Origin of the sequence: Coprococcus sp. AF51-11b1 (assembly GCF_027682785.1) — a bacterium.
Taxonomy (GTDB): Bacteria; Bacillota; Clostridia; order Lachnospirales; family Lachnospiraceae; genus Allocoprococcus; species Allocoprococcus comes.
Genome location: NZ_JAQCZB010000006.1, coordinates 57,672 through 115,342 on the forward strand (window position 1 = coordinate 57,672; position 57,671 = coordinate 115,342).

Sequence of the window (57,671 nt, forward strand, 5' to 3'; positions counted from 1 at the left end):
TTATCTTCATGGCTCTAAACAGCTGCGAGCCGTCTTCCTTCTGATCGATATCCGTCATGATCCATCTGCGAATGATAAGATGATGTATGACTGGATCGTGGATCAGGGATTCAATCCGATCATTATCGCGACAAAGCTTGATAAGCTGAAGAGAAGTCAGGTACAGAAGCAGGTAAAGGCAATTAAGACCGGACTGAAGCTGCTTCCGGGAACTGTTGTGATTCCTTTCTCAGCAGAGACAAAGCAGGGACGGGATGAGATCTGGAATCTTGTAGACACAGAATTCCTGGGAAAAGGAACGGAGGAATAACCTTGAAAAATCCACTGCATTATCAGTTTTCGGATTATGATTGTGGACCGACGTTCATGCAGAATGCGAGCAGCTTTCTCAATGCATCCAAACAAGATGTATGTCGATTCGGGCGCTGATACCTCAAGTGGGTTGCATCAACTAAGATACGGGGAGAAAAGTTCACCCCCGCAAATTCCGCTTTGGGCGGGATTTGTGGGGGTCGCTTTTTCTAGTTGGTTGGCAAGAAAAGCAAGTGGGATACCAATTTTTAGAATGTGGATATCATTTTAGATTTCTTGCCAGATTATATAAATTTTTGATTACATCAGTTTTCTAAACAGATCTTTCAGATCTTCTACGGATGCGTCTTTTGGATTTCCAGGTGCGCAGGCATCGGCGTGGGCAGATTCTGCGAGGAACTGGAGATCTTCTTCTTTGAGGGCTTCGAGTTTGGATGGGATTCCTACGTCTTCAGAGAGTTTGCGGACTGCATCTACAGCTGCTTTTCTGTATTCTTCCTGAGACATATTATCTACGCCTTCAACTCCCATTGCGCGGGCGATTTCACGGTATTTTTCTCCGGTGCAGTCTGCGTTGTATTCCATTACGATCGGAAGCATCATTGCACATGCAACACCGTGTGGTGTGTCATAGACTGCTCCAAGGGTATGAGCCATTGAGTGAGCGATTCCAAGACCTACGTTTGAGAAGCCCATTCCGGCGATGTACTGTCCAAGAGCCATTCCTTCTCTTCCTTCTTTGGTGTTTTCAACAGCACCGCGGAGAGATTTGGAGATAATCTCGATTGCTTTTAAGTGGAACATATCTGTCATTTCCCATGCGGCTTTTGTGGTGTAGCCTTCGATCGCATGAGTTAATGCATCCATACCGGTTGAAGCGGTCAGTCCTTTTGGCATAGAGGACATCATTTCCGGGTCTACAACAGCGATGATCGGCATATCATGTGGGTCTACACAGACGAATTTACGTTTCTTTTCTACATCTGTTACTACATAGTTGATCGTAACTTCTGCAGCAGTACCGGCTGTTGTCGGAACGGCAATGATCGGAACGCAAGGTTTCTTTGTCGGAGCTACGCCTTCCAGGCTTCTTACATCTTCAAATTCCGGGTTTGCGATGATGATACCGATTGCTTTGGAAGTATCCATAGAAGATCCGCCGCCGATTGCGATGATGTAATCAGCACCTGAATTTTTGAAAGCCTGTACACCGTGCTGTACGTTCTCGATAGTCGGGTTTGCTTTGATATCAGAGTAGATTTCGTAAGCAAGTCCTTCTTTGTCTAAGATATCTGTTACTTTGGAAGTAACATTGAATTTGATCAGATCCGGGTCAGAACATACAAGAGCTTTTTTGAAACCGTGAGCTTTTGCTTCTGTTGCAATCTCTGCGATTGCACCTGCTCCGTGATAAGATGTCTGATTTAACATAATTCTGTTTGCCATGATACATATCTCCTTTTCGTTTATGGTAAAACCACTTGTTTCTGATACTATTTTAACAATAAGAAGGCGGTAAAAAAAGTTACAGAATATGAAAAGTGTAACATTTATACAAAAGCTTAAGACAAAATATGCAAATTAGTGAAGAGTTGCACAAGTTTTTCCGGCATGCCAAGTACCAGTTGTTTTGCAAGCTGCGCAGGCGGAAATTTCATTCCGCCAAGCAGCCATTTGACAGTCATGTAAATCGAGCCACGGCAGTACATCTCTAAAAGAAATGAAGTTTCTGCATCCGGGCGTCTTCCGGTTTTCTGGAAAATAAGGTTTGAATAGAATTCCAGAATCAGTTCAAAATCATGTTCTTTTAAAGAGTTCTGATCGTCAGAGCGGAATGCTGCAGCGAAAAACAGGTGCTCTTCCTTTAAATATTCAAATTTTTTGACCAGTCCGTCATAAACAGTGGTACCTTCTCCCATATGTTCAAATGATTTTAGAAGAAGTTTGTCAAAATACCAGTTGATCAGATCGTATTTATCAAGAAAATTGCGGTAAAAGGTCTGGCGTGTGACGCCGCAGACTTCCACAATCTGGCGGATGGTGATATCATCGACAGAAGTGGTCTTCATGCAGGTTTTCATTGCTTCGGCGAGCCGGTATTTGGTAGATTCGGATTTGGCCATGTTCAATTCTCCTTAATCGTAAGCATGTTTTTTTCTATATAAATAGTACGGTATGATCAAAGCTGTGGTAGTGATCCAGGAAATCGGATAACTAAGCATTACACAGGTTGTGGTATGGTGTGCCGGTAAGACAAACATAATCCACGGAATACGGATCAGACATACGCCGCCAAGTGTGATCAGTGTCGGCAGCAGGACATCGCCGGTTCCGCGAAGTGCACCGGAGAGAACTTCAATAAATACATAAATAGTGTAGCACGGTGCCATAAAACGCAGCATATCAATACCGATATTGATTACATTTTGATCTGTCGTAAAAATTGAGAACAGTGGGCGGCAGAAGATGGCTAAAAACAGTACGATCCCTCCGCACACAGCCACTGCCATGGCAAGGCAGATACGTACACTTTTGAAAATACGTTCTTTTTTACCTGCTCCATAATTTTGTCCGGCAAAGGTTGTGATCGCAATTCCGAATGCTCCGTTGACTGTCCAGAAAAGCGCATCCAGTTTACCAAAAGAAGCCCATGCAGCGGCAGTATCGGTTCCGAAACCATTGATCGCTGCCTGAATAATGATATTGGTAATACTGTACATAAATGCCTGCAGTGCACTTGGAATACCGATGCGGAATTCCAGACGCAGCTTCAAAAGGTCTATGTGCAGTTTGCTCAGATAAAGCTTGCAGTCATCATATTTTTTCATCAGTGCATTGGTAACAAGGATTGCACTTACTGCCTGTGAAATAATGGTCGCGATAGCGGCTCCGACAATTCCCATATCAAATACGATTACCAGTACCAGATCGAGGATGATGTTTAGAAAACAACAGACGATCAGGTAATATAGTGGTCTGCGGGAATCACCGATGGAGCGCATGATGGCTGAGCCTATATTAAAGATCAAGGTACCGAAAATACCTAAAAAGTAAATCCGCAGATAAAGAATAGAATCGGCAAGTGTATCTGCAGGTGTATCGATGAGCTTCAAAAAAAATGGTGTTAAGGCCCATCCGAGTATTGTAAATACAATACTGAGAATAGCGGAAAAAGCATAGGCGGTATGCAGACTCTTTTGCAGATTCCGCTCATCCTTTGCACCATAAAACTGGGAAACAATTACAGATGCACCGCTTGCAAGTCCCGTAAAACATCCGATGATCAGATTGGAAAGAACGGCAGAAGATCCCCCGACTGCGGCAAGTGCGCCCTTTCCGACAAAACGACCGACGATGACAGCATCTACGGTGTTATAAAGCTGTTGAAACAAAGTTCCAACTACAATAGGAAAGAAAAAAATCAATAATTGCTTCCAGATAACTCCTTCGGTAATCTGATTGGTTTTTGTACTTTCGTTTGACATGTTAATAACCTCCAATGAAAAAACTAAAAAAACATACCTAAACGAAGTATAACATGAAGTCGGAAGAAAAGATATCAGATGAAGAGAAGTTTCATAGAAATAAAACCAACTTTGACTAACACCGTATGAAATGGTACAATTGAAACACTACGAGAAAAAAGGAGTACAAAGAAATTATGGAAAAAACAGTTGAAGCAGTAATCTGCGGACATGAAATTACATCAGCAGAGGTAGATGCATTTATCGCAAGCCTTCCGAGAGAACAGCAGGTATACGCATCCCATCCGGATTTCCGCAAACAGTGTGTCGATCAGCTGATCGCAGTTTATGCACTTGCAAAATATGGTGAAGAAGAAAAGTTAGACGAGACAGAAAAGTTTAAAGCAATTCTGGAAAATGCAAGAAAAGATATCCTTGCACAAATGGCGATCGGCAAGATTTTTGAGAAAATCACAATTTCAGATGAAGAGATCAGAGAATATTTTGAAGCAAACAAAGCAAGATTTGCAAAAGGAGCATCTGTTCATGCAAAACATATTCTGGTTGATTCCGAAGAAAAATGTAACGAACTTCTTGAATCCATCGTAAGTGGAGGAAAAGCATTTGAGGATGTTGCAAAAGAATCTTCTACCTGCCCGTCAGGAGCAAACGGTGGAGACCTTGGCGAATTTGGAAAAGGACAGATGGTCAAAGAATTCGAGGATGCCGCATTTGCAGCAGAGATCGGACACGTGGTTGGACCGGTCAAGACACAGTTCGGATACCATCTGATCAAAGTGGAAGATAAGAAAGAAGCCGAAGATGCGAAGCTTGATGATGTAAAAGAGCAGATTAAGAGTGAGATCATGCAGAAAAAGCAGCAGGAGGCTTATACCGCGAAGGTGGAAGAACTGAAGAAGAAATATATGGCATAGTATTTGCCAGGATTTCATTCGATTGATAAAAAACAGCAGGACAGATTAATTTTTATCGGATCTGCACTCATTGCGCAGGTAGTCCTTCTATCTGGAATCACTTGTGCTGCCAACTCTCATTTATGAAATATTTGTGAAAACTCCCCCGCAGATTTGACGAAACACGAAAAAAGTTGTAGTATATATGACGGAATTGTTACAGAAGTGTTAAGAAACGGAGGTACGGATGCAGATTCGCAGTGCAGCAAAATGGATCGCAGCGGCAGCAGGGATACTGGTTGGCGCCGTTATCGTAGGATTTACATTAAAAGATACTACATATATAGAAGCAAAATTAGAACAGATCAAAGGAGCAAGACAGTCTGTTACAGCAGTGGAGAAAACGACAGCAAAGACGCAGAAGATAAAAAATGCGGAAATAGTGAAAGAGACACCCCTTCCGGAGAGTAGCAGTATTTCTGATTTTGCATTTACAGGACAGATGCCGGAGCTTCCTACCGGATGTGAGATCACATCTCTTACAATGGCTTTGAATTATTATGGATATTCTGCAGATAAGATGGCAATGGCACTCGAATATTTACCGACAGTTGGATGGACCAACACTTATTACGGAGACAATGAAACTTTATATGGAAATGATATTTACAATTATTTTATAGGAAATCCACAGTCAGAGACGGATGGATTAAGCTGCGGAGCGGGAGCAATCGTGACGGCAGCAGATGGCTATCTTGCAGATAATGGAAATGCAATGAAAGCAGAGGACGAGACAGGATCAGAGCCGGAACAGCTGTATCGTTTTGTAAGTGAAGGAACCCCCGTGGTTGTATGGGGAACAATTGGTATGGAAGAACGTCAGATAATGGAAAGCTGGAATACGGAAGATGGAAGAGAAGCCAGCTGGGCGATGAACGATCATTGTGTTGTACTGATCGGATACAGTGCAGACAGTGTGACTGTTGCAGACCCGATCGAAGGGATTGTGAGCTATGACAGAGCACAGTTTGAATCGGCTTTTCGTTCCAGAGGTAATCAGTGTGTGATTTTGAAGAATGTACAATAGAGAAGTGGGAGGTACTTTGCAGATAAAAACAGTCTGTGAAGTATCTCTTCTTTATATATGTGATGAGTTGAGTGCAGAGTTTCGTCTGCTTAAGGAAAGAAGATCAGGATTGTAAAAATATTTGAGAAGAAGTTTGCCAAAGGATTGACAATTATTTGTTTTTTTGGTATCTTTAGACTATGGTACAAACGTTAGTCTAAAAAAGCGAAATGACAAGAAGGAGAGCTACCATGAATTTAGTAACGAATATTCAGAAGTATTCGATCCATGACGGAGATGGAATCCGTACTACTGTATTTTTTAAAGGATGTCCATTAAAGTGCGAGTGGTGTCACAACCCTGAGACACAGCGTTTTGAGAGAGAACTTCAGTGTGATAAAGAAAAGTGCGTCGGATGTGGAACCTGTGCGAAGGTCTGTCCGAACGATGCCATCACTATGGTAGATGGAAAGCCGGAGCTTGACAAAGAGAAATGTCAGCTTTGCGGAAAATGTGATAATTTCTGTCCGCAAGGCATTCGGGAGATCGTAGGGCAGGAGTATCCGGTAAAGGAACTGGTAAAAGAATTGATGAAAGACCGGATGTTTTATGAACAGTCCGGCGGTGGAGTCACACTTTCCGGCGGGGAAGTGATGGCGATGTCAACGGATTATATTTTACAGATCGCGAAAGCACTTAAAAAAGAAGAAATTTCGCTTATCATTGACACCTGCGGATATGTTTCGTATGATAAATTTGAAGCAATTTTACCGTATGTAGATACGTTTTTATATGACGTCAAAGTGATGGATCCGGAATTACATAAAAAGTATATCGGAGTTGACAATAAGCTGATTCTGGATAACCTGGTGAAGCTTTCGGATGCAGGGGCAAGGATTTACGTCCGAATCCCGACAATCAAAGAAGTGAACGGCAATGTGCAGAACATGGAAGATACCATTCATTTTCTGAAGAAACACGGCATTCATCCGGCACAGGTCAATCTGCTGCCTTACCATAACACAGGAAGCAGTAAATATCCGAAGCTGGGTATGGAATACAAGGGAACTGATTTACATGCACCGGAAAAAGAAGAGATGGAAAGTTTTGTAAAGCTTTTTCAGGATGCAGGGTATACCAACACAAAAATAGGAGGATAAAAAAATGGCAAGAGGCATGAATGAAAGAATTCAGAAGCTGAGAGAACTGAGTGTTACAACACCGGTTCACATTGATCTCGAAAGAGCAAGAATCGAGACAGATTTTTACAGAAAAAATGATGGAAAATATTCGATTCCGGTTATGAGAGCCATGGTATTAAAAGAATATTTTTCAAAGAAGACACTTTATCTGGGAGACGGTGAGCTGATCGTTGGTGAAAAAGGAAAAGATCCACAGGCGTCTCCTACATTCCCGGAACTTTGCTGCCACAGCAAAGAAGATATGGTAGTTATGAGTGAACGTGATCTCGTATCTTTCCATACAACAGAAGAAGATCGTGAGATCCAGGAGAAGGAAATCATTCCTTACTGGTCAGGACGAAGCATGAGAGAGAAGATCCTTGCAGCTATGACTCCGGAATGGAATGACTGCTATTCAGCAGGTATGTTCACAGAGTTCATGGAACAGAGAGGACCTGGACATACATGTGGTGGTGAACAGAACTTTAAAGTTGGATATCTGGAATACAAAGAAAAGATCAAAAAGACTATGGATGCGCTGGATTTCATGAATGATCCGGAAGCTACCGATAAAATGGAAGAACTCAAAGCGATGGATATTGCATGTGATGCAGTAATCATCCTTGGTGAGAGATATCACAAACTGGCTCTTGAAATGGCAGAAAAAGAAGCAGATTCTACTCGTAAGAAAGAATTAGAGCAGATCGCAGCCAACCTGGAAGTTGTACCGGCTCACAAACCGCAGACCTTCTGGCAGGCAATCCAGTTATACTGGTTTACACATCTTGCGGTTACAACAGAACTGAATCCATGGGATGCATTCAGTCCGGGACGTCTGGATCAGCATCTGATTTCTTATTATGAAGCAGATACAGAAGCAGGAATCCTTGATGACGAGAAAGCAAAAGAACTGCTTGAATGCTTATGGATCAAATTCTACAACCAGCCGGCACCGGTTAAGGTTGGTATTACCTTAAAAGAAAGTGCTACTTATGTAGACTTTGCAAATATCAATACAGGTGGAGTTACACCGGATGGTAAAGACGGTGTAAACGCAGTCAGCTATCTGATCCTTGACTGTATGGATGAGATGAAGCTTGTACAGCCGAACTCTAATGTAACCATCAGCAAGAAAACACCGGCACGTTTCCTTAAGAGAGCATGCGAGATCTCAAGAAAAGGATGGGGACAGCCAGCATTTTATAATACAGAAGCCCAGATCATGGAACTTGTCAATGCAGGTAAATCTCTGGAAGATGCCCGTCGTGGTGGATCTTCAGGTTGTGTAGAGACAGGAGCATGGGGAAGTGAAGCATATATCCTGACCGGTTATATGAATATTCCGAAGATTTTCCAGCTGACTCTTTACAACGGTTATGATGCAATGTCAGGCAAACAGCTCGGACTGAAGCTTGGTTATGCAAAAGACTTTAAGACATTTGATGAACTGTGGGATGCATTCAAGAAACAGATGAAGCATTTCATCGATATCAAGATTCGTGGAAACAACGTAATCGAGAGATTATATGCAGAAAATATGCCGGCACCGTGTCTTTCCGTTGTAACAAACGACTGCATCAGTAATGCAAAAGACTACAATGCAGGTGGAGCAAGATACAACACCAACTACATTCAGGGTGTTGGTATCGGAACTGTTACAGACTGTATCTCAGCTGTTAAATACAATGTATTTGACAAGAAGAACTTCACAATGGAAGAACTGATCGAAGCAATGGATCATAACTTTGAAGGATACGATGCAATCTACCGTATGGTTCATGACAAGACACCAAAATATGGTAACGATGATGACTACGCAGATGATCTGATGCAGGATGTATTCTATCTGTATCATGACCTGATCACAGGACGTCCGACTATGAGAGGCGGAAAATACGGAGTCGATATGCTTCCTACAACCTGCCATGTTTACTTTGGAGATGTGATCGGAGCAACAGCTAACGGACGTAAAGCACACATCCCGGTTTCAGAAGGTATTTCACCGGAGAAATCCGCAGATGTGAACGGACCGACAGCAGTTATCAAATCCTGCGCTAAGATGGATCATCTTGCTACAGCAGGAACACTTCTGAATCAGAAGTTCACACCGGACGTTGTAGCAGGAGAGAAAGGTCTTGACAATATGGCAAGTCTGATCCGCAGCTACTTTGCAATGGATGGACATCATGTACAGTTCAACGTTATCGACAGAAAGACTCTGCAGGAAGCACAGAAGCATCCGGAAGATTACAGAGATCTGATCGTACGTGTTGCAGGATACAGTGATTTCTTCCGTAACTTAAGCAAACCGCTTCAGGATGAGATCATCAACCGTACAGAGCAGTCATTCGAATAGAAAATAACCAGAGAAATTGAAAAAGGTTAAATAAAGGAAGAGGCAGGAGCACCGCAATGCAGAGAGTAATCTGTGTGCGGTGCTTCTGTTATTTTTTGAACCGGGAAGAAAAATTTTGGTAAGAATATCGTGGATTCTGAGAGCTATTTGGTGTACTATCAAGATAGAAAAGAGAGTGGGAGCAGAATGAAAATTACAGTAGAAAGGAGTAATAGATATGCAGATCAAGCAGGAGCGATTAAAGGAAAGGATAGAGCGGATCAATGAGATGAGCCGGGATGAGACAGGCGGTTATACACGTCTGGCGTTCGGCGAAAAAGAGACGAAAGCGCGGATGATGGCAAAAGAGATGATGCTGGAAGCAGGACTGGAGGTAGAAATCGATGCAGCTGGAAATCTTATGGGACGCCTGTATCCGGATAACTGGAATGAAAAGGAGCTGCATGGTGTGATCGCAACAGGTTCCCATATCGATACGGTACGAAATGGAGGAAAATTTGACGGATTACTCGGAAGTATAGCAGGGATTGAAGTGGCACAGTGCCTGAAAGAAAATCATGTAAAATTAAAAAGCCCGTTTGAAGTAATTCTTTTTACAGATGAAGAAGGTGCCAGATTTAATGCAGGTATGGTCGGAAGTAAGGTAATTGCCGGTCTTGGAATGGAACGACCGCTTAGTGAATATACAGACAATGAGGGCATCAGTGAAGAGGCGGCAATGCAAAAGTGCGGATATCATCCGGAAAAACTGGAAGAGGCAGCGCACGCAGATAAATATGAAAAATTTGTTGAACTTCATATTGAACAGGGAATTGTGCTGGAACAGGAAAGCAGGCAGATAGGGATTGTAACCGGGATCAAAGGTCCATACTGGATTGAAGGAAGCTTTGAGGGGGAAGCAAATCATGCAGGCGGCACACCGATGAATATGCGGAAAGATGCAATGACGGCTGCTGCAAATTATATTGCAGAAGTAGAAAAAATAGCATCCCGTCTGGGAGATATGTTTGTGGCAACAGTAGGAACACTCAAAGTACATCCGGGTGGAATCAATACGATTCCGGGAAGAGTAGACTATACGATCGACATCAGAGATACAGATATGGAGCGCAGGGCACAGGGAATCCGGGAAATAAAAGAAGCGGCAGTGAAAATTTCGGACAGATTTCATGTAGAGAGTACCCAGAAGTGTCTGAAAGATGCAAAGGCAGAGATGATGAATGAAGCAATCGTAGACACAATCGAAGATGTGTGCAAAAAGCGGGGATATACATATATGCGTATGCCAAGTGGCCCGTTTCATGATACCTTATCGATGGCACATATCTGCGATGTGGGAATGATTTTCGTGCCAAGTATCGGAGGTGTAAGTCATTCACCATATGAAGATACGGCATGGGAAGACATATTTGCAGGAGCGCAGGTGCTGGCAGATACTATGGAAAATCTTGTTGGTTAAGCTATCTGATCAGAGAAGCGAATCCGGAGGATAAAAGAAGCCAGCTCCTTTATGCAACAAAACGCTTAATGACGATGGAATCGGCATAGACTTAGGAATCAAAGATTTGGCTGCCTGCTCTGATGCTGTTAAGTATAAGAACATCAATAAGAGTCAGAAAGTAAAATCCAAGTACGAAGGGGAGAAGGACACATTGTCGTATGCAGAGTCAGGTGGTGGACAAGGCAGCAAAGGTGCACGGAACAACCAGGGTGGTCAGAAGAAAAAGAAGATAACAGAAAGAAAAATTTCCCGCATAGACGAAAGTTTATGCGGGGAATTTTATTGTAAAATGAAAAACAAAAATGAAAAACATTTTCAAATTCCATTGACATACAAAAATAATGTGATAAAATGAAAACGATTTCCAAATTGAAGGGAGGAGGTCAGTATGGCAAAAGCACCATATAAGACAAAACAAATGACCGAAATACTTACCTTCCTGAAATCGGTACAGGGAAGACATGTTACTGTGAATGAAATCTGCGATTTTTTCAGGGAAAAAGGGATTTCCGTCGGAACCACGACCATTTACCGTCATCTGGAGAAGATGGTGAAAGAAGGTCTGGCCGCGAAGTATGTAGTAGACGGTTCGAGCAGTGCCTGTTTTGAATATATCGGAGATCATGGGGAAGAACATGAAAACTGCTATCATTGTAAATGTGAGAAATGTGGAAAGCTGATCCATTTACAGTGCAATGAGGTAGAAAGCTTAAAACAGCATATGCAGCAGCATCATGATTTTCAGATGGATCCGCATCGTACCGTGTTTTACGGAATCTGCGGTGAATGCAGCAAGAAAGAATAAATAAAATTTATTAACAGATGAAATCTGGGAAAGGAGAAGGAGATGGATACAGGAAAGAAAAAAAGTATGGCAGCGGTTATATGTATTTTTCTTATATTTGTAACCCTTGCTTCTCTTTTTTATGTTGCTCGAGAGGAAGATCATAACTGTACGGGAAAGGACTGCCCGATCTGTGCCTGTGTTCATCAGGCAAAGCAGGTCCTTCGGAATCTGGGAACAACACCTGCAGTAGGATTTTTTGTCAGCCCGGTGATCTTTATCGCAGAAACTGTTATTTTGCCGGGGTTCTGGATCATTTTGTCGATTTCGTTAGTTCATCAAAAGGTAAGATTAAATGATTGAATAAAACTTTTTATAAAACAGAAATGGTATGAAAAGTCATACCTTTCCTTTGGTGTACCATTTTTTAATAAGTGTAGATAATGGAGGTTTTATTCATGAAAAAGTATATAGCAATTCTACTGGTCGCTGCGATGGCGACTCTGGGCATTTCTGCCTGCCAGAAGGAAAATTCCAATAAAGAAACAAAAGTTCAGAAAGATTCTGATATTAAAGTTGTGACAACCATTTTCCCGGAATATGACTGGGTACGTCAGATTGCGGGAGAAGAAGCGGATCAGATGGATATCACCATGCTTCTTGACAATGGTGTGGATCTGCACAGTTATCAGCCGACTGCAGAGGACATCATGAAAGTATCGGATTGTGATCTGTTCGTATATGTCGGCGGCGAATCGGATGCATGGGTAGATGATGCGTTAAAACAGGCGAAGAATAAAGATATGCAGGTGGTCAATCTGCTCGATGTACTTGGAAACAGTGCGAAAGAGGAAGAAGTGATCGAAGGAATGGAGCCTGAAGAAGAGGAAGAAGGCGGAGAGGAAGAAGAACCGGAATATGATGAGCATGTATGGCTGTCTGTAAAAAATGCAGAAGTGCTGAGTAAGGCAATTGCAGACGCGCTGGAAAAAGCAGACCCGGATCATAAGGATATTTATCAGGAGAATGCATCTGCATACAGTGAAAAGCTGAAAGACCTGGATGCTAAGTACCAGGAAGTTGTTGATGGCGCGTCACAGAAAACACTGCTGTTTGGCGATCGTTTTCCATTCCGTTATCTGGTAGATGATTATGGATTAAGCTATTATGCTGCATTTGTCGGATGCTCGGCAGAAAGTGAAGCAAGCTTTGATACAATTTCATTCCTGGCGAATAAAGTAAATGAGTTGGGACTAAAGGATATCATGGCGATTGAAAATTCCAATCAGAAAATTGCAAAGACAATCATTGAGAACACCAAAGAGAAAAATCAGAAGATCCTGACACTGGATTCTATGCAGTCTACAACATTGGATGATGTGAAGAATGGCACAACCTACCTGTCAGTGATGGAAAAGAATCTTGAAGTATTAAAAGAAGCTTTGCAGTAGGAGGGAATATGGCACAAATTATATGTCGGGATCTGGCAATCGGATATGAAGGAAAAACAGTCGTGCAGAATATAAACCTTTCGGTAAAGAAAGGGGACTATCTGTGTGTGATCGGGGAAAATGGGGCTGGGAAATCTACTTTTATGAAGACTTTACTGGGACTTTTATCACCGGTGAGCGGGAAAATAGAATTCCATGATGGACTGAAGAAGAATGAAATCGGATATTTGCCACAGCAGACAGAGGTGCAAAAAGATTTTCCGGCATCCGTGAGAGAAATTGTTCTCTCCGGATGTCAGAATCACCTTGGCTTCTGGCCATTTTACCGTACAAAAGAAAAAAAATACGCAGAAGATATGATGAAAAAACTGCAGATCACTCATCTGTCAAAACGTTGCTACAGAGAATTGTCCGGAGGGCAGCAGCAGAGAGTTCTGCTTGCAAGAGCACTTTGTGCGACTAGGAAAATCCTGCTTCTGGATGAACCGGTTTCCGGGCTGGATCCACAAATGACAGAAGAAATGTATCGGTTAATTGAGAAAATCAACCGGGAAGATAAGATAACGGTCATTATGATCTCGCATGATATCCGTGGGACCATGGAATATGCAAGTCATATCCTGCAGATTGGTCAGGAAGTTATTTTCGAATCGAAAGAAAATTATCTGCGGGCGCATACAAAGAGAAGAACTCTGGAAAATACAGGAGGGGAAAAATGATAGAAAAATTGATATTTTATATGGGATATCCTTTTGTGCGGTATGCACTGATCGTTGGCGTACTGATTGCACTTTGTTCCTCCTTACTTGGAGTGACACTGGTATTGAAAAGATTTTCGTTTATCGGAGACGGCTTATCCCATGTTGCATTTGGAGCGATGGCGGTGGCATCGGTTTTAAATATTACAAACAATATGCTGTTCATCCTTCCGGTAACGGTCGTATGTGCGATTTTATTATTACGGACAGGACAAAATACAAAAATAAAAGGAGATGCGGCGATTGCAATGATCTCAGTTGGAGCACTTGCAATCGGTTATCTGCTTATGAATGTATTTGCGACAGGTCCTAATCTTTCGGGAGATGTATGTACTACATTATTTGGATCTACTTCTATTTTGACATTGAAGATTGAACAGGTGTGGCTGTGTGTGGTATTGTCGGTTGTGGTTGTTGTGTTATTTATCGTATTTTATCATAAAATTTTCTGCGTGACCTTTGATGAAACGTTCGCAAAGGCAACAGGCATCCGGGCAGACCGTTATAATTTGCTGATCGCCGTGATCACAGCGCTGATCATCGTACTTGCAATGAACCTGGTAGGCTCGTTACTGATCTCGGCACTGGTCATCTTTCCGGCACTATCCGCGATGCGTATCTTTAAAACATTTTTCAGTGTAACGGTATGTTCGGTTGTATTATCTGTGTGCTGTGCGATCAGTGGGATGCTTTTGTCAATCCTGGCAGGAACACCGGTTGGTTCAACGATCGTGTCAGCCGATATTGTGGCCTTTTTGATCTGCTGCATGATCGAAAAAATCGCGGGAGGGAAATAAAGTGAAAAAATTACAGAAATGGCTGATATTGTTTGTGGGAATTCTTTTGATAACCGGATGCAGAGATAATGCAAGCAGCAACAAGAAAGTGAATAACGGGAAATCTGTTAATGATGTATTAGAGAAACAGACAAAAGCGGAAGAACAGAAGGAACAGACAGAGGAAAAGGACAAGAAAAAAGAAAGTGCAGACACTTCAGAAAATATGGGGACAGAAGATGTAGATTATGATCTTACAGAAATGAACAGTGATATGGTCTACGCGACAGTTTACCAGATGATGGTGGAACCGGAGCAGTATGAAGGAAAAACAATCCGGATCGACGGGATTTATTATATAAGTAAGGATGAAGCGACAGGGAATACCTATCATTTTTGCGTGATCAAAGATGCGCTGGCGTGCTGCGCGCAGGGACTGGAATTTGTCCGGAAAAATGAGGAAGAATTGTCGGATGAAGATTATCCGGAACAGGAAACAGAAATTATCGTTCAGGGAACGTTCGAGACATATAAAGAATCAAATGATGAGACTTTGTATTGCAGGATCACAGATGCGGATATGCAGATAAAAAAATAAGAAGAGAAAAGATGGATCATGAAGGAATACGGGAAAAAGATTAGCAGATATTTGATGAAAAACAAAAAAGGAAGATTTTATTGTGTGGCAGGTGTGTTGTATCTGCTGGTAATTTTGTTTGTCATGAATGATGCCTGGCTGTATCAGACACCGATCGTGAAAGTGACAAAAGTGGTGACAATTGTAGAAGGGAAAAGCAAAAGTACACGTGGAACAGAAGAAACGAAATATAAGCAGAGTCTTTATGGCAAAATCATAAACGGAGAAGACAAAGGAAAAGAAGTCCGGATTGCCAATGAATACACAACAACAGAAATGGCTGACCAAAAATACCATAAAGGTGACCGGGTGTTTTATAAGGGATCATCGATCATTGGAGTAAAGCGGGATACGATGCTGGTTGTTATGCTTGGCTTCCTTGCACTTCTGCTCCTTGGGATTGCCGGACGGCAGGGCGGTTTGACGATCATAACAGCAATGATGAATATCCTGATTTTTGTGATCGGTTTTTGGACGGCGGATGACACATCGGAAATTCTGAGTGTATGTAGCAGACTGATCCTTTTTTTTGCAGTGGTAACGCTTGTTGGATTAAATGGAATCCACAGGAAAACTTTTGCCGCACTATTGACAACACTATGTGTCCTGCTTATGATCATGGGGATATTTGATCTTGTTATGCAGCATATGGAAGAACTGGATTATTCGACGATGGAATATCTGGGCAGTATTGATAATCCGGATGAAATTTTCCATGCAGAAATCCTGTTGTCAGGACTCGGTGCCATCATGGATGTGGCGGTTGCCATATCGGTGGCTTTAAGCGAGATTGTTGAGCAGAAACCGGAAGTAAAATTTGTGGAACTTTTCCGTTCGGGCAGAGAGATCGGATATGACATTATGGGAACAATGATCAATGTGCTGTTGTTTGTGTTTGGCTGCGGTCTGATCCCTACATGTTTGATCCGGATGAACAATGAGGTGCGTTTTGTTACCATTGTAAAATTGCATATTCCATGTGAATTATGCCGTTTCTTTGTAGAAAGTATCGGAATTGTACTGGCGATCCCAGTGTCTATTTTCATAACAGCAGTTATGATGAAACTATCTGTGAAAAAGAGGGAAAAAAGATGTTGATCATATTGGGACTGATTCTAATGATAGTAATAGTGCTTGTTGGAGGGGACAGAGGCGCCATGTCTCTGATCGCTCTGGCGGGAAATATTTTGTGCCTGAGTCTTGCAATCTGGCTTTATGCCGTCGGAGCACCCGTGTTTCTGGTTACTGCCGGTGCAGGAATTTTAATTTCCTGTATCACTTTGTTTTATCAAAATGGGACGAATATTAAAACCTGGAGTGCATTTCTTGCGGTTGCAATTACAATGTGTGTGTTATTTGCATTTATTTATCTGGTCGTATGGAAAAGTGGGGCGGGAGGCTTGAATGAGATCCAGGCAGCCGGAGAGGATGTTTTCTATTATAATATGAACCTGGATATCAGTATGCCCAAGGTTGCAACAGCCGTAATTGTACTCAGCACGTTAGGAGCTGTGATCGATATGGCACTGACAGTAACAACTTCCGTATATGAGGTGAAATGTCATAAGCCGGATATCAAAATGAACAAACTGGTTCAAAGTGGAATGAAGATTGGAAAAGATGTGATCGGAACAACGGTTAATACGTTATTGTTTGCATATCTGGGAGAATCGCTGTTGTTATTCGCGTATTTGAGAATGCAGAATTACTCCATTGAGCTGTTGCTCAACTCCAAAATTCTTTTTCAGAACTGTATTTCCATGATTTTTGGAGCAATTTCCTGCACAATGATAATGCCGGTTTCAGCGGTTTTGATCGCAAAAAACTGTGAGCTTTTTGATTGGATGGAAAATAGTAAATAGCAGGTTGACAGCAGGGAAATATCTGTGATAAACTTGTTTAGAATTAAACTGTTTACGAATGAACAATTTATTCGTGAACAGTTTTCTTTTTTTGAAGAAGCAAAAAGTGGAAGGAGGAAAGTCATTTGTGTGAAGGATGTGAAGAACGAATCCACGTAGGACATCAGGTGCACCGGATAGACCGTTCGATTTCAAAACTGTTGGAAATGCGTGTAAAAGAAGAAGGACTGGATGAGATTGCCCTGATGCATGGCTGGATCTTACGTTATCTATATGAACATCAGGATAAGGAAATTTATCAGAAAGATATAGAAAAGTATTTTGGTATCTGCCGTTCAGCGGTAACAAATATTATCCAGACTCTGGAGAAAAAAGGGTACATCTGCCGTGCATCGGTTGCAAATGATGCGCGTCTGAAAAAAGTAATGCTGACAGAAAAAGGACGGGAAAACCATGAAAAACTGGGAGAAATTTTTCAGAAAATGGATGCGCAGTTGGAAGAAGGCATTACAGAAGAAGAATTACATGCATTTATGCATGTGATCGATAAAGTTTATTACAATATGGAAAAAATGAAAGGAGAGAATTCATGATTCGGACTTTATTAAAAGAAGTAAAAGAATATAAAGCGGCATCGATCGCAACACCGTTTTTTATGATTCTGGAAGTATTGTTTGAGACATTGATTCCATTTCTGATGGCATCTATTATCGATAAGGGTGTCAATACCGGAGATATTCACCATATTTACAAAGTTGGTGGAATTATGATCGTGGCTGCATTTTGTGGCCTGCTTGCCGGAATGGCAGGAGGACGATACGGAGCAAAGGCTTCGACCGGGTTCGCGAAGAATTTGAGAAATAAGATGTTCGATCAGATCCAGACCTATTCGTTTGCAAATATTGATCATTTCAGTACAGCAGGTCTGGTTACACGTCTGACAACAGATGTGACCAATGTGCAGAATGCGTACCAGATGATGCTGCGTATGATGATGAGAGCACCGGCAAGTATGATCTGTGCAATGGTGATGGCATTTATGATCAATGCCAGACTGGCAAGTATTTACCTTGTGGCAGTTGTGATCCTGGGAGTGATCCTCTTCTTTATCATTCGTCATGCAACGGCTTATTTCCAGCAGGCATTTCCAAAATATGATGCTTTAAATGCATCCGTTCAGGAAAATGTATCTGCGATCCGTGTAGTAAAAGCATATGTAAGAGAAGAACAGGAAACAAGTAAATTTCAGTATGCAAGTAAGAATATTTACGATATTTTTGTAAGAGCAGAGAAAAATGTTATATGGAACTCACCGATCATGATGTTCACTGTTTATACCTGCATCATCCTGATCAGCTGGTTTGGTGCAAAGATGATCGTAGTGAAATCGTTGACAACAGGAGAGTTGATGAGTCTTCTTGCATACTGTATGAACATTCTGATGAGTCTGATGATGCTGTCTATGGTATTTGTCATGATTTCCATGAGTATGGCAAGTATGCGGCGTATAGCAGAAGTACTGGATGAAACCAGCGATATCCATAATCCGGAACATCCGCTTTATGAAGTGGCAGATGGAAGTATTTCATTTAAGAATGTAGATTTTGCTTACAAAAAAGACAGTGCAGAGAAAGTCCTGAAGAATATCAATCTGGACATCCATTCCGGTGAGACGATTGGCATCATTGGAGGAACCGGAAGTGCGAAGACGAGTCTGGTGAATCTGATCAGTCGTCTGTATGACGTGACAGGCGGAGAAATCCTGGTTGGCGGAAAGAATGTCAAGGATTATGATCTGGAAGTACTGAGAAACCAGGTATCTGTTGTATTGCAGAAAAATGTACTGTTTACCGGAAGTATTCTGGATAACCTGCGCTGGGGAAACAAAGAGGCGACCGACGAAGAATGTATGGAAGCATGTCGGCTTGCATGTGCAGATGAATTCATTGAGCGTTTCCCGGATAAATATAATACCCACATTGAGCAGGGAGGAAACAACGTATCCGGTGGTCAGAAGCAGAGACTGTGTATTGCAAGAGCACTGCTTAAGAAACCGAAGATCCTGATCCTGGATGACAGTACCAGTGCGGTAGATACTGCTACAGATGCGAAGATCCGCCGTGCATTCCGTGAAGAAATCCCGGATACAACAAAGCTGATCATTGCACAGCGTGTATCCAGTGTGCAGGATGCAGACCGTATCATCGTTATGGATGAAGGGCAGGTTCATGGATTTGGTACACACGAAGAATTGCTGAAGACCGATGAAATTTACCGCGAAGTATACGAATCGCAGACTCAGGGCGGAGGAGATTTTGATGAAAACGGAGGTGAAGCATAATGCCAAGACCGATGGGAAGACCACAGAATAAAGTGAAATATCCGGGGAAACTTTTGATGCGTCTGATAAACTACATTTTCCGTGATTATAAAGTTCATTGTATTGCAGTATTTATCCTTATATTTGTAGGAGTTATCGCAAATGTGCAGGGAACGATGTTTACAAGAGATCTGATCGACAAATATATTACACCGTTCCTGCTGTCTGACGGTACACCGAACTTTTCACCGCTTGCACATGCAATTGAAAGGGTTGCGGTATTTTACGGAATCGGAATCGTTGCGACTTACGCATATAACCGTATCATGATCAATGTGACACAGGGAATGATGATGAATATGCGTAATGAGCTGTTTGAACATATGGAAAAGCTGCCGATCAAATATTTTGATACCCATGCACATGGTGATATCATGTCAATTTACACGAACGATATCGATACCCTGCGGCAGATGGTCAGCCAGAGTATTCCGCAGATCATCAACAGCGGATTTACGATCATCAGTGTATTTGTCAGTATGTTGATCTTAAATATTCCACTTACGGTTGTGACGATGATCATGGTTGCAATTATGATATTTGGTACCAAGAAAGCCGCCGGACAGAGCGGGAAATATTTCCTGGAACAGCAAAAAAATCTTGGAAAAGTCAATGGTTATATTGAAGAAATGATGAATGGACAGAAGGTTGTCAAGGTATTCTGCCATGAGGAAGAAAGTAAGGCAGAATTTAAAGAGCTGAATGAGGCACTTTTTGTAAGCGCAGACCGTGCGAATACCTATGCAAACTACCTCGGACCTTTGAATGCGCAGATCGGAAATATCAGTTATGTAGTCTGTGCGATTGTCGGAGGTGCCCTTGCGCTGAATGGTGTGGGAGGATTTACACTGGGTGCACTGGCAAGCTTTCTGACATTCAATAAAAGCTTTAGTATGCCGATCAACCAGGTCAGCCAGCAGATGAATGCTATTGTAATGGCACTTGCAGGAGCAGAGCGTATCTTTACCCTTCTGGATGAGAAAGTGGAAGTAGATGACGGGTATGTGACTCTGGTCAATGTGAAAAAAGAAAATGGAAAACTTATAGAATGTAAGGAACATACCCGATGCTGGGCATGGAAGCATACACATCAGGCAGATGGTTCGGTAGATTATATTGAGCTTAAGGGAAATGTAGTATTTGATGGTGTGGATTTCGGGTACAATAATGATAAGATCGTGCTTCATGATGTGAAATTGTATGCAGAGCCAGGACAGAAAATTGCCTTTGTAGGTTCGACAGGAGCAGGAAAAACAACCATTACAAATCTGATTAACCGGTTTTATGATATTCAGGATGGAAAAATCCGCTACGATGGAATTAATATAAACAAGATTCGGAAAGCGGATCTGCGACGTTCCCTTGGAATTGTACTGCAGGATACACATCTGTTCACAGGAACGGTAAAAGACAATATCCGTTTTGGAAAACTGGATGCAACAGATGAAGAAATCTTTGCAGCAGCAGAATTGGCAAATGCAGATGGATTTATCCGCAGACTTCCGGAAGGATATGATACGGTTATCACCGGGGATGGGGCAAACTTAAGCCAGGGACAGAGACAGCTTCTTGCAATTGCCAGAGCAGCAGTTGCAGATCCGCCGGTACTGATCCTGGATGAGGCTACAAGTTCTATTGATACGCGTACTGAACGTATTATTCAGGAAAGCATGGACAGACTGATGCATGGACGTACTACGTTTGTAATCGCACACCGTCTGTCTACGGTTCGGAATTCCGACTGTATCATGGTCCTGGAACAGGGACGCATTATCGAAAGAGGTACCCATGACCAACTGATTTCAGAAAAGGGAAAATATTATCAGTTGTACACCGGGAATGCAATTGCTGAATAAGATTCAAAAGACAGGATGTTACTGTCCACAGTACCTGTGACCAGCAACGCATCTCGCCATTTTAAATCGCCTTTGGCGATGGGCGAGATGCCATTCAAGATAAAACGTGCATCCTCCGTGCCAATCAGCGTAGTGATTGACACGGGAGTGAACAGTAACAACAGGATTCAATAAAATTTACATAAATTAAAAAATACTATCAATTTTTTTGTGCATACGCTATACTTGTATATATAGCACTGCAAGTCCTTCCGAGCAGAGAAGTAAAATAGCAGTTCTATAAAAATGTCATGATAGGGTAGGTTTGGGAATGAAAAAACAAATCAATTGCAAAGAAGTTGTATGGGAACTATTTACACTTACCGCTGCAGTGGCAATTATCGCTGCAGCGGTTTATTTCTTTCTGGTGCCGAGCCATGCATCGGTCAGCAGTATTTCCGGTCTTGGAATTATTCTTACGAATTTTATACCTTTACCGCTTTCAGTGATCACGATGGTCCTGAATGTTGTTCTTTTGATCATCGGATTCATAACATGTGGACGGGAATTTGGTACGAAAACCGTGTATACCAGTATCTTACTGCCGGTATTTATCGGTATTTTTGAACGGATTTTCCCGAATATCGGTTCCCTGACAAAAACCCAGGAACTGGATGTCCTCTGTTATGTTCTGGTAGTCAGTGTAGGACTCAGTATTCTCTTTAATATGAATGCTTCTTCCGGCGGACTTGATATTGTGGCTAAGATCATGAATAAATATCTGCACATCGAATTGGGGAAAGCCATGTCTTTAGCCGGTATGTGTGTGGCGCTTTCGGCAGCACTTGTATATGATAAGAAGACGGTGGTTTTAAGCGTTCTTGGTACTTATTTTAATGGGATGGTGGTAGACCATTTTATTTTTGGGCAGAATCTGAAACGAAGAGTATGTATTATTACAAAGTATGAAGAAGAACTTCGGAATTTTATTCTGCATGAGCTTCATAGTGGAGCGACCATTTATGATGCCATCGGAGCGTACAATTTAGATAAAAGACACGAGATCATTACGATCGTAGATAAAAATGAGTATCAGAAACTCATGAATTACATCAATAATCTTGATCCGAAGGCTTTCATCACAGTGTACACGGTGGCAGACATGAGATATCAGCAGAAGGTTTTGGAAAATGAAGAAAGAAGTTAGTGATCTACTCCATCAGGTTTGCAAATTAATAAATGTACAATATTCTGTTATAATAATGTACAAAGAAAGGAGGAGTTACAATGCCAATAATAAAACCAATTACAGATTTAAGAAATACAAATGAAATATCTGAAATATGTCACAAACAACAGCAACCAGTATTTATTACAAAAAATGGTTATGGAGATTTAGTAGTTATGAGTATGGAAACTTATGAAGAATTACTCAGCACAAATCAGATTGATAAGGCAATTTTTGAAGCAGAACGGGAAGTTGCAGAAGGTGCAGAATTATTAGATGCACGTGGGGCATTGGGAGAACTCAGGAGGAAACATTTGGGATAAATATACCGTAAAAATGTTTCCACAGGCATATAGAGATATTGATAAGATATACGAGCAGGCACTTCTTGTTAGTAAGTATGCTGATGATGCAATTGCACTGGCAGAAAAACTTGAAAAAGTAATTTTAAGTTTGGAAGAACAGCCATATCGAGGGGCAGAAAGAAAATATGGAAAAAGTGAGTTTTAGAATCAAGAAATCTCATTGAAATATAAAGGGTACTAAAAAACGTCACAATTTGTGGCGTTTTTTTAGTGCAGGAAAAAGGAGACCAAGAGTGTCAGAAATCAGATTTTCATCATAGGAAAGAAGCTGATATCTTATTTGAAAAAAGAGAAGAACCATTTAATATTTATGAATATTGCAAAAAGTAGTAATTTTTTCTGTTAAAAAAGTCCTGAGGGATAATTTTATATAAACGGATATTATTCTAATAAGCGCAACGGATGATCCCCATACCACAAACGGTATGATTGTAGAACAAATTTAACATGGTCTCTGATAGCATAGAAATTATGCATATCACAGTTATAGAGCATACCATTAGTCAAATCTATTGTATTTACAAGAATATGGACGTGAAGATGACTGTTATTTTCATGAATCGAAAAGATAACCTGGTACTGAGCATTACAAAATTCAAACGGAAAAAGTAGCAATTCCTCCGGAACTGTGATATACTGTGATCGTTTGGAAGATTAGTGGACTGAAATGTAAGATCCCCAGAGCATGAAGTATAAAGAGGGCAGAAACGGGGCTCGCAGATATATGGCAGAAGAGCTGTATGTCGAGAACACCGGGTATCCGTATCTGACTTCATGTTCTGGGGATTTTTTATATTCTGTACGCGGATTTTCCGAATGTATGCAAAAGAAAAACAATAAAAAGGATAGGAGAGGAAAAGATGTTTGAATTATTTGAAAATCTGACCAATTGGCTCTGGGGACTGCCGCTGCTGATCACGATTCTCGCTACAGGCGTATATCTGACAGTACGTTCCGGTTTCTTCCAGTTCCGCCATTTTGGTTACATTGTGAAAAACATGTTCAGTAAAGAACGCCGTCAGGAAGGCGGAGACGACGGAAAGAGCCTGACACCGTTCCAGGCTATTTCCATTGCGATCGGCGGTACCGTTGGAGTATCCAACATGTCCGGTGTTGCAACAGCCATTGCAACAGGAGGACCTGGTGCATTATTCTGGCTCTGGATCGCGGCGCTTCTTGCTATGGTCATCAAGATGGCAGAGGTAACACTTGCTGTGTACTACAGAGAAAAACAGCCAAACGGTGAGTACCAGGGAGGCCCGACCTACTACATGCAGAAGGGTCTTGGCGGAGAGAAAAAGCTTCCCTTCTGGAAACTTTTTGCAGTACTGTTCGGCGGCTGTATTTTTATGACATGGTTCATCACCTTACAGAATTATACAGTATCAGAGGCTGTCGGAAGTACCTTCCACCTGCCGTACATCGTGCCGTCACTTCTGTATGTGGCAGCGATCTACCTGATCATCATTGGCGGTGTAAAGAAAGTCGGTGTGATCTCTTCCTATATGACACCGATCATGTGCATGCTTTACATTGTAGGATCTCTTGCAATACTGGTAGTGAATTTTGACAAGCTGCCGGAAACCTTTGGACTGATCTTCAAGGGTGCATTTACAACACAGGCAGCAGTCGGCGGATTTATGGGAGCCGGTGTTGCAACAGCTATGCGTCTTGGATTTGCCCGTTCTGTATACAGCAACGAGGCAGGCTGGGGAACCTCACCTATGATCCATGCTTCCGCAAAAACAGACCATCCTGTAAAACAGGGACTGATGGGAGCATTTGAGGTATTTGCAGACACCATCGTAGTCTGCTCCATGACAGGTCTTGTTGTTATCACCACAGGCTACTGGAATTCAGGACTTCAGGGATCAGAGCTGACACTGACAGCATTTGAGTCCGGAATGGGCTCTGTTGCGAGAGCACTGATCGCGATCAGTATTTTCCTTTTCGGACTGACAACATCAACCGGATGGTTCACCTATTACAGCGTGATCCTGAAGCACTGGCTGAAAAACAATCAGAAGGTTCTGAAGATCGCAGAGAAGGTTTTTATCCTTGGAACGCCATTATGGGGTCTTCTGGTCACAGTGCTTACTCTTTACGGAAACGGAACACCGGCACAGCTGTGGGTAATTGCAGACTTTACAACCGTATTCCCTACATTTGTAAATGTTGCCACATTATTTATCTTAAGTGGTACCTTCTTTAAGCTGCTGAAGGATTATAAGGCGCGTTACATGGGAATCGGAAAAGTAGACAAGGATATGGCACTTTTCTACGAGGATAAAAAAGAAAAAGAGGAAAAATAAACAGTGGATACGATTTTTTTTAACGGATGTATAAGAACACTGGATAACAGTGAAAAAGTGGCAGAGGCTGTGGGAATCGAAAATGGCCGGATCGTTTTTGTGGGAACTGATAAAGAAGCGGAAGCTTTTTCCTGCAAAAAACGGATTGACCTTAAGGGAAGGCTGATGCTGCCCGGTTTTGTGGATACACATATGCATATGTTGCATTATGCATTTGTGGAAAGATCTGTGAAACTGTTTGACTGCACAAGTGTTGAGGAAATGCTTGCTGCAGCAAAAAAAAGACTGGAGGAGAGTAAAGGTCAGAAGCTGACCTGGCTCTACTGCAGAGGCTGGAATGAGGAGCATTTTGATAAGCCGCGCTATCCGCATAAGGATGAGCTGGATGCACTCTCAACGGAAATCCCCATCATTATGGTGCGTGTCTGCGGGCATGTGGCTGTGTGCAACAGCTGTGGTCTGGAGCTTCTGAAAAAAATCCCGGAGTTTCCGGAGATTGAGAAGGAGGTTGATCTGGATACCGGACTTCTGAAGGAGAATGCAGTACAGTTTTATTCTTCCGTATTGGAAGCACCATCCCAGGAAGAAGTGGAAGGCTACATCAGATACAGTGCGAAGAAGCTGAATGAATGTGGATTTACAGGTGTACAGTCCGATGATCTTGCCTCCCTTCCGGGAAAAAACTGGCGTCGGATCATGGCCTCCTACAAGGCACTGGATGCCAGAGGAGAGCTGAGTATCCGCCATTATGAGCAGTGCCTTTTTGAGCGGGCGGAGGATGCGAAGGCTTTTATCGAGGAAGGATATCGTACCGGGCAGAGGGGAGATCACTTTACTGTTGGACCGATGAAGCTGATCCAGGATGGTTCCCTTGGTGCAAGAACAGCGGCCATGAATGAGCCTTACGAGGATTCGCCGGAAAATACCGGGATCATCACATTCAGTCAGGATGAGCTTGACGATCTGTTTGCTTTTTTTGACCGGCATCAGATGCAGGCGGCGGTACACTGTATAGGCGATCGTGCCATGGATATGGTCATTGAGGCAGCTGCGAAATCTCCTTACCGGAAGGATAACAAAAAGGGCAGACATGGTATCGTGCATTGCCAGATCACCAATCCGCGTATTTTGCAGGGGATGAAAGACCAGGATCTGCTGGCATATATCCAGCCGGTATTTATCGATCTGGATATGAACACAGTGGAACCTGCCATCGGCGCACAACGTATGGATAAGGTGTATGCATGGAAGAGTATGCTGGATATGGGAATCCATACGTCCGGCGGCTCGGATGCTCCTGTGGTAAGCTTTGATGCAATGGAGAATATTTATTTTGCAGTTACCCGCAAAAATATCAGCGGTCAGCCACAGGAAGGCTGGATCCCATCCGAAAAAATATCCGTAGACGAAGCGGTGAAGCTTTTTACAAAAAACGCAGCTTACGCTTCCTATACAGAAGACGAGAACGGAACCATCGAAGTGGGAAAAAATGCGGACTTCGTAGTTCTCGAGAAGAATATCTATGAGATCGACCCGGATGAGATCAAGGCCACGAAAGTGGATATGACAGTTCTTGGCGGTGAGATCGTTTATGAGAGAGAAGTAGAAGAATAGCGGCAGTATAAAAAGAAAAAAGTGAGAGGCAGAGTCTGAGTGGAGCAGGCTCTGCTTTTTTTTGATTTCAGTAAAAATATAGAACAAGATGTATACCATAACGGTGAACAAAATTCGTCGAAGAAAGCAGTAACATTGTTACATGGAAAATATTGATTGAGAAACGAGGGTAAACTGGTTATAATAAAATCAAGAAATTTATAGTATTATCAGCAGAAAATGAGGTGATGATGTATGCCAAAGATTATGCAGGATTTAATTAAACAGTATGTGGAAGCGGTCAAGAAGATTTATGGTTCCCATGTACGCCAGATAATCCTTTATGGTTCTTATGCAAGGGGGGACTTCCGCCCGGATTCTGATGTAGACATTATGATCCTGGTGGATATATCAGATCTGAAATTAAAGGCATATGCACAACAGCTCTCGTACATGACCTATGACTTTAATATGGATCATGACACGGACATAAAGCCTATTGCAAAAAGTGAAGCACATTTTAACAAGTGGATTGTGAACTATCTATTTTATTCCAATATTCATAAAGAAGGGGTAGTTTTGTATGGAGCAGCATGATCAGGAATCGGTACTAGGCGGGATCTGGTGTTATATCGTCGGGAAACAGCCCGAAATGATCTGAAATCAGCAAGAGCATTATTTTTTATTGAAGATTATAAAGGAGCTAATAACAGAGCGTACTATTCCATCTTTCATGCAATTAATGCAGTACATGCAGTCAGCGGTAAAGCATATAAAAGACATAAAGATGCTGTGGCAAACTTCAATAAGGATTATGTGAAGACGTCTGTGTTTCCAAGGGAAATGGGAAGGAAAATCGGTCAGGCAGAAGAGATTCGCCATGCCAGCGATTATGATGATTTTACTTAAATGAAAAACTAAATTCCAGCTGTGGATTATCTCAGTAACTATGCGGGATTAAATTCTGTAATGCACCTTAACAATTCTATTTTTTTGTCTTATAATAAACCTGTAAGCACTCATGATTTATGTTTTTATGCATACTAACCGGGCATCTGAAAATAGTGTGCGAGACTAAATTCCACATGCCTTATGTGCAAGACTAAATTCTGGTGCAGTGAAATCTGCCTGTGCTTTACTATTTTATTTTATAAGTTTTGGACTAAGCATAACATCATCAGGTGCGATTGCCTTTAATCCTAATGCTTTGTGCAGTTTGTTGTCCAAGAGTAAAAGAGAGAGTTCATATGGGCTATGTCCATTAAGACTGTCTCTTTTTTCGTTGTTTATGTGATTCATCATAAGTCTGACTTTCTCGTCATTTAAATCAGCGAATGAACTTCCTTTCGGACGGATGTAGCGGATATACTCGTGGTTCTTTTCGCAGGCACCTTTTTGCCAAAAGCTGTATGGATCACAGTAAAAGACAGTCGTGCTTTTACTTCCGTCACAGAATTCCTCCATCTCTTCACGAGCTGGGAATTCTGAACCGCCATCCGTGAGGATCACCGGAAAAAGCTTTTTGAATGCATCCTGTCCTAACACTGTTTCAAGCCATACAAAGACCTCTAACACGCATTCCTGGTCTTGATATTCCAACAGGAACGTAAGCATAAGATTGCAGTTGCGGAATGTAAAGGTCAAGAGGGCGCAGCTTTCGCCTTTCATTCCTTCCACGCAGTCCATTTCCACAACATTTATATCTGGATGATCTTTCATATAATTCTGGAAATTTTCGTAGTTATGACCTTGACGATAAGAACGATCTTTTGCACTGGTCTGTGTAGGTTTCTTGCGTTTCTTATAACGTACAGAACGCCTTAAGTCACCATTGCGGACATCGAATACACAATCATTGATGTAGGAGTAAAGTGTTCTTCTGGAGCAACCCAATTCTTCTGCATGAGTAGCATAAATATGACCGATGGACTGATGCTTCTCCTTGATCAATGGAACCAATGAATCATTCATGGATTGAATGCTTTCCGGAGTCTGGTTAATGCCGACTCTGCAATCGACTAGTACGCTACGGTACTCATCATGGGCATATTTGGATGAATAAAACTTTCTGGGCATAAGACAATGGGTCTTTTTACCACAGCCATTACATACGTAGGGTGGTTTATTCAGTTTCTCACATTCAGCTGTCTCATATGCGGGACATATATCAGTGCAGCGAAAGGATGGTTTTCTGCAAAGCTTACAATGAATGCCACACATCTTATCACACAAGCATGTCACCTTACAGTTCTTACGATGAATACATGGCGGGTGAGTGTAACCTGAATCCGGACGTTCTTTTGTATGTGCGTGGAGACGTACTTCCTTTGATATGGTAGATGGATTTTTACCAATAATTCGTCCAATTTCAGTGAAGCTTTTATTCTCAGTAAGACCTTTCTCGATATCAACACGCTGTTCAAATGTTAAATGTTTCTGATTGCCTTTATTTTTCATAATTATCTCCAATCTGCACAGGCAGGCAATCAGCTGCAAGTACATTATACGGAGTAATGATTATCAAAGACAATATGGCAAATATGTGTGCAAAAGAAACTTCTACCTATATGGAATTTACTCTTGCATTTGGTCCAAAACCGGAATTTAGTTTTTCATTTAAGTTTGAAAAATAGAATAGTAGTGATAGAAAAAAGTACAAAATAAGAATCGAACATTTGTACTTTTTCTTGCCTTCATCTATATACTTTCAAAAAAATGTCTGATATAATAGGGACTGTTACAAGAACAAACAGTAAAAAAATATGACAGAACCGGAGCCTAGTATCATCAGGTATTTCTAGGTGCTGTTTTATCCGCAAAAATGAATTTTCCCACAGGGATACTACGTAATGTGACTTTTATTCGTAACGAGACCAACATGACCTTTATTCGAGACAAAAATAGGCGTTTCGTTACGAATCTGAGTACGAATTTTTGGCTGATAATGGTCATAGTAAAAGTTACAAATGGATGGATTTACCATGAATACAGAAAAAGGACATTCGCAATCCGCTGACAATAGTCAGCTACTTGCTCATAAAAGCAGCCCGCAGGGCGGACATGCTTTTAAATTAAAAGCCCCATATAAGCCAATATTTCCTTGCATTTGAAAAATATTTATAAGGAAGAAGAGTTAGATGAAAATCGAACTACCGAGTTTTTCTCGGTAGTTCAAAATGAGGGACAGCGTAACGTTAAAAGAAAAGTAAAATGTTATAATTTAGATACAATTATAGCTGTTGGATATCGAGTGAATTCTAAGAAAGCTACACGCTTTCGGCAGTGGGCTACTAAAACATTAAAAGAATATATTACAAAAGGGTTTGTATTGAATGATGATATGCTTAAAAACGGCAGACCTTTTGGAAAAGACTATTTTGATGAATTACTTGAACGCATCGCGATTGAATAGACTTGTGACAATGTTTATTGATTATGCAGAATTAATGGCTGAAGATGAGATATTAATGAGCATGCAAGACTGGGTTGATCAAACGAATCAGTTTTTATTGAATAATAGGCGAAAGGTACTGAATGGAAAAGGGAAAATTTCTCATGATGTTGCTATGCAAAAAGCTGAGAAGGAATATGAAGTATTTAGAGTTAAACAGGATAGAGAATATGTTTCTGAATTTGATCGGGAAGTAGAGAAATATCTTAAAGGAAATGATTAAGAAAGTTATTTGTAACAATTTATAAATTAGGAATATGTAGTGGGAGGAAAAATTTATGAAAATGAATTTTAAAGGATTAGTTGACTTGCACACATTACCCAAAACGACTCCGTTATTACCTTTATATGAGGCTATTATAAATTCTATACAAAGTATTGAAGATGCTCAAATATCGAATGGGAAAATAGAAATTATAGTTGAACGTGATAAACAAATGAATTTATTTAATCAGTGGGAAACGGATATAGAAAATATTATTATTGTTGACAATGGGATAGGCTTCGATGATGAAAATTATAATTCTTTTGATACTTATGCTAGTGAATATAAGATTCAAAAGGGTTGTAAAGGTGTTGGGAGAATGTTGTGGTTAAAAGCGTTTTGCAGTGTCAGTATAGAAAGTATATTTGTCGAAGAGGATAAGAAAAAATGCAGAACGTTTTTATTTGATGCAAATCATGCAGTTCATGATATGAAGGTTAAGGAATTAAGTTCGGATGTTTTACAAACTACTAAAGTACGATTAAATGGGTTAAGAGAACAATACAAAGGGAATTGTCCAAAAAAATTAGATACTATAGCGAAAAATATATTAAATCATTGTTTTACATATTATGTATTGGGAAAAGCGCCTAAAATAATAGTACGTGATGAACGAGATATAATAGATATTGATGAATTATATAAAGAAAATATTGGAGATAATATAAAAATTGATGATATAGATATCAAAGGAACTACTTTTAAAATAATACATTCTAAGAATTATATGAATTCTAAAGATAATCATACAATGAACTTTTGTGCCAATCATTGGGTTGTACAACCTATCTCTTTGACAAAAATAATGGGGAATATCAGTGTAAAATTGAAAGATGAAAAGGGGGAATTTATATATAATGGATATATAATGTCCGAGCTGTTAGATAAACATGTAAATAGAGAACGTACAAAAATCGAACTTCCTGAACAGCCTAACTTAGTGGAAAATATTGGTATACATGATATTACAGAAAGTGTAGAAAAGGTTATTTTAGACTATTTAAAGAAAGATATAGAAGATAGTAATAAAAAGAAAAAAGAAATGATTCAAGCATATGTTTTCGGTAGAAATCCCAAATATAGAATGCTGTTGAAGAATAAACCGGAAATATTTAATGAAATACCTTGGGTAATAGATGAAGAAAAATTAGAAATGGAATTGTTTAAACAAGAACAAAAATTTAAACTGGAATTGAAGCGAGAAGGGAAAGAACTAGAGCAAGAATTAAAGAATGGAATTGTAGATTATGAAAGTTATTTAGAAAAACGTAATAATTATGCAGAAAAAATGTCTGACATTGGGAAGAGTAATTTGGCAGAATATGTAATGCATAGAAAAACGATTTTAGATATTCTTGCGCAGAATATAAGATATAAAGATCAAGAACAACAAAAATATGCGTATGAAAAAAATATTCACCAACTTATTTTTCCAATGACAAAAACTTCAGATGATATAGATTATTTGCAACATAATTTGTGGATAATAGATGAAAAATTGGCATATCATCATTACCTTGCATCTGATATGAAAATAAAAAAGATGGAAGAAGTTGAAAATAATAGTGGAAAAGAGCCAGATTTAATAATTTTTGATTCGCCGTTTGCATTTACTGACGAAGAGGAGCAACCATATAGAAATATAACGATAATTGAGTTTAAACGACCGGGCAGAGAACACTATAATGATGCTGAAAATCCAATTAGGCAAATTAAAGAATATATGGATGATATAGTAGAGGGAAAAGTGAAGACGAAAGATGGTGAATTTCTGAATGGAACAGAAAATATTCGATTTTTTTGTTATATTATATGTGATGTAGATTTAAGTATAAAGAAGCTGGCTAAACTAGAGGACTTGAAAGTAACTCCAGATAATATGGGTTTTTATAAGTATATTGATTCTTATAAAGCGTATTTAGAAATTATTCCCTATAATAAATTGATACAAGATTCGAAAAAAAGAAATAGAATATTATTTGATAAACTTTTTAACCAAAGTTAGTAATTATGTAAATTTAGGAAGATTATTCAGGAGAAATCATATGGATCATTTTGAATTAGTATCAGAATATAAACCAACAGGAGACCAGCCACAGGCAATCAAAGAACTAGTCGAAGGTTTTAAAGAAGGCAATCAGTGTCAGACATTGCTTGGCGTCACCGGATCTGGTAAGACATTTACCATGGCGAATGTCATCCAACAATTGAATAAACCAACGCTGATTATAGCACACAATAAGACACTGGCTGCGCAGCTTTATGGGGAATTTAAAGAGTTCTTTCCAAATAACGCAGTAGAATATTTTGTCTCCTAGTAGACGGAGGTCGAAAAACAGGTGGTATTTTGTGGTATGTGGGTGGTTGAACATCCAAATGTTGTGGAAGTGGTAGTGGTGAGAGTATAGGTGAAAAGCGGGTGGATGAAGAGGTTTTGTGACTTTTCATTGCCTCTTTTTTGATTATAGAATTTGAAAAAATTAGTGTATGAGGGGTGAAGAGTTGGTATAATGATGCAAGACAGTTAAAACAAAACGTGGAGAGTATACACATAAGAACTTACAGTGTTTTATGGGATATGGTTTGGTAAATGCAGTAGAATATTGTTTATAAAGTATCAATACAATCCGAGTCTTGCTTATATAGTAAAATTTATGAAAGATAAGGAATTTAGACAAAAGTGAATGAAATATATATGATAGGATGGGGGTTGATGGATATTGCCTCCATATTGGTTATTGTTTGGTTTATAGGTTTAACTTATTATAAAAGATATAAAGATACTGGGTATTTATATGTAAAAACTCAACTGGAATTAATTTCAGCTTATTGTATAAGTTTGGTGGTAAATTTATATGCTTATTATTGGGCTGAAGAGAGATTTAATATAGATGAGAAATATACAAAAGGGATAATACTTACATTTGTGTTTGTGGTTGCTGGATATATAGGTAAAGTGATTTATAAAATGGTATTTTATAATCGGGAGAAAATATATACACCTACAAAAGAAGAATATTTATTTATAACGGAAACAGCATTTCTTGTTGTAACGATAAAAATGGTTTCAGAAGGGGTTATTGGATGTGCAATTCCGATTGCCATTTTATTAGGAAGAATGATGTGGATAGATACTGAATCACTGAAAGAAATTTTAAGCTCTATAAAGGTAAGCCATTATAGAATAATAGAATCTTCGATACTATTAATAGTTGGAGTAATATATATTTCATGTGTTATGAGTATATTTCATCCGATAAGAGCCATTCAAATTGTAATGGCTTTACTATATGGGATAATTATTTTTGGACCGTTAGAAAAAATAAGAAAATGTTTAAAGGAGCATTCAAATGGAAAAAATTATTAAATGGATACAAGAGCATAAAAAAATAACAACTTTTCTTATTGGAATGTGTATTTTGGCACCAATATTGGTAATACATTTCTTGTTTAAAATTCACTCAAACTGTTACTGGATTGAAGCAGAATGGGAAGCTGGAGATGTTTTGGGATATTTTGGAGATGTTCTTTCATTTGCAGGAACTGTTGTTTTAGGGTATATTGCTATAGCGCAAACAGAAAAAGCAAATCAAATGAATAAAGAACTTCTTGAAATAGAAAAAAATAGAATTAAGCCTTGTGTTGACATTACTTCAACAGAGCTTAGTAATATTTATTTTGGAGAATCAATGAGAAAAAAATTACAAGAAGTATATGCGAAGAACAATCCGATGTTAGAACTAATATTTACTAAAAAACCTAGAACGGGAACAACTACTAAAATATTGTTATTACAGGTACCAATATATAATTCAGGAAAGAGTGATATAAGTAGACTTTTTGTGAAAAAAGTGAATAATTCGTATTTGGCAGTATCAGATCCTAATAATACAGGAAATGAAATTATTCCAATGTTATTAGACAAAATTAGTTTAAAAGCAGGTGAAAAAACGGATTTGTATATTTGTTATGAGTTTGAAATTTCGAAGATAGGAGAGCTAGATCAAGAATGGTATTATAAAAATGCGGAATCGGTACAGCCTCATTTAGAAATGCAATTAGTATTAGAAACTGTAGGTGGTAAAAGATATGTTGAAGATATATGTTGCGAATCTAGTTGGAATAGTAATATGGAAAATACTAAAGAAAAAATGACAAGATTAATAGGTTCTACAATAATAAATGTAAAAGAAACCTATGATTAGATAAATACATAGCCGATTGGTTCAATATGAGTCAGTCGGCTTTATTCATGCCCATTTTTATACATAGCCAGTCTCGTAAAAGGGATTGGCTATTAAATTTTTCGAGGAAGGAGGAAACCATATGACCAAGTGTAAAGTAATCGCCCTTGCAAATCAGAAGGGAGGAACAGCCAAGACCACAACGACATTAAATCTGGGAATTGGTCTTGCACATCAGGGGCGAAAAGTATTATTGGTTGATGCTGATCCACAGGGAGACTTAACAACCGCATTAGGGTGGACTGATGCAGATAATCTTCCGATTACATTGGATACGCAAATGAAGAAAATATTACAAGACGAACCGTTTGTGTATAATGAAGGTATTTTACACCATGAAGAAGGAGTAGACATTATTCCGACCAACATTGAGTTATCGGGTATGGAAATCTCACTGGTAAATGCCATGAGCAGAGAACAGACTTTAAAGCTGTATCTGGCAGATTTGAAAAAGGATTATGATTATATCCTGATTGATTGTATGCCTAGTTTGGGAATGTTGACCATCAATGCATTAGCTGCCGCAGATAGTGTAATTGTTCCGGTGCAGGCTCATTATCTTCCATTAAAGGGCATGACACAGTTAATGAAAACAATCGGTAAGGTACAAAGACAGCTAAATCCTAATCTGAAGATTGATGGAGTATTGCTGACACTTGCGGATATGAGAACAAAACTTGCAAGGACAACAGAGGATAGCCTTCGAGAAAATTACGGGAAACATATTCGAATTTTTAAAACGGTTATTCCAGTGGCTATCACAGCGGCAGAAAGCAGTGCAGCAGGACAGAGCATTTATGAGTATGACAAGAATGGAACTGTTGCAAAGGCGTATGCAGAATTTACGAGGGAGGTGATTCAATGTGGCGAAAAGCAGAGAAATAAACATGAATCTTCCTTCAGTAGATGACCTTTTTACGACGCAGGAAGAAAGAGACCAGAAGAATCAGGAATATGTAAAAGATATTTCTATTTATGAAATTACAGATTTCCCGAATCATCCGTTTAAGGTAAAAATGGATGATAAGATGTTGGAAACTATCGAAAGCGTGCGTGACCATGGCGTATTAGTCCCAGCACTTGTCAGGGAGAAGCCAACAGGTGGATATGAAATGATTTCTGGACACCGCAGAAAAATGGCAAGTGAATTGGCAGGAAAAGAGACAATGCCATGTATTGTAAGAAATCTTAGCGATGACCAAGCAGTCATTGTCATGGTTGACAGCAATCTTCAGCGAGAAGAAATCTTACCATCCGAAAAGGCATTTGCATATAAGATGAAACTAGAGGCTATGAAGAGACAAGCTGGACGTCCAAGAAAAAATTCTGTGCCAGTGGCACAGGAATTTCGTGGAAAGACTTCAAGAGAAATATTAGGTGAACAAGTTGGAGAAAGTCAAGACCAAATCCGCCGATATATCCGCCTTACAGAACTTATCCCGGAAATCCTAGAAATGGTCGATGACAAAAAGATTTCTATGCGTCCGGCGGTGGAGCTGTCTTATTTGCCGAAAGTGGAACAGGAGATATTGTACGACATCATGGAGTCGGAGGCTTGTACCCCAAGTCATGCACAGGCAATTAAAATTCGCAAATTTTCAGCAGAGGGCAGGTTGAATGAAGATGTTTTGCTGTCGATTATGTCAGAAGAGAAGCCAAATCAGGTAGAGCAGTGGAAAATCCCGAAGAACCGATTGAAAAAATACTTTCCATCGGGAACTACACAGCAGAAAATGGAAGAAACCATTATCAAAGCACTGGAATTATACCGGAAACGGGAAAAAAGCAGGGAACGATAGGCATTTTGACACCAAGGGAGAAGTCTATCTGTTGGCGGTCAATGAGAAATCAGCCTTTTTCTGTTTTCCCCTCCCCACACCCTACCCCTTTGGTTTACCAGCAGATTACCAGCCGAAAAGACAATAAGGAGCCGGGAACATCTTTTATTTCGGCAGGTCAGAGATTCCCACACCCTGCATGACAGCAGGGAGCAAACCGCATAAAACAACAGCAGACGTTCCAGACGGACGTCTTTTTTTGATTGAAAAGAAAGGAATTGTAGAAAATGAAGAATATATGGAAACGAGTGTGTACAGGGATTCTTGCCCTGACCACGATTTTAACTGCATTACCGATCACATCGGTTCAGGCAGCGGAAACACAGTATTGGACGGAATCCTCAGAGAGAGTCGGATATATTGAACATGTGATGAATGATGGAACCATTCATTCTACATTCAATGAAGGTCACATGCGAGTAGAGGGCGAAACCGCCTATTGTGTAGATATTAACACCGGATTCAAAAATGGGTATAAAACTAGACACAATGCAAGTGCTAGCATGAGTGCTGCACAGATCGAAGATGTGGCATTGTCACTGGAGTATGTAAAGCAGTATAGAGGCAGTCATAGTAACCTGAATGCAAATCAGGGATATCTGCTGGAACAGTGTGTAGTATGGCAGAGACTCAGTGAACAGTTGGGCTGGAAGTGCGATAATGTCAGAGCTGCATATTCTGAGATTTCACAGGATATTCAGAATGAAGTGTATGCAGGAGCGAGAGCATTTGTACAGGCAAACAAAGGTCGCTATAAATGTAGCGGATATATCTATACTGGTGAAGGACAGGATCTTGGACAGTTTTGGGCAGAACTGAATGTCGGAAATGCGAAGGTAAAAAAGACAACTGCAAATGAGATTGTCACAAATGGAAATGCGATGTATTCCATTGTTGGAGCAACCTTTGGCATATTTTTAGACCAGAATTGTAGTAATCAGATTGGAACACTTACAACAAATGAAAATGGCGATACGAATGAAGTTGAAGTGACTGCAGGGACTGTTTATATCAAAGAGCTTTCTGCACCGAAAGGATATAAGCTGGATACGACAGTACGCAGTCTGAAAGTTGAAGCCGGAAAGACAGCCGTATTAAATGTTTCCGATGTTCCGAAAGTAACAGAGACATTGGTAGATCTGTTCAAGATTGATATGGAGACAGGAAAAGCAACTGCACAGGGAAATGCAGCACTGTCAGGAGCAGAGTTTATCTGGCATTATTATGACGGATTTTATACAAAAGATAACTTACCAGAGAAAGCAACACGTACCTGGGTTACAAAAACGGTGGCAGAAAAGAGCAGTGACGGAAGTATTCATTATGTGACAAAACTGTCAGATGCTTACAAAGTATCGGGAGATGCATTTTACATTCAGAATGAAAAAAGCGTATTACCACTTGGAACACTGACTGTTGAGGAGACAAAAGCACCAGACGGATATTTACTGGACGGAGCTTATATGCAGGCAGGAGACAGTACAGAACAGATAAAAGGAATGTATCTGACACAGATCACAGAGGACGGAGAACTTGCAGTTCTTTCCGGAAGCAACCAGTATTCCGTATCTGACCAGGTAATCCGAGGTGGTGTGAAGATTCAGAAACGTGATTTAGAGACAAAAGATACCAAAGCACAGGGAAGTGCCACATTAAAAGATACTGCATTTGCAATTATTTCTTTGAACGAAAATTCGGTTCTGGTAGAAGGAAAGCTATACAAAAAGAACGAGACAGTTAAGACGATTCAGACAGGGATTGACGGAATTGCAACAACGACGGCAGATTTACTTCCGTATGGTAAATACAAACTGGAAGAAACCAAAGCACCGGAAGGTTATCTGACTGACGGGGCAAAAGCGATTGAATTTTCGATTACGGAAAATGGAAAAATCGTAGATTTAACAGACGAAAGCCATTCCATTTACAACCAGATTAAACGTGGAGATTTAGAAGGAGTAAAGATTGGAGCAGGTACACATAAGAGGCTTGCAAATGTTTCTTTTAAGATTACAAGTAAAACAACCGGAGAGAGCCATATCGTAGTGACAGATAAGAACGGTCAGTTTTCAACTGCTTCCAATTGGGCATCTCATAAGAGAAATACAAATGCCGGGAAATCCAGTGAGGACGGAATCTGGTTCGGAACTTCTGAGCCGGATGACAGTAAAGGTGCATTACTTTATGACACTTATGAGATTGAGGAGTTAGCTTGTGAATCCAACAAAGGTATGAAATTGATTCCAGCATTTGAAGTTGTTGTCAGCAGAAATAAAGTAACAATCGACCTTGGAACACTGACTGATGAGTATGAAAAAGAGATTACCATTCATACAACTGCAACAGACAAGAAAACAGGCGAAAAAGTAATTGTTGCAGGAAAGAAAGTAACGATTGTGGATACAGTTACTCTGAACGGTCTGGAAGAAGGCAGAAAGTACCAGTTAAAAGGCTGGCAGATGCTGAAAGAGGAAAATGCAGAACTGCTCATTGATGGAAAGCGTGTAGAGAGTGATTACACTTTTGTTGCTGACAGCGAGAAAATGAAAGTAGAGATTTCTTATACGTTTGATGCATCAGAACTTGGCGGACAGAATCTGGTTACATTTGAAGAATTATATGATCTGAAGAATCCGGAAGAACCTGTAAAAGTTGCAGAGCATAAGGACATTGACGATGAAGGTCAGACCGTCCTGATTACGGAGCGAAAGATTTCGATTCATACCACAGCAACGGATAAGAACAGTAAGAAAGAGGTGGAAGCCGGAAAAGATCTGACGATTGTGGATACGGTTACTTTAGAGGGATTGGAAATTGGTACAAACTATAAGTTGTCCGGTTGGCAGATGGTTAAGGCAGAAAATGCCAAGTTGCTCATTGATGGCAAAGAGGTTACCAATGATTATGAATTTACAGCGGACAAGGAAAACATGGAAGTGCAGATTGAGTTTACTTTCAACGGTGGCACGCTTGGAGGAAAGCAGCTTGTAACCTTTGAAGAACTGTATGATATAACAAATCCGGAAGAACCGAAAAAGGTAACAGAGCATAAGGAAATCAACGATGAAGGTCAGACTGTAACCATCAAAGAAGTACCGGAAACACCAACCCCAGAGACACCGGGTACTACTACAAAAACCAGTAACCCTCCGAAAACAGGAGACACTGAAAATGCAATTTTATGGATAGCCATTCTGGTATTATCAGCAGCCGGGATCACAGGAGTTCGTATCTGGAATAAAAAGAAACAGGTTAAGAGATTAGAAATTGAAGAAAAGAAAGAAGAGGAGGAGTAAAACAGAGAGCGGCGATAAGCTGCCCTTTGATGATGAAATGGGAAAAAATCAGAAAGCAATAAAAGTATTACAGCGTTTATTTGATGCCGGATACGGAACGGAAAAAGAGATTGTCAATATGGCGATGGATGAAATGCTTGCTTTGCCGGGAGTGAATGTAGCAGATCTGTGCATTATCAGTGAGCTGCAGAAAAGCATTAAGGCAAACAAAGTGATAAGCTATTTGTCAGGGAAAACAGAAGTAAAGGAAGAAACGAAAGGAGTAGATTATGGTGGAACAACCTAAATATTTGGAAATGACATTATCACAATTGAAATCATATGTGGAATCTTCAGATAGTAATGTCCTTCTGGTTGTAGAATTTCCAAAAGGAGATCAGAACAATGGAGAATGAATTGGAAGTTGTGAATATCCGTCTGGTAAGAGAACCATCTCTTTATAGTGAGCAGATATTGGATAGTCCACAGGCTGTTGTAGAATTGATGGCGAAGGAGTTATCCCAATATGACAGAGAAGTATTTTGTATCCTGAATATGAAAAATAATGGACAGGTAATCAATATGAATCTGGTCAGTGTTGGAACAATCAATGCATCTTTGGTAATTCCCAGAGAAGTTTTTAAGAGCAGTATTCTGGCAAATGCTTCTGCAATCATTGGACTTCATAATCATCCCAGTGGTAATGTGAACCCATCAAAAGAGGATATGTTAGTAACCAAAAAGTTGCAGCGATGCGGACAGTTATTGGGGATAGAGTTATTGGATCATATCATTGTCGGTGGAACAAATGAAAAGATGTTTAGTTTCAGAGAGAAAAAGATGTTGAATCTAGCGGAAAAGATGGATTGGGAGAGGTAAAATAAACACAGTAAGGTCAGAAAATCTTTGTGATGATAAGGATTTCCTGATCTTACTATAATAAATGCGATTTTGAAGAAAAATTGCAAAATAAGAATAATAAATTGACTCTATCATACAATAAGATTATAATAAAAATAAGATTTTGTAAAAAATAAGCAGAATGGAGGTAATAAAATGCTTCTGGAATTTAAAACAAAAAATTATAAATCTTTTGTAGAAGAGGCAAGTTTTTCAATGGTGGCTGCTCCGAAGCAAAAAGGATTAGATTATAGTCTTATGAAGACAAAAATAAAAGGAAAAGAAATAAAAGGATTGAGTTCTTCCGTTATTTATGGACCAAATGCAGCAGGTAAAACGAATATTATTGGGGCAATGGATGTATTAAGGTCGATTGTTTTGAGAGGAAATATTAGAAATTCCGAAGAAAAGTCTTCTCCAAATCCGGCTGCATCTGCATTGGAACTAATTCCGAATAATAATGAATCGGAGGCTAAGCCGGTATGCTTTGAAATAGAATTTTATGAGGAAGATGGAGAAGAGCATAAATTTAAAATACACTATGAATTGCAGATTGATCTTGGAACTTTTCTTGAAGAGGAATACCAAAGAAAAATTCTTGCAGAAGTGTTGGAAGTCAATGGAGAAAGAGTATTTGAACGTAGGGAAGGCCTGAAAGTAGAAAACTTAAAGGTAATCAAAGATTATTTATCTGATATAACAGAACAGAATGCAGAAAGCATAAATGAAATCGCGAAAAACAGTTTGAATCAGGAAGAATTGTTTTTGACAAATGGGTTTAAATTAATTTTTTCACCAAAATTTACAAAGCTGATTGTTGATTGGTTTGCAAATAAATTCATGGTAATTTATCGTGCGGATTCGATGCAGTTGATTAAAAGATTTGCAGATCCGAAGAAAAAAGCAGTCTATGTTGAAAAAACAACCGATGAAGCAGCAAAATTATTCGGAATCAATTCGAATGCAGTTGGGTATGTAGTGAGCGATGATGAGCCGGATGCAAAATTATATTCTGTATTTAAAAACATGAAAGATCAGAAAACCACGGCGGTTGCAGCAGATATTTTCGAATCTTATGGAACCATTCGTTTTATCAATATGTTTCCTCTTGTGATTAAAGCAATGCAGACTGGAGGAACATTGGTAGTAGATGAATTTGATGCATCGATTCATCCGATGGCATTGATGAGTATTATCAATGTTTTTCACAATGATGATGTAAATATTCATCATGCGCAGCTCGTATTTAATACACATAATCCGATTTTCTTGAATTCAAACTTATTCCGGAGAGATGAAATTAAGTTTGTTGAGAGAGACGATGATACACATGACAGTGTCTTATACGCATTATCTGATTTTGGAACAACGGGTGATAAGGGTGTCCGTAAGCATGAAGATTATATGAGCAAATATTTTATCAGCCAGTATGGAGCAATAAAAGATATTGATTTTACACCGATTTTTGAAGAGATTTTATGTGATGAAAAAGAGGAGTAAGCATGGCAAAGAGAAAACCAACTAATAAATATTATTTCAGCGTTGAGGGAGAAACAGAGCAGTGGTATCTAAAATGGTTGCAAGATGCGATAAATAATACAGAAGAAGCGTCTTGTAAGGTGTCCATTGATTGTCCGGTGAGGAAGAATCCATTAAAGCATGCGAAATCTCTTACAGTTACCAGAAAGATAGAAATTTATCACTTTTTTGATTATGAGAGTGATGAACCAATTCATGTCAAAGGGTTTCAAGAAGCATTAGACAATATGAAGAAAGCGGAAAAAATAGGAAAGCAGATTAAATATAAATCCGGGTACAGTAATTTCACTTTCGACTTGTGGATTATTCTTCATATGACAAATTGCAATGCTTCATTCTCTCACAGAAAACAGTACGTTACACCGATTAATCGTGCATTTGGAGAAAAGTTTCAAAATATGGATGAATTCAAGGAAGAGAATAATTTTAAGAGATGCCTTAATAAAATGGATTTGTCCAATGTAATTGCAGCTATTGATAGGGCGAAGAAGATTATGCAGAGAAATCAGGAAAATGGATATACTTTGCATCAATATAAAGGATATCAGTATTATAAGGAGAATCCTTCGTTGGCAGCGTGGGAGGCGATAGAGAAGGTACTGAAGGATTGTGAATTGATAGGGTAGATATATTTTTCGTTTGGAAATATATGGAGGAAGATGTTTATGGATTACATAAGAGAAATAGCGGAAGCGATGTCAGCAAATCATGCAGCTGTGATGATTGGAGCCGGATTTTCAAAAAATGCAGATAAACTTTCATCAACGGACAAATGGTTTAAAAACTGGAATGAATTATCTGATATGTTTTATGAAACGGTATATGGAAATGATGGACCTGGTAAAGAATACAACAGTTCTCTTAGATTAGCGCAAGAGGTTGAAATTACAGTAGGACGACCTAAATTGGAAAATATTTTAAAAGAGGCAATTCCAGATGAAGATTATGGTCCATCAGAAGTGTATACCAAATTAATGGAATTACCGTGGAGAGATGTGTTTACAACAAATTATGATACTCTTTTAGAGCGTGCTGCAGATAAGGTTTCTAAGAGAAGATATAATGTAGTAGTGAATCAAGAGGATTTAGTAAATAGTAATGATGCACCTAGGATTTTAAAACTTCATGGATCGTTTCCATCACAACGTCCATTTATTATTACAGAAGAAGATTATAGAACATATCCTGTAAGATTTGCAGCGATGGTAAATACTGTTCAGCAAGCTCTATTGGAAAATGTATTTTGTATGATAGGATTTTCCTGCGAAGATCCTAATTTCCTTAGTTGGATTGGTTGGATTCATGATAATTTGGGAAAAAGTAGTTCTCAAAAAATATATATGATTTCGGTTGAACATATTTCTGATGCAAAACAAAAATTGTTATTTGATAAGAATATTATTGTGGTGGATTTGCAAGAAGCATATCCGGAAAAAGAAATTCCAGAAAGACTTATGAGTTTTTTCGAATATTTAAGAGGATTGATTGATGAGAAGGAAAAAAGAGATAACTGGTTTGATTTCAGTGAAATATCGTTATCAGCAGAAAATAGTTTTGAAGAAAAAACAAAAAAATTAAAAATTCTAAATGAATCTTATCCAGGATGGATATTTTTACCATGGAAAATGAAATATAAGGTAAATCTAATCTTGGAAGAATTGGATGAGAAAATGAGTTTTTTTCGAGGAAAAGAAAAGTTTGTGGACATATCATTTGATATTCAGTTGGAATATATGTATGAGTATGTGAAGTTTTTGAATATTGTTGGTCGTCCAATTATAGTACAAACGGCAGAAGAATTTTGGAACATATTGGAGCAGCATGAAGAAAAAAAAGACTATAAAATACAATATATTTATCTACAACTGCTGAGAGCATTTCGAGAATTGGCTGATTGGAAAAAATATGATTTATGCAGAGCGAAGATTCTAGAATCCACGTTGAAATATGAAGAAAAACAATTTTTATATGCAAATAATTGGTGGATGAAAATGTACCGTTTTGATGATGCAAATCTGATAGAATTGTTAAACAAATGGGATTTGACACAAGGAGATTGGTATTGGTTAATGATAAAAAGTTGTATGTACGCAATGGCTGGTGAAAACGTTAAAGGTGAACAGATTCTTAGAGAAATTCTCCCTAAAATTCGTCAACAACTAGTGAAAAATAACAAAGATGAATATTTATGTTCAATGGAAGAATGTATTGTTTCATTGTTAAACTTTATTCGTCAGGGTAACTGGCGAGCAAATTTGGATGCAGAATCGGAAAATTGTATTCAAACTGAGGATGTAAGATGGTGGGAAGAAAATGAAAAGTATTGTGCTTATTTAAATGAAAAGGATGATACAAAACCAGAGACGGCGTTACAGACGAATTATGATTTAAGTGTTACTTATACATCTCATATGGGCAGAGCCAATACAAAAATTTATTATGCATTAGACTATTTAAGATTCCTTGAGCAGACAGGACATCCATTTAGAATACAAATGGTAACGAATACAAAAGGTTTTCAAAGAGTGATAGAAACATTATATTTATATTATCCGCATTGGTGTTTAATACAGATGCTGGTTGCACAGAATGATAAGGAATTAGATGTTTTGTTTGGAAGAAATAAACTTTCGGAAATGACGCAAGGAGAAGTTGATGAGTGTATACAAGAATATTTAAAAGCACTTGAATTAGTGAGCAAAAATGTAAAGCCTGAAAATGCTAATTGGTCTACGTCAGTTTATGACAATGCAGCAAAGATTCTTCCACAAATTATTTCAAGATTGTGTTACAAATGTTCACTTGGAGTATTGGATCAAATTTTAGATTATATGTTGATTCTTTGCAGTAGTAATGTGCGTGATAATTTTAAAGGAATTAATAAAATACTGGAAGGTGTATGCAATGCATATACAGAAAAAGAACAGGGTGAACGCATCGAAAAAATTTTGAAATTCCCTATGAAAACTAATGAAAGACGAACATATTACGATCCAGTAAATTACTTAAAACGACCAAAAGAAAAATACAAAATTAATGATGATTTGTATAACACTCTTATAATTCAAATACGATAATTGATGGAGAATGGACAAGAACAAGAAAAAGCAGATGCATTACAACGGTTGATTATTTTAGCGCAATTAATTTGTTTAAAGCAGAATGATGAAGAATATTTATATCGACAATTAGAGAAAAAACAGACTTGTGAACATCAATATATTTTGTACCATATAAATAAGGAACGTTACAAATTAAATGATGATGTTATTTTGAAAGGAACATTACAATTAATTGAGCAAGACAGTAATAAACAGTGTTTTTCGGGACATACAGGATCATATAGAGAACTAATTGATATACTTCCAGATTTTCAATTAGATGCCATAGATTATAAAAGATTTTTTTCGGCAATGACCAAATTGATTAGAACCAATATATATTGGAAGGAGAATCAACATACTGCATATCAAATCAAAGAGCGGAATAAGCAAAGTTATAGAATTGCAATAGGATTATTGCTTTTAAAAATAAAACAAAAAGAATCAATTTCGATGGAAGAAAAAAATGTAATAGAAGAATATTTTAAAGCATTACAAGAATATTATCTTTCGTCAAATGTTTTAGCAGTTATAGAGAAAGTATTGCTTGAAAATTTGGAGCAGAAGCATGAAAAATCAAATCAGGAAAAAGATATATATGCAAGTATGGAAGAAAAAATATGGCTATATTCGGAAGAGGATATAATGTTATTGCAAATTTTCTATTTAGAAATTAGCAGAATGAAGTTTGCCATAGAGAAAACAGAAAAATTTAAAGTTTTTTCGAAGAGTGTATACAAGATGGTTGTGTATAGAGTAATTAATATTGAAATTAGTAACATAATGCCAATTCTACGACTCTTATATGCTCTTGTTGTGAATAACATTAGTACAGAATATGAAAAAAATGTGTTATTTATAAATCTGCCTAGATTAATGGAGAAAACTGCAATTAGAGTAGAAGATTTTGAAAAAGAAGCTCGTAATAAAATAAACTGTAGAGTGGAAATTTGCGTAATTGCCAGAGAATATTATAAGAGCGGAGAAAGAAATAATAATTTACTTGAATGGAGGAAACTCACAGAAAATATGGATGAATTTGTTGAAATTCGTAATATTGAGTTTGAATAAATATTAATAATACCGTAATGCTACATAGCCAGATGGTTCCACCCAAAGGAATCACCTGGCTATTTTTATGCCCTGATATAACCATATCATATCAATCCCAGGCAGGAAAGGGGATGAAAATCATGCCATATATACCACCATCAGTCATGCAGGAAGTCAAGCGAATGGACTTACTCACCTACCTGAAAAATTATGAACCGTATGAACTGGTTCATTTTTCCGGCAACACCTACACCACAAGAACACACGACAGCTTGAAAATATCCAATGGAAAATGGATGTGGTGGAGCAGGGGAATCGGTGGCAGATCAGCACTGGATTATCTGATCAAAGTAAAAGAATACAGCTTTTTAGAGGCGGTTGAATTGCTTGCAGGACAGGCAAATATTCAGCCGCCTCTTTCTGTATCCGAGAACATTCCGATGGAAAAACATTTGCTGTTACCAAAGAAAAATGAGGACAATGCAGAAGTGATTGCATATCTTTTGGAACGAGGAATCGACAAAGAAATCATTCGATTTTGTCTGGATTCCGGAAGAATTTATGAAAGTGTATTTCATCATAATGCAGTATTTGTAGGAATGGATGCGAAAGGAAGTCCGAAATATGCAGCTCTTCGGGGAACCGGGACAAGCTTTATTGGTGAGGCAAATGGAAGCGATAAGAATTATTCTTTTTCCGTTTTTTCAGAAAAACCAAGTGAAACGGTGCATCTGTTTGAGTCAGCAATCGATTTGTTGTCCTATGCAACCTTGCAGAAATCAGAGGGAAAGGAGTGGAGAGAGGAACATTTATTGTCTCTTGCAGGCGTCTATCAGCCAGCAAAAGAAATTGAAAAAAGTAAGGTCCCTGCAGCGTTGACCAGAGCATTAAAGCTGCATCCAGAAGTGAAAGTGATCGTACTGCATTTGGATAATGACCGTATCGGAAGACTTGCCACAAAAGCAATTTGTACTGTACTTCCAAAGCAGTATCAGGTAAAAGATGAGCCTCCGAAATATGGAAAAGATTACAATGATCAGCTTTGCATCAAGTTAAACCTGGCGGTTACAAAGAGGGCAAAAGCAGCAAAAAAGAGTCTGGCAAGTCATAAAAAATACGAGAGATAGAAGGTGAGCAGAAGATGAAAATGGTGAAATATGAGCTGGCAGTTGTGCATAAGAAAGACCTGATTTTGACGATGGAAGAGGATGTGGACAGTGAAGAAGTTTTGAAGATTTTTCTTGAAACTCTGAAAGAAAATGAGAAAAATCAGGGAGAATTGCTTGGAATTGTTGCTGAAAAAGTGCTGGAAGAGAGTTGCATGGAGCAGTGTGAAAACTGTCAAATATATTGTCCGGCAGGTGAAGTATAGCAATACACAATACCAGCAAGCAACGCCTTTGGATTGCCACACAGGTTTCCTGTCTGGCAGTCCGGCGGCAGCTTGTCAGGGAGAATCCCTGAAACCCTCAGAAAATGAAAAAGGAGAAAGTAACAATGTTGAAGTTTATTTGTGGAGTATTAGTAGGTGGCATTATAGGAGTAGTGTTGATGTGCCTGTTACAGATTAACAAGATTAAGTAGACAAAAAGAAAGGAGATACAAGATGCTGGTTGAAGTATCAATGAAAGACAAGAAGAAAGCAGAAAGACGATATCAGGAATATTTAAAGAAAATGAACAAGAAGAAGGGAGAACAGAAGAAATGATTGCAAAAGAAATGATAGCAGAAAAGGTATTTGCGGAAGGTGTAGCAAAAGACATCCGGAATTTTCTTCCAGCTAAATATGAGAATGCAGAATTTCAGGTAATGCAGATGAATAAAAATAATGGAGTCCAGATGGTAGGAGTCCAGGTAAGACTGCAGGAAGAAAATGTGTGCCCAGTTGTCTATGTAGAACCGTTCTTCAATGAAATACGTTTGGGTGAATCTGTTGAGAAAGTGATGAATGAAATTGCAAGATGCATGGAAGAAGCAGGCAATGTTCCGTTTTTGCACAGTGGTATCAACCCAATGGATTATGATTCAGTGAAGGAGCATCTGGCGGTGATGCTTGTGAATACCCAGGCAAACAAACGAATGTTACAGGAAATGCCTCATGAAAATATGGAAGATCTGTCGGCTATCTGTTATGTGGATTTTCCGGTAGAGTCTAACGATGGAAAAGCGACTATGAAGGTGAAAAATGAACATCTTAAGATGTGGAATGTGGATGCAAAGGAAATGTTCCAGCAGGCCAGAGCAAATACACAGCCTGTAAATACACCGATTCTTCAGTCAATGGACGAAATGTTGTTGAGTATTTTTAATGAAGAAGGACATGCAACAAACCTGTTAGATGAAAATGTTGATTTTGGACTTCGTTCACATGATATGCTGTATGCACTTACGAATGTAGAAAAGCAATATGGAGCATCTATGATCACGCAGCCAGAAGTTTTAAATAAATTGGAACAGCTTTTTCCAGAAGGATTTTATGTGTTACCGTCATCTGTGCATGAAGTTCTGATTGTTCCGGATAATGGAGAGATGGAACCGAAAATGCTTGGTGAAATGGTACGGGAAGTAAATAAAAATGAAGTGGAACGGCAGGAGGTTCTCTCAGACAGAGTTTACAGTTACGATAAAGAAAAACACCAGATTCGCCAGGAACCAGATTCTATACAGAAAGTAAAGGAGATGGAGCGTTGAGAAAACGTAATGTAGCAATCCTTTTCCGATTGAACAAAAAAGAAGCAGAGGCATTGGATAAGAAAGTAAAGAAAAGCGGACTGAACCGGGAAGCTTACCTGAGACAGTTGATTTCTGGTGTTGTTCCAAGAGACGCACCGCCGCCAGATTATTATTCTATGATGCGGGAGCTGCATAAGATTGGAAATAACTTAAATCAGATCGCACAGAAAGCACATGTGTTAAATGTGGTAGATGTGCAGCGTTACGATAAGGAAGTGCGGAAGTTCAATGAAGCAGTCCGTAAGATTACAGAAGCAGTGATACTTCCGGGGAAAAATAAATCATGGCAGTGACATCAATCTGGAGCATCAAAGGTTGGATTGGAAAAGTCATCAATTATGCGGAAAATCCAGATAAGACCAAAGAACAGACGAACCAAGAACTGATTTCAGAAAGTGAAACTGGGCAATTACAGGGATTTAATGATGTGATTACCTATGCGGTGAATGCCGAAAAGACCAGACGGGAACAATCCGAATCCGTAGAAACAGAGCTTGTCGGAGAATCGGAAGAACTGATGGAACAGTATGTATCGGGAATTAATTGTGCACCGACAACTGCCAGAGAAGAAATGATTGCAGTCAAAAAGCGTTTTGGAAAGGAAGGCGGGATTGTTGCATTTCATGGATATCAGTCTTTTGCACCGGGAGAGTGTAATCCGGCAATGGCACATGAGATTGGAAAGAAGCTGGCAGAAGAATTGTGGGGTAGTCAGTATCAAGTGCTGATTGCAACTCATTTGGATAAGGCAAATCATTTACACAATCATTTGGTGGTGAACTCAGTTTCATTCCTTGACGGGAAAAGATACCACAGGACAAATCAGGATTACCGGGATATGCGAATGGTGTCGGACCGTTTATGTAAAGAATATCAGTTATCGGTTGTCGGGCAGCCGGAACAGGGAAAAGGAAAACATTATGTCGAGTGGCAGGCAGAACAGGAAGGAAAGCCGAGTTATCACAGCATGGTAAAAGCAGATGTTGATGAAGCAATCCGAAAAGCGAGGACTGAAAAACAGTTCTTTTTTTATTTGCGGGAAAAAGGATATTCTTTTAAGTTCGGGAAAGACATTACCATTCGCCCGGAAGGGCGGGAGCGAGGTCTGAAGCTAAAGCGGAATTTTGGAGAGAATTATTCACTGGAAGCAATCAGGGTTCGGATTCTGGAAGAAAATGAATTACCTGCCGAGAAAAAATTTCCGGTTCAGAGGCATTACCGGATTCGGGTATCCGGCAACTTCAAGCAGACAAGAAAAATCGGAGGACTTCGGGGATTGTATCTGCATTACTGTTATCTTTTAGGAATCCTACCGAAGAATCGCCCGTCAATATCTGCTAAACAGGTGCATGTATTGTTCCGGGAGGATTTATTAAAACTGAATACCGTTTCCAAAGAAACGAAGCTGCTTTGCCATTATCACATTGATACTGCGGAGCAGCTTTTTTCATTGAAAGACCATTTACAGAAACAAATGGAGCAGTGTGCGGAGGAACGGAAGCACTTGCGTTATAAGATTCGGGCAGACAGGCCGGAAGAAGAAATACAGGAAATGAAGGAGCAGATAAAAGTTCTGACAGAGAAAATTGGAACGCTCAGAAAGGAGGCAGCACTTTGTGATGGAATCGCCGCACGTTCCAAGGTAATCGAAGAAAAATTTAAGATAGTGCGGGAAGAAAAAGAGAAGAAGGAGGAACAGAGCCATGAACACATCAGGCGAAGCCGCTGACCAGGTGGTACGAATGTCGTTGGAAGTTGGGGAAGCAGCATTGAAAATCAGTGGTACAGGTGCGAAGCATCTGGCAGTCATGTTGTATGCCGTCTTAAAAGAGAAGAAAAAGACAAAAGGCAGGGCAAGGCTTGAGACACTGGTCAGATCTGGCAGACCGCTGACGGTATTTTCGGTGAAAGAAAGTGACCTGAAGCAGTTCGTGCAGGAAGCAAAACGATATGGCGTGTTGTATTGTGCAGTCCGAAATCCCAAAGGAAGCAGTGACGGACTGATAGATGTGATCGTAAAGGAAGAAGATGCACCAAGAATCAACCGTATCGTAGACAGATTCCAGTTTGCATCTGTAACAGAAGCAGCGAAGATTAAGACGGAAATTGAGCGGACACGTGCAGAAAAAGCGAAAGCCGGAAAGTCAGAGAAACAGGAGAAGAAGCCGGAAAAGGTACAGGATCAGCAGGAAAAACAGGGACAGGCAGAACCGGAGAAAGATTATCCGCAGAAATCCAAGGAGGATCAGCTTATGGATGAGCTTTTTGGAGAGCCGGTAAAGAAAGAGGGGAAGGAGCAAAACCCCTCTTTGGCAAAGACGACCAAATCCCGTCTGTCCGAGCCTACCTCAAAGAAGCAAGAGAAAACCGCAGAGGGTACTTCTAAGTTATTTACCCCGGAAAAACCAGAGAAACCATCGGTCAGAAAGGAACTTCGGGAAATACAGAATGCAAGGAAGAAAGAAGCGGAGCGGCGTGAGAATAGAAATGATCCGGTGAGAAATCAGGGAAATAAAGACCGGAATCAGATTCGCCACCAGCAGCCACAACAGAAACGAAAACCAAGGAAAGGGAAAGAGAGGTAAATTTTATGGATAATAGTTTTGATTCTTTATTAAATGCATCGGCTGTACCACAGGATGAAAAGGTACAGGCATTTATTGCGGAAAGCAAAAATAACAGGAATCGCTGCTATGAGTTGTCAGAGCAGGTAACCGCACAAGTGGCAACGGATGGGAAAATGCTGCAGAAGTATCTGGATGTACAGAGTACCTTTGATCGATATACTACCAATAATGCACTTCTGATTCTGGCACAAAGACCAGATGCACAGAAATTAGGTGATTATGGATACTGGAGAGATCATGGATTTTATTTAAAGCGTATGGAACGACAGAATCCAGTTCTGATTTTAGAGCCAGGAAAAACATATAAGCGTGAAGATGGTACAGTTGGAAATTATTATAATGCGAAAAAGCTATATGATATTTCTCAGACAACAATGTCCGATACTACAATTCAAAAGTCAGAATATGAAGAACATGATTTAATCAGGGCGTTAGTCAGTACCCCTCCGGTAAATATTGTTGCAGCAGAACCAGAACAGATGCCGGATGAAAAAGGAGCATTTTTTAAACCGGAAGAAGGTTGTATTTATGTAAGAAAAGGGATGAGTGCACAGGAAATCTTTCAGAATCTTGTGCCGGAATTGGTATTTGCCGGATATGCGGATGGAAATCCACACTATGATAAAAAAGAAGATGCATTTCATGTATCGTGTGCGTCTTATATGTTGTGTAAAAAATATGGAATGGATACCAGTCGATATAATTTTTTACATGCACCAGAGTTTTTTGAAAAAATGGAGACTCAGGAAGTGAGAGTGGAACTTTCCAGAGCCAGAGATGCAGCGAATGCAATTTCTGCAAGAATGGCAAAGGTACTAGATCAGAATCGGAATGCAACTTACCGACAGTCAGAGACTGAAAAAACCGGGCACGACAGTCCTGAAAATGAGAAAACAAAGAAAGAAAATTCAGAGCCTGAAAAGAAGGACCAGAAATCCAGAGGACAGCATAAAAAAGAAGAACGCTAAGAAAATTCGGGAAAGGAGAAAAACGAAATGAGCAGTGATACGATTACGTTAGAACTGGACAAATATGAGAGCGGCGTAGTGTTCCATTCCCTGAAGGACAAGCGGAATCAGATGCTGAAAGAGGGAAAAGATACGGAGCTTGTCGATGATGTTTTAATGAAAGTCATTGAGAAAATCGAAGTACCGCCGGAGAAGGAAAAGCGAGGACGCAGAAGCCATGAAGAACGATGATGAGCAGAGCAGTCTGATACTGGCGGTAATTGGAATTATCCCGGTTATCTGGTTTGCGTTACTTGTCGCACCTTATCTTTCGTCTGGTCTTATGGGGATTCTGGAAGGAGTCCCGGAAGCAATGAATCATCCGTTTTCGATTCAGTTATGTGGGGACAGTGTAAAAACTGTCCTTATTTTTTTGCTGGCTTACGGTATGGGAATTGGGATTTATCTTTCTACCAAGAAACATTACCGACGAGGTGAAGAACATGGGTCTGCAAAATGGGGGAATGTGAAGAAAATCAATCGCAGATACAGGGAGAAGCGATTTACAAAAAATAAGTTGCTGACCATGCATGTACGAATCAGCTACAATATGCGGAAACATTTGCGAAATGTATTGACGGTTGTGATTGGTGGTTCCGGTTCAGGAAAGACCAGATTTTTTGCAAAGCCGAATCTGATGCAGGCGAATACCTCTTTTGTGGTGCTTGATCCAAAAGGGGAAAATCTGAGAGATACCGGGTATCTTCTGGAAGAAAAAGGTTATGAAGTAAGAGTGCTTGACCTGATAAATATGGAAAAGAGCCATTGCTATAACCCGTTTGTATATCTGAAGGACGATAACGATGTGCAGAGATTGGTAACGAACCTGTTCAAAGCAACTATACCAAAAGGCAGTCAGTCCAATGATCCGTTCTGGGATACCGCAGCTTCCATGTTGCTGCTGGCATTGATTTTTTATTTACGGTATGAAGCACCAGAGGAGGAGCAGAATTTCCCGATGGTAATGGAAATGCTTCGTGCCGGAGAAGTCAGAGAGGACGATGACCAGTACCAGTCCCCACTTGATGAATTGTTTGAACGGTTGGAAATGAAGAACCCGGAACACATCGCAGTGAAGTATTACAAAGACTATCATTCCGGTAGTGCAAAAACATTAAAGTCTATTCAGATTACACTTGCAGCAAGACTTGAAAAATTCAACTTATCCAGTCTGGCAGCACTGACCGCAACGGACGATTTAGACCTTCCATCACTGGGAGAGCGAAAAGTGGCTTTATTTGCGTTAATCCCGGACAACGACACCAGTTATAACTTTCTGGTGTCGATTTTGTATACCCAGTTATTTCAGCAGTTGTTCTATCTGGCAGACCATAAATATGGCGGGAGACTTCCGGTTCATGTGCATTTTCTCATGGACGAATTTGCAAATGTTTCACTGCCGGATGACTTCGATAAGATTCTGTCCGTGATGCGTTCCAGAGAAGTGTCAGTCAGTATTATTTTGCAGAATCTAGCACAGTTAAAAGCACTGTTTGAAAAGCAATGGGAAAGCATTATGGGAAACTGTGACGAATTTTTATATTTAGGTGGCAACGAGCAGGGGACGCATAAATATGTCAGCGAACTTCTGGGAAAGGCAACGATTGACACGAACACCTATGGAAAGTCAACGGGACATTCCGGGAATTATTCCACCAATTATCAGAATACAGGGCGGGAGCTGATGACACCCGATGAAGTTCGCATGTTGGATAACCGATATGCGATTCTTTTTATTCGTGGAGAAAGACCAATTTTAGACGAGAAATTCGATATTTTAAAACACCCCAATGTGGGACTTACAACTGACGGGAATGGAAAGCCGTATCTGCATGGAGCAGTTGACCGGGCAGTGGCAAGTATCTCACTGGGAGACAGCTTAGAAGGTGAACTCACAGACGATTCACTGGAATCGGAAGATTACGAATTATTATCCGATGAAGATCTGGAAGAAATTATCCAGAAATATGTGTAAATTCAAGAAAAATATATAGGAGGCTATTAAAAAATGAAGTTAGATATGCGAAAGAAGCAGGAGAAGAAAGAAACAACAAAATCAAAGAAGAAGCTGCCAATGACAGCAAAAATGAAACGTGCCATGGCAGTGTATATGGCAATGGTACTGATTATGACAGCAGGAGCAAGTACCGTATTTGCGGCAGACGATCCACTGACCGTTATCAATAATCTGTCCACGTTTATCTTTGGACTGATTCGTGCCATCGGAATGATTTTGTTGGGATTTGGAATTGTGCAGGTCGGTTTATCACTGAAATCTCATGATCCAAGCCAGAGAGCGAATGGATTCCTGACACTTGCAGGCGGTGTTATTATTACATTTGCAAAAGAAATCCTGAATCTGATTACAGGTTAAGAAGAATAGGAAATAAGGAAACGGGACGGTGCAGGTCCGAAAGGAATCGCACCGCCCAGGCTAAGACAGGAGGTGTTTAGAAGGTGTCAGATAACTGGGTAGTACAGAACTTGCAAAATGCCTTGGATACCTGGAACAGCAAACTTGCAGAAATCTGGCAGATACTCACACAGTCACCGGAAACCTTTAAGGGTGGCGGTATCTGGCAGGTGATTGTGCAGATCCATGGAGCATTGCAGGCAATCGGCTATGCTTTGTTAGTGCTTTTCTTTGTAGTCGGAGTAGTCAAGACTTGTGGAAGTTTTACAGAGGTAAAAAGACCGGAACATGCATTGAAAATTTTTATCCGTTTTGCGATTACAAAAGGCGTAGTCACGTATGGACTGGAGCTGATGATGGCATTATTCAATATCATACAAGGAGTGACCAGTACGATTATGCAGACCGCAGGATTTGGAAGTACGGAAGATACCGTTTTACCGGACGAAATCATAGAAGCGGTAGAAGATTGTGGATTTTTTGAAAGTATTCCTCTATGGGCGGTGACGTTGATCGGTGGACTTTTTATTACAGTTCTGAGCTTCATTATGATTATGAGTGTATATGGAAGATTTTTTCGATTGTATCTTTACACAGCGATTGCACCGATTCCATTATCTTCATTTGCAGGAGAGCCGAGTCAGAATATCGGAAGAAGTTTTTTGAAGTCATACGCAGCAGTGTGTCTGGAGGGAGCAATCGTGGTACTTGCCTGCATTATATTTTCATTGTTTGCATCATCACCGCCAGTTGTCAATCCAGATGCAGCAGTAGTCACTATGGTGTGGAGCTATATTGGAGAGTTGATTTTCAATATGCTTGTACTGGTCGGTGCGGTGAAGATGTCAGACAGGGTAGTGAGGGAAATGATGGGATTATAAAAAACAGAGTATGTATGGTAAGAAACCGTACATACCCTGTTGTATGTTATGAGCCTATTCTACAATGTCTTTGCTGTCATTATATCTCATATTTCCCTGAGAATCGAAATGAACAGAATCTAATGGAATCCCTCTTTGTCTGGCACGAGAAATCTGGAAGGACATATCGTCTTTCATAACTTTGTAGTATTGATGTTCCTGCCATTTGCGTCGCAGAGCAAAAATCCAGCTGAGAACAGAAAAGGCAGTCAGCAGATAGAGGATTGCAAATGCAAGTTTCTCATGAGTTGCTGCCCATGGATTCAGAATTGTGGAAACAGCAAGAAAGTATAACAGCGGTAAGGTCAGATTTAATCTGGCAGCAATCCGAAACAGCAGAGAAATCAGGAATAGAGCAACGGTAACAACAAGTGAAATCATAACAGTGATTGGCATAGGTCAGTCCCCCCTTTCATTTACCCAAAGTGTAACAGAACAGAAAAAATATAACAAATGTGCGATTTGGAGGTGTATCGTTTTGGAAGTAAAAATTAACAAGGAAATCAGGGATTACACGGAAGCAATCTTTTTCGGATTGTCCCTGAGACAGTTTATCTTTTCAGGATTAGCCTGCGGGATTGCCGTTGGGCTTTATTTTTTGCTTCACCCATACATGAGCATGGAAACAGTGAGCTGGATTTGTGTACTGGGAGCTGCCCCATGTGTAGTGTTCGGGTTTGTAAAATATCATGGAATGACAGCGGAGCAGTTTATCTGGGCATGGATAAAATCAGAAATCCTGATGCCGAAAAAACTGGTGTTCCGGTCAGAAAATCTTTATTTTGATGCGGTAGAACCAGTCATTAAAAAATATGAGAAAGAAAGTCTGAAGAAGGAGGGACGCAAGAAGAATGATAAAAACGCTGAGTAATATTTTCAAGCAGGATAAAGAAAAATTTGTAATTCCAAGAAGCGTACAGCAGGTAATTCCCATCGAGACTATCTGGTCAGACGGGATTTTTAAAATCGGGAGAAATAAATTTGCACGTACTTATAAATTTACAGATATCAACTACGCGGTGGCAAGCAAAGTAGATAAGGAAACCATGTTCCTGGAATATATGGATTTATTAAATTCTTTCGATTGCGGTGGAACAACAAAAATAACGATCAATAATCGCCGCTTGAATAAGGTGGATTTTGAAAAAGCAATCCTGATTCCGATGCAGGAGGACGGACTGGATTTATATCGGAAAGAGTACAACAATATGCTTTTAGATAAGGCAACCAGTTCCAACAGCATGGTGCAGGAAAAATATGTGACAGTATCCTGCTATAAGAAAACAATCGAAGAAGCCAGAACGTATTTTGCACGAGTGACAACAGAGCTGAACAGTCATTTTGCAAGATTGGGTTCCAAATGTGTAGAGATAAATGGAGAAGATAAGTTACGGATTCTGCACGATTTTTACCGTACAGGAGAAGAATCTGGTTTCCATTTTGATATTCAGGAGAATATGAGAAAAGGACACAGCTTTAAAGATTATATCTGTCCGGATACCTTTGAATTTGAAAAAGATTATTTCCGCA

General features: G+C 39.7%; 58 protein-coding genes and 1 pseudogene (2 of these 59 cut by a window edge). 53 read left to right on the forward strand and 6 right to left on the reverse strand.

All coding sequences use genetic code 11. From position 1 onward, the window contains the following. Nucleotides 1-310: the 3' portion of a ribosome biogenesis GTP-binding protein YihA/YsxC gene (gene yihA, locus PGY05_RS07365; RefSeq protein ID WP_008374529.1), read on the forward strand. It extends 293 nt beyond the left edge of the window; 310 of the gene's 603 nt are visible here — the last part of the coding sequence; its start codon lies off the left edge, out of view; its stop codon occupies nt 308-310. Between the two features lie 302 nt (nt 311-612). Here yihA and fucO read toward each other — a convergent pair whose 3' ends face one another. From fucO to PGY05_RS07380, 3 genes are all read right to left on the reverse strand, one after another. After that, the gene (gene fucO, locus PGY05_RS07370) at nt 613-1,758 is read right to left on the reverse strand and encodes a lactaldehyde reductase (protein ID WP_118218149.1); all 1,146 of its coding nucleotides are present in this window, start codon (nt 1,756-1,758) and stop codon (nt 613-615) included. 116 nt (nt 1,759-1,874) lie between these two features. Continuing rightward, on the reverse strand, nt 1,875-2,435 hold the full coding sequence (locus PGY05_RS07375) for a TetR/AcrR family transcriptional regulator C-terminal domain-containing protein (protein WP_055246713.1): 561 nt from the start codon (nt 2,433-2,435) through the stop codon (nt 1,875-1,877). 12 nt (nt 2,436-2,447) lie between these two features. Next, nucleotides 2,448-3,797 carry an MATE family efflux transporter gene (locus PGY05_RS07380; protein WP_270475590.1) on the reverse strand — a complete coding sequence of 450 codons (1,350 nt, stop codon included), beginning with the start codon at nt 3,795-3,797 and terminating at the stop codon, nt 2,448-2,450. A gap of 176 nt (nt 3,798-3,973) precedes the next feature. On the opposite strand from PGY05_RS07380, the gene PGY05_RS07385 reads away from it, so the two are divergent. The 19 genes from PGY05_RS07385 (at nt 3,974) to PGY05_RS07475 (ending at nt 23,015) form a co-directional block, all read left to right on the forward strand. After that, nucleotides 3,974-4,711 (forward strand): peptidylprolyl isomerase, encoded by a 738-nt coding sequence (locus PGY05_RS07385; RefSeq protein WP_195502340.1) that lies wholly within the window; start codon nt 3,974-3,976, stop codon nt 4,709-4,711. A 226-nt stretch (nt 4,712-4,937) separates the two neighbouring features. Next, on the forward strand, nt 4,938-5,777 hold the full coding sequence (locus tag PGY05_RS07390; RefSeq protein ID WP_195368484.1) for a C39 family peptidase: 840 nt from the start codon (nt 4,938-4,940) through the stop codon (nt 5,775-5,777). A gap of 230 nt (nt 5,778-6,007) precedes the next feature. Then, a complete protein-coding gene (locus tag PGY05_RS07395; protein ID WP_270475595.1) occupies nt 6,008-6,916 on the forward strand; it encodes a trans-4-hydroxy-L-proline dehydratase activase in 909 nt (302 codons plus the stop codon). A 4-nt stretch (nt 6,917-6,920) separates the two neighbouring features. Next, complete coding sequence (gene hypD / locus PGY05_RS07400; RefSeq protein WP_270475597.1) at nt 6,921-9,293, forward strand: trans-4-hydroxy-L-proline dehydratase; 2,373 nt, start codon at nt 6,921-6,923, stop codon at nt 9,291-9,293. A 217-nt stretch (nt 9,294-9,510) separates the two neighbouring features. Further along, nucleotides 9,511-10,752 (forward strand): M20 family metallo-hydrolase, encoded by a 1,242-nt coding sequence (locus tag PGY05_RS07405; protein ID WP_270475599.1) that lies wholly within the window; start codon nt 9,511-9,513, stop codon nt 10,750-10,752. Between the two features lie 430 nt (nt 10,753-11,182). Continuing rightward, the gene (locus tag PGY05_RS07410) at nt 11,183-11,599 is read left to right on the forward strand and encodes a Fur family transcriptional regulator (protein WP_055157005.1); all 417 of its coding nucleotides are present in this window, start codon (nt 11,183-11,185) and stop codon (nt 11,597-11,599) included. A gap of 66 nt (nt 11,600-11,665) precedes the next feature. After that, nucleotides 11,666-11,941: a hypothetical protein gene (locus PGY05_RS07415; protein WP_243868459.1), complete on the forward strand. Its 276-nt coding sequence runs from the start codon at nt 11,666-11,668 to the stop codon at nt 11,939-11,941. A 95-nt stretch (nt 11,942-12,036) separates the two neighbouring features. After that, nucleotides 12,037-13,029, forward strand: coding sequence for a metal ABC transporter substrate-binding protein (locus PGY05_RS07420; protein WP_270475601.1), 993 nt, complete (start codon nt 12,037-12,039; stop codon nt 13,027-13,029). Nucleotides 13,030-13,037: 8 nt separating this feature from the next. Then, nucleotides 13,038-13,748, forward strand: coding sequence for a metal ABC transporter ATP-binding protein (locus PGY05_RS07425; RefSeq protein ID WP_270475603.1), 711 nt, complete (start codon nt 13,038-13,040; stop codon nt 13,746-13,748). Next, nucleotides 13,745-14,584: a metal ABC transporter permease gene (locus PGY05_RS07430; protein ID WP_270475604.1), complete on the forward strand. Its 840-nt coding sequence runs from the start codon at nt 13,745-13,747 to the stop codon at nt 14,582-14,584. Before PGY05_RS07425 ends, PGY05_RS07430 begins: the two co-directional genes overlap by 4 nt. A gap of 1 nt (nt 14,585) precedes the next feature. Next, the gene (locus tag PGY05_RS07435) at nt 14,586-15,161 is read left to right on the forward strand and encodes a hypothetical protein (protein ID WP_270475606.1); all 576 of its coding nucleotides are present in this window, start codon (nt 14,586-14,588) and stop codon (nt 15,159-15,161) included. Nucleotides 15,162-15,215: 54 nt separating this feature from the next. Then, complete coding sequence (locus PGY05_RS07440; protein ID WP_270475608.1) at nt 15,216-16,298, forward strand: YibE/F family protein; 1,083 nt, start codon at nt 15,216-15,218, stop codon at nt 16,296-16,298. Next, entirely contained in the window at nt 16,292-17,062 is a 771-nt protein-coding gene (locus tag PGY05_RS07445; RefSeq protein WP_055246697.1) for a YibE/F family protein, read from the forward strand. Before PGY05_RS07440 ends, PGY05_RS07445 begins: the two co-directional genes overlap by 7 nt. Nucleotides 17,063-17,187: 125 nt before the next feature. Then, the gene (locus PGY05_RS07450; protein WP_022220303.1) at nt 17,188-17,655 is read left to right on the forward strand and encodes a MarR family winged helix-turn-helix transcriptional regulator; all 468 of its coding nucleotides are present in this window, start codon (nt 17,188-17,190) and stop codon (nt 17,653-17,655) included. Beyond that, the gene (locus PGY05_RS07455) at nt 17,652-19,403 is read left to right on the forward strand and encodes an ABC transporter ATP-binding protein (RefSeq protein ID WP_195368490.1); all 1,752 of its coding nucleotides are present in this window, start codon (nt 17,652-17,654) and stop codon (nt 19,401-19,403) included. Before PGY05_RS07450 ends, PGY05_RS07455 begins: the two co-directional genes overlap by 4 nt. Then, entirely contained in the window at nt 19,403-21,298 is a 1,896-nt protein-coding gene (locus PGY05_RS07460) for an ABC transporter ATP-binding protein (RefSeq protein ID WP_055157235.1), read from the forward strand. The genes PGY05_RS07455 and PGY05_RS07460 overlap by 1 nt, the downstream gene beginning before the upstream one ends. Nucleotides 21,299-21,608: 310 nt before the next feature. Continuing rightward, entirely contained in the window at nt 21,609-22,484 is an 876-nt protein-coding gene (locus PGY05_RS07465; protein WP_055157237.1) for a YitT family protein, read from the forward strand. An 80-nt stretch (nt 22,485-22,564) separates the two neighbouring features. Continuing rightward, nucleotides 22,565-22,828 (forward strand): type II toxin-antitoxin system prevent-host-death family antitoxin, encoded by a 264-nt coding sequence (locus PGY05_RS07470; protein ID WP_270475611.1) that lies wholly within the window; start codon nt 22,565-22,567, stop codon nt 22,826-22,828. A 13-nt stretch (nt 22,829-22,841) separates the two neighbouring features. Then, nucleotides 22,842-23,015 (forward strand): hypothetical protein, encoded by a 174-nt coding sequence (locus PGY05_RS07475; protein ID WP_270475612.1) that lies wholly within the window; start codon nt 22,842-22,844, stop codon nt 23,013-23,015. Nucleotides 23,016-23,251: 236 nt separating this feature from the next. On the opposite strand, the gene PGY05_RS16775 is transcribed toward PGY05_RS07475, so the two are convergent. Beyond that, nucleotides 23,252-23,485, reverse strand: a complete 234-nt coding sequence (locus PGY05_RS16775; RefSeq protein WP_172676486.1) for a relaxase/mobilization nuclease domain-containing protein — start codon at nt 23,483-23,485, stop codon at nt 23,252-23,254. 245 nt (nt 23,486-23,730) lie between these two features. On the opposite strand from PGY05_RS16775, the gene PGY05_RS07480 reads away from it, so the two are divergent. The 4 genes from PGY05_RS07480 (at nt 23,731) to PGY05_RS07495 (ending at nt 27,684) form a co-directional block, all read left to right on the forward strand. Further along, nucleotides 23,731-25,182, forward strand: a complete 1,452-nt coding sequence (locus PGY05_RS07480; RefSeq protein WP_055157245.1) for an alanine/glycine:cation symporter family protein — start codon at nt 23,731-23,733, stop codon at nt 25,180-25,182. A 3-nt stretch (nt 25,183-25,185) separates the two neighbouring features. After that, nucleotides 25,186-26,796 carry an amidohydrolase gene (locus PGY05_RS07485; protein ID WP_066559186.1) on the forward strand — a complete coding sequence of 537 codons (1,611 nt, stop codon included), beginning with the start codon at nt 25,186-25,188 and terminating at the stop codon, nt 26,794-26,796. Nucleotides 26,797-27,030: 234 nt separating this feature from the next. After that, nucleotides 27,031-27,372: a nucleotidyltransferase domain-containing protein gene (locus tag PGY05_RS07490; protein WP_215686146.1), complete on the forward strand. Its 342-nt coding sequence runs from the start codon at nt 27,031-27,033 to the stop codon at nt 27,370-27,372. A gap of 27 nt (nt 27,373-27,399) precedes the next feature. Next, on the forward strand, nt 27,400-27,684 hold the full coding sequence (locus PGY05_RS07495; RefSeq protein ID WP_270475613.1) for a HEPN domain-containing protein: 285 nt from the start codon (nt 27,400-27,402) through the stop codon (nt 27,682-27,684). A 234-nt stretch (nt 27,685-27,918) separates the two neighbouring features. Here PGY05_RS07495 and PGY05_RS07500 read toward each other — a convergent pair whose 3' ends face one another. Beyond that, nucleotides 27,919-29,232: an IS30 family transposase gene (locus tag PGY05_RS07500; RefSeq protein ID WP_442872496.1), complete on the reverse strand. Its 1,314-nt coding sequence runs from the start codon at nt 29,230-29,232 to the stop codon at nt 27,919-27,921. Between the two features lie 649 nt (nt 29,233-29,881). Here PGY05_RS07500 and rhuM (PGY05_RS07505) point away from each other — a divergent pair. From rhuM (PGY05_RS07505) to PGY05_RS07635, 27 genes and pseudogenes are all read left to right on the forward strand, one after another. Further along, the gene (gene rhuM / locus PGY05_RS07505) at nt 29,882-30,187 is read left to right on the forward strand and encodes a RhuM family protein (RefSeq protein WP_270475615.1); all 306 of its coding nucleotides are present in this window, start codon (nt 29,882-29,884) and stop codon (nt 30,185-30,187) included. A gap of 10 nt (nt 30,188-30,197) precedes the next feature. Next, a complete protein-coding gene (gene rhuM, locus PGY05_RS07510) occupies nt 30,198-30,449 on the forward strand; it encodes a RhuM family protein (RefSeq protein ID WP_243006461.1) in 252 nt (83 codons plus the stop codon). 55 nt (nt 30,450-30,504) lie between these two features. Then, nucleotides 30,505-32,496 (forward strand): hypothetical protein, encoded by a 1,992-nt coding sequence (locus PGY05_RS07515; protein WP_270475616.1) that lies wholly within the window; start codon nt 30,505-30,507, stop codon nt 32,494-32,496. Nucleotides 32,497-32,536: 40 nt separating this feature from the next. Continuing rightward, nucleotides 32,537-32,806: pseudogene (locus PGY05_RS07520) on the forward strand (DEAD/DEAH box helicase family protein); the annotation flags it as partial. A 365-nt stretch (nt 32,807-33,171) separates the two neighbouring features. After that, the gene (locus tag PGY05_RS07525) at nt 33,172-33,858 is read left to right on the forward strand and encodes a hypothetical protein (RefSeq protein ID WP_195548491.1); all 687 of its coding nucleotides are present in this window, start codon (nt 33,172-33,174) and stop codon (nt 33,856-33,858) included. Next, entirely contained in the window at nt 33,842-34,696 is an 855-nt protein-coding gene (locus PGY05_RS07530; protein ID WP_195548492.1) for a hypothetical protein, read from the forward strand. Before PGY05_RS07525 ends, PGY05_RS07530 begins: the two co-directional genes overlap by 17 nt. 121 nt (nt 34,697-34,817) lie before the next feature. After that, nucleotides 34,818-35,645: a ParA family protein gene (locus tag PGY05_RS07535; RefSeq protein ID WP_195602171.1), complete on the forward strand. Its 828-nt coding sequence runs from the start codon at nt 34,818-34,820 to the stop codon at nt 35,643-35,645. Next, nucleotides 35,623-36,534, forward strand: a complete 912-nt coding sequence (locus tag PGY05_RS07540; RefSeq protein WP_207741634.1) for a ParB/RepB/Spo0J family partition protein — start codon at nt 35,623-35,625, stop codon at nt 36,532-36,534. The genes PGY05_RS07535 and PGY05_RS07540 overlap by 23 nt, the downstream gene beginning before the upstream one ends. A 266-nt stretch (nt 36,535-36,800) precedes the next feature. Further along, nucleotides 36,801-39,869 carry a VaFE repeat-containing surface-anchored protein gene (locus PGY05_RS07545; protein ID WP_270475617.1) on the forward strand — a complete coding sequence of 1,023 codons (3,069 nt, stop codon included), beginning with the start codon at nt 36,801-36,803 and terminating at the stop codon, nt 39,867-39,869. A 37-nt stretch (nt 39,870-39,906) separates the two neighbouring features. Continuing rightward, complete coding sequence (locus PGY05_RS07550) at nt 39,907-40,155, forward strand: hypothetical protein (RefSeq protein ID WP_270475618.1); 249 nt, start codon at nt 39,907-39,909, stop codon at nt 40,153-40,155. Nucleotides 40,156-40,253: 98 nt separating this feature from the next. After that, nucleotides 40,254-40,727, forward strand: a complete 474-nt coding sequence (locus PGY05_RS07555; protein WP_270475619.1) for a JAB domain-containing protein — start codon at nt 40,254-40,256, stop codon at nt 40,725-40,727. A 177-nt stretch (nt 40,728-40,904) separates the two neighbouring features. Further along, nucleotides 40,905-42,248: an AAA family ATPase gene (locus PGY05_RS07560; protein WP_270475620.1), complete on the forward strand. Its 1,344-nt coding sequence runs from the start codon at nt 40,905-40,907 to the stop codon at nt 42,246-42,248. Between the two features lie 2 nt (nt 42,249-42,250). Beyond that, on the forward strand, nt 42,251-42,913 hold the full coding sequence (locus tag PGY05_RS07565; protein ID WP_118198588.1) for an RloB family protein: 663 nt from the start codon (nt 42,251-42,253) through the stop codon (nt 42,911-42,913). Nucleotides 42,914-42,952: 39 nt separating this feature from the next. Continuing rightward, complete coding sequence (locus PGY05_RS07570; RefSeq protein WP_270475621.1) at nt 42,953-45,364, forward strand: SIR2 family NAD-dependent protein deacylase; 2,412 nt, start codon at nt 42,953-42,955, stop codon at nt 45,362-45,364. Between the two features lie 3 nt (nt 45,365-45,367). Then, on the forward strand, nt 45,368-46,459 hold the full coding sequence (locus PGY05_RS07575; protein ID WP_270475622.1) for a hypothetical protein: 1,092 nt from the start codon (nt 45,368-45,370) through the stop codon (nt 46,457-46,459). Nucleotides 46,460-46,581: 122 nt separating this feature from the next. After that, the gene (locus PGY05_RS07580) at nt 46,582-47,568 is read left to right on the forward strand and encodes a DUF3991 domain-containing protein (protein WP_270475623.1); all 987 of its coding nucleotides are present in this window, start codon (nt 46,582-46,584) and stop codon (nt 47,566-47,568) included. 14 nt (nt 47,569-47,582) lie between these two features. Then, nucleotides 47,583-47,813 carry a hypothetical protein gene (locus tag PGY05_RS07585; protein WP_243006463.1) on the forward strand — a complete coding sequence of 77 codons (231 nt, stop codon included), beginning with the start codon at nt 47,583-47,585 and terminating at the stop codon, nt 47,811-47,813. A 125-nt stretch (nt 47,814-47,938) separates the two neighbouring features. Beyond that, nucleotides 47,939-48,025: a DUF3789 domain-containing protein gene (locus PGY05_RS07590; RefSeq protein WP_147578428.1), complete on the forward strand. Its 87-nt coding sequence runs from the start codon at nt 47,939-47,941 to the stop codon at nt 48,023-48,025. 120 nt (nt 48,026-48,145) lie between these two features. Next, entirely contained in the window at nt 48,146-49,132 is a 987-nt protein-coding gene (locus PGY05_RS07595; RefSeq protein WP_270475624.1) for a DUF5688 family protein, read from the forward strand. Next, nucleotides 49,129-49,467: a plasmid mobilization protein gene (locus tag PGY05_RS07600; protein WP_195255404.1), complete on the forward strand. Its 339-nt coding sequence runs from the start codon at nt 49,129-49,131 to the stop codon at nt 49,465-49,467. The genes PGY05_RS07595 and PGY05_RS07600 overlap by 4 nt, the downstream gene beginning before the upstream one ends. Continuing rightward, complete coding sequence (locus PGY05_RS07605; RefSeq protein WP_270475625.1) at nt 49,458-50,903, forward strand: relaxase/mobilization nuclease domain-containing protein; 1,446 nt, start codon at nt 49,458-49,460, stop codon at nt 50,901-50,903. The genes PGY05_RS07600 and PGY05_RS07605 overlap by 10 nt, the downstream gene beginning before the upstream one ends. After that, the gene (locus PGY05_RS07610) at nt 50,878-51,759 is read left to right on the forward strand and encodes a DUF3801 domain-containing protein (protein ID WP_270475626.1); all 882 of its coding nucleotides are present in this window, start codon (nt 50,878-50,880) and stop codon (nt 51,757-51,759) included. The genes PGY05_RS07605 and PGY05_RS07610 overlap by 26 nt, the downstream gene beginning before the upstream one ends. Nucleotides 51,760-51,764: 5 nt before the next feature. Beyond that, a complete protein-coding gene (locus tag PGY05_RS07615; protein ID WP_270475627.1) occupies nt 51,765-52,769 on the forward strand; it encodes a hypothetical protein in 1,005 nt (334 codons plus the stop codon). 27 nt (nt 52,770-52,796) lie between these two features. Further along, nucleotides 52,797-53,000, forward strand: coding sequence for a hypothetical protein (locus tag PGY05_RS07620; protein WP_005342524.1), 204 nt, complete (start codon nt 52,797-52,799; stop codon nt 52,998-53,000). Continuing rightward, entirely contained in the window at nt 52,987-54,783 is a 1,797-nt protein-coding gene (locus PGY05_RS07625) for a VirD4-like conjugal transfer protein, CD1115 family (RefSeq protein WP_270475628.1), read from the forward strand. Before PGY05_RS07620 ends, PGY05_RS07625 begins: the two co-directional genes overlap by 14 nt. Nucleotides 54,784-54,816: 33 nt before the next feature. Next, a complete protein-coding gene (locus PGY05_RS07630) occupies nt 54,817-55,182 on the forward strand; it encodes a glutamyl-tRNA amidotransferase (RefSeq protein ID WP_270475629.1) in 366 nt (121 codons plus the stop codon). Between the two features lie 83 nt (nt 55,183-55,265). Next, nucleotides 55,266-56,102, forward strand: a complete 837-nt coding sequence (locus PGY05_RS07635; RefSeq protein ID WP_021740711.1) for a hypothetical protein — start codon at nt 55,266-55,268, stop codon at nt 56,100-56,102. A 54-nt stretch (nt 56,103-56,156) separates the two neighbouring features. Here PGY05_RS07635 and PGY05_RS07640 read toward each other — a convergent pair whose 3' ends face one another. Then, nucleotides 56,157-56,537 (reverse strand): hypothetical protein, encoded by a 381-nt coding sequence (locus PGY05_RS07640; RefSeq protein ID WP_021740710.1) that lies wholly within the window; start codon nt 56,535-56,537, stop codon nt 56,157-56,159. Nucleotides 56,538-56,619: 82 nt separating this feature from the next. On the opposite strand from PGY05_RS07640, the gene PGY05_RS07645 reads away from it, so the two are divergent. Together PGY05_RS07645 and PGY05_RS07650 are read left to right on the forward strand one after the other, a co-directional pair. Then, the gene (locus tag PGY05_RS07645) at nt 56,620-57,012 is read left to right on the forward strand and encodes a PrgI family protein (RefSeq protein WP_021740709.1); all 393 of its coding nucleotides are present in this window, start codon (nt 56,620-56,622) and stop codon (nt 57,010-57,012) included. Further along, nucleotides 56,993-57,671, forward strand: the start of a protein-coding gene (locus tag PGY05_RS07650; protein ID WP_021740708.1) for a VirB4-like conjugal transfer ATPase, CD1110 family. It continues 1,661 nt past the right edge of the window; the window shows 679 of its 2,340 coding nt (coding positions 1-679); it begins with the start codon at nt 56,993-56,995; the stop codon falls past the right edge of the window. Before PGY05_RS07645 ends, PGY05_RS07650 begins: the two co-directional genes overlap by 20 nt.

Coding starts and splice junctions, on each gene's coding strand:
- PGY05_RS07470 (WP_270475611.1), top strand. CDS start 22,565: ATGCCAATAATAAAACCAATTACAGATTTAAGAAATACAAATGAAATA.
- PGY05_RS07640 (WP_021740710.1), bottom strand. CDS start 56,537: ATGCCAATCACTGTTATGATTTCACTTGTTGTTACCGTTGCTCTATTC.
- PGY05_RS07555 (WP_270475619.1), top strand. CDS start 40,254: ATGGAGAATGAATTGGAAGTTGTGAATATCCGTCTGGTAAGAGAACCA.
- PGY05_RS07465 (WP_055157237.1), top strand. CDS start 21,609: ATGAAAAAACAAATCAATTGCAAAGAAGTTGTATGGGAACTATTTACA.
- PGY05_RS07535 (WP_195602171.1), top strand. CDS start 34,818: ATGACCAAGTGTAAAGTAATCGCCCTTGCAAATCAGAAGGGAGGAACA.
- PGY05_RS07550 (WP_270475618.1), top strand. CDS start 39,907: ATGGGAAAAAATCAGAAAGCAATAAAAGTATTACAGCGTTTATTTGAT.
- PGY05_RS07475 (WP_270475612.1), top strand. CDS start 22,842: ATGTTTCCACAGGCATATAGAGATATTGATAAGATATACGAGCAGGCA.
- PGY05_RS07375 (WP_055246713.1), bottom strand. CDS start 2,435: ATGGCCAAATCCGAATCTACCAAATACCGGCTCGCCGAAGCAATGAAA.
- PGY05_RS07455 (WP_195368490.1), top strand. CDS start 17,652: ATGATTCGGACTTTATTAAAAGAAGTAAAAGAATATAAAGCGGCATCG.
- PGY05_RS07595 (WP_270475624.1), top strand. CDS start 48,146: ATGATTGCAAAAGAAATGATAGCAGAAAAGGTATTTGCGGAAGGTGTA.
- PGY05_RS07420 (WP_270475601.1), top strand. CDS start 12,037: ATGAAAAAGTATATAGCAATTCTACTGGTCGCTGCGATGGCGACTCTG.
- PGY05_RS07625 (WP_270475628.1), top strand. CDS start 52,987: ATGAAGAACGATGATGAGCAGAGCAGTCTGATACTGGCGGTAATTGGA.
- PGY05_RS07415 (WP_243868459.1), top strand. CDS start 11,666: ATGGCAGCGGTTATATGTATTTTTCTTATATTTGTAACCCTTGCTTCT.
- PGY05_RS07390 (WP_195368484.1), top strand. CDS start 4,938: ATGCAGATTCGCAGTGCAGCAAAATGGATCGCAGCGGCAGCAGGGATA.
- PGY05_RS07610 (WP_270475626.1), top strand. CDS start 50,878: ATGAACACATCAGGCGAAGCCGCTGACCAGGTGGTACGAATGTCGTTG.
- PGY05_RS07395 (WP_270475595.1), top strand. CDS start 6,008: ATGAATTTAGTAACGAATATTCAGAAGTATTCGATCCATGACGGAGAT.
- PGY05_RS07490 (WP_215686146.1), top strand. CDS start 27,031: ATGCCAAAGATTATGCAGGATTTAATTAAACAGTATGTGGAAGCGGTC.
- PGY05_RS07445 (WP_055246697.1), top strand. CDS start 16,292: ATGTTGATCATATTGGGACTGATTCTAATGATAGTAATAGTGCTTGTT.
- PGY05_RS07405 (WP_270475599.1), top strand. CDS start 9,511: ATGCAGATCAAGCAGGAGCGATTAAAGGAAAGGATAGAGCGGATCAAT.
- PGY05_RS07430 (WP_270475604.1), top strand. CDS start 13,745: ATGATAGAAAAATTGATATTTTATATGGGATATCCTTTTGTGCGGTAT.
- PGY05_RS07440 (WP_270475608.1), top strand. CDS start 15,216: ATGAAAAACAAAAAAGGAAGATTTTATTGTGTGGCAGGTGTGTTGTAT.
- PGY05_RS07385 (WP_195502340.1), top strand. CDS start 3,974: ATGGAAAAAACAGTTGAAGCAGTAATCTGCGGACATGAAATTACATCA.
- PGY05_RS07565 (WP_118198588.1), top strand. CDS start 42,251: ATGGCAAAGAGAAAACCAACTAATAAATATTATTTCAGCGTTGAGGGA.
- PGY05_RS07500 (WP_442872496.1), bottom strand. CDS start 29,232: ATGAAAAATAAAGGCAATCAGAAACATTTAACATTTGAACAGCGTGTT.
- PGY05_RS07560 (WP_270475620.1), top strand. CDS start 40,905: ATGCTTCTGGAATTTAAAACAAAAAATTATAAATCTTTTGTAGAAGAG.
- PGY05_RS07620 (WP_005342524.1), top strand. CDS start 52,797: ATGAGCAGTGATACGATTACGTTAGAACTGGACAAATATGAGAGCGGC.
- PGY05_RS07425 (WP_270475603.1), top strand. CDS start 13,038: ATGGCACAAATTATATGTCGGGATCTGGCAATCGGATATGAAGGAAAA.
- PGY05_RS07515 (WP_270475616.1), top strand. CDS start 30,505: ATGAAAATGAATTTTAAAGGATTAGTTGACTTGCACACATTACCCAAA.
- PGY05_RS07530 (WP_195548492.1), top strand. CDS start 33,842: ATGGAAAAAATTATTAAATGGATACAAGAGCATAAAAAAATAACAACT.
- PGY05_RS07605 (WP_270475625.1), top strand. CDS start 49,458: ATGGCAGTGACATCAATCTGGAGCATCAAAGGTTGGATTGGAAAAGTC.
- PGY05_RS07480 (WP_055157245.1), top strand. CDS start 23,731: ATGTTTGAATTATTTGAAAATCTGACCAATTGGCTCTGGGGACTGCCG.
- PGY05_RS07575 (WP_270475622.1), top strand. CDS start 45,368: ATGGAGAATGGACAAGAACAAGAAAAAGCAGATGCATTACAACGGTTG.
- hypD (WP_270475597.1), top strand. CDS start 6,921: ATGGCAAGAGGCATGAATGAAAGAATTCAGAAGCTGAGAGAACTGAGT.
- rhuM (WP_243006461.1), top strand. CDS start 30,198: ATGTTTATTGATTATGCAGAATTAATGGCTGAAGATGAGATATTAATG.
- PGY05_RS07630 (WP_270475629.1), top strand. CDS start 54,817: ATGAAGTTAGATATGCGAAAGAAGCAGGAGAAGAAAGAAACAACAAAA.
- fucO (WP_118218149.1), bottom strand. CDS start 1,758: ATGGCAAACAGAATTATGTTAAATCAGACATCTTATCACGGAGCAGGT.
- PGY05_RS07615 (WP_270475627.1), top strand. CDS start 51,765: ATGGATAATAGTTTTGATTCTTTATTAAATGCATCGGCTGTACCACAG.
- PGY05_RS07380 (WP_270475590.1), bottom strand. CDS start 3,797: ATGTCAAACGAAAGTACAAAAACCAATCAGATTACCGAAGGAGTTATC.
- PGY05_RS07570 (WP_270475621.1), top strand. CDS start 42,953: ATGGATTACATAAGAGAAATAGCGGAAGCGATGTCAGCAAATCATGCA.
- PGY05_RS07540 (WP_207741634.1), top strand. CDS start 35,623: ATGAATCTTCCTTCAGTAGATGACCTTTTTACGACGCAGGAAGAAAGA.
- PGY05_RS07460 (WP_055157235.1), top strand. CDS start 19,403: ATGCCAAGACCGATGGGAAGACCACAGAATAAAGTGAAATATCCGGGG.
- PGY05_RS07410 (WP_055157005.1), top strand. CDS start 11,183: ATGGCAAAAGCACCATATAAGACAAAACAAATGACCGAAATACTTACC.
- PGY05_RS07580 (WP_270475623.1), top strand. CDS start 46,582: ATGCCATATATACCACCATCAGTCATGCAGGAAGTCAAGCGAATGGAC.
- PGY05_RS07585 (WP_243006463.1), top strand. CDS start 47,583: ATGAAAATGGTGAAATATGAGCTGGCAGTTGTGCATAAGAAAGACCTG.
- PGY05_RS07545 (WP_270475617.1), top strand. CDS start 36,801: ATGAAGAATATATGGAAACGAGTGTGTACAGGGATTCTTGCCCTGACC.
- PGY05_RS07590 (WP_147578428.1), top strand. CDS start 47,939: ATGTTGAAGTTTATTTGTGGAGTATTAGTAGGTGGCATTATAGGAGTA.